A 57,671-nucleotide genomic window follows, 5' to 3' on the forward strand; every position below is an offset into this window, starting at 1 on the left:
CGGCGCACGCGCGGGCCGAGGTCGGCCGCGTGGTGGCCGGGCATCCGCGCGGGCGGGAGGTGCCGGCGCGCGGCGGGCCGGTGATGGAGGCGCTGGCCTCCGCCGACGTGCTGCACCTGGCGGCGCACGGGGTGTTCCACGCGCGCAGCCCGCTGCTGTCGTCCATCACGCTCGACGACGGCCCGCTCATGGCGTACGACCTGCTGCGGCTGCCCAGCTCACCGGGGCTCGTGGTGCTGTCGGCGTGCGACTCCGGGATGGCCCGCGCCCCGGCCGAGGGGGCGCCGCTGGGGCTGGCCGGTGCCTTCCTGGCCAGGGGAACGGCCTGCGTCGTCGCCGGGATGGTGCCGGTGCGCGACGACGACGCGCTGTCCGTCATGACGCTCTTCCACGAGCTGCTGGCCCAGGGCGAGCCGCCCGCGACGGCCCTGGCGGCGGCCTCGGCCAAGACGGAGGTGACCGGCTTCGCCTGCTTCGGCGCCGGCCACCGCCCCGTCACCCCCACCGCCTGACAGCCGGAAAACGGTCAGCCCGTCGCGATCGGCCGAGAGGGGTCGGCGATCCAGTTGGACCACGAGCCGACGTACAGCGACGACGGCAGCCCGGCCAGCTCCATGGCCAGCACCTGGTGCGCGGCCGTCACCCCCGACCCGCAGTAGGCCCCGGCCCGCACGCCCTCGCGCACGCCGAGCCCCGCGAACCGCTCCCGCAGCTCCCCCGGAGCCAGGAACCGGCCGTCGGGGCCCACGTTCGCGACCGTCGGAGCGGACACGGCGCCCGGGATGTGCCCGGCCACGGGGTCGATCGGCTCGGTCTCGCCCCGGTAGCGCTCGGCGGCCCTGGCGTCGAGCAGCACCCCCTCGGTGGCGAGCGCCGCGGCCTCCTCGGTCGTCAGCATCGGCATGCCGCCGGGCTTGGCGGTGAAGTCGCCCGGCTCCGCCTCCGGGGCCTCGGTCACCGTGGGCAGCCCCGCCGCGACCCACGCGGGCAGGCCGCCGTCGAGCACCCGGACGTCCTGGTGGCCGAAGTACCGCAGCGTCCACCAGGCACGCGCCGCGATGGTCGAGCTCGCGTCGTCGTACACGACGACCGGCCGCGCGTCGCGGACGCCGAGCCGGCGCATCGCGCTCTCGAAGAGGGAGGCCCCCGGCAGCGGGTGCCGTCCGTCCGGTCCGGGCGGGGCGGCGAGGTCGGCGTCCACGTCGCAGTAGACGGCGCCCGGCAGGTGCCCCTTGCGGTACAGCTCGATCCCGGGCGGCCCGCCGATCCGCGAGCGGACGTCGAGCACGGTCACGCCGTCGAGTGCGGCGAGTTCGGCAGGGGTGATCAGCGGGCTCATCTCGGCTCCTCATGGTCGGGCGTCCCGCTCTCGGGACGGGTCAACGGGTGCTCGCCTCCAGCAGCGGCACGTACTGCTCGGCGGCCGTCATCGAGCCGTGGTAGCCGGTGAAGGCGGCCTCGCGCGGGTGGGCGCCGGGGGCGACGAGGGCCAGGCCGTCGTACGGCACGGCCAGGACGTCGCCGAGGCGCGGCAGCCACTCGGCCCGTACGGCGGGCCCGAACCAGCCGGCCTCGACCGCCTCCTCGCGCGTCACCACCCAGGCCCGGCCGGCCAGCGTGTCGCGCCACGCGGCGAGCACGTCCCCGGCGGCCCCCTCCTCGGCGTACACGTGGCGGGCCCGCGCCTCGCCGCCCAGCAGGGCCACCCCGTCACGCAGCGCCGGATCGGCCTCCACGTCGAGCTTGTCGGTGGCGTTGACCATGCCGTGGTCGGCGGTGACGTACAGGGCGCAGCCGTCCGGCAGGGCCCCGGCCAGCCGCTCGGCGAGCCGGTCGACGATCGTGAGCTGCCGCAGCCACTCCTCGCCGCCCCAGCCGGTGTCGTGGCCGGCGGAGTCGAGGTCGCCGTAGTACACGGTCACGTACGCGGGCGGCTCGCGCAGGGCCTCGCGGGCCCGCTCGACGCGCTCGTCCACGGTGCCGGCGGCGAGGTGGCGCACTCCCCGGTAGACGGCCTCGCTCAGGCCGGTGCCGGCGTACTCGCCCGGCGCCACGTACGCGGCCGTGACGCCCGCCGCCCGCGCCCGCTCGAACACGGTGGGGGCGGGCTGCCAGCGGCGCGGATCCATGACCAGGCCGTCGGGCAGGGTCCAGCGCAGGCAGTTGAACAGCAGGCCGGTGCCCGGCACGGCCAGGATCAGGCCCATCATGCCGTGCTCGCCGGGCGGCAGGCCGGTGCCCAGGGAGCACAGGCTCGTGACGGTGGTGGCGGGGAACCCGGCGGTCAGCCCCGGCGCTCCGGGTGCCGTTCCGGCCGGCGGGCGCATGCCGCGTGTCAGGAACGGCGCCGCGCCCGCGTGGGCGCGCAGCGCCTCGGCCCCGAGTCCGTCGACCAGCAGCACGCAGACGGAGCGGGCGGGCTCGATCCGCAACGATCCCGGCTCGCCTGCCTCGCCGACGCCGAGGGCGGCCAGCAGCGCGCGCGGCAGGTCCGCCAGTGACGATCCGCCGTACGCGGGGATCAACGGGGCGGTGTCGGCCATCCTCCGAGCTTAGCCGCGTGGCCGGGCCGTTCCGAGGCTTCCGCGCGGGCGCGGACGAGACCCGGGGCGGGTCAGGAGGCGGCGCGTGCCGTGGCCTCCGACAGGGCCTTGGCGAAGGCGAGCACATGGGTGACCGCCTCGGGCCCGTCGGCGGCCTCGCTGACACGCAGCGACAGGTCGTCGGCGGTGATGGCGCCGGTGTAGCCGTGGTCGGCCTCGCAGTTCTCGTCGCCGCAGGTGGCGGGCTCCAGGTCGACGTGGGCGATGGCGCCCCAGCCGATCGTGAGCGTGGCCTCGGTCGGGGGGACGCCCGGGGCGTAGGAGGCGGGGTCGGGGACGACGCGGGTGACCGCGACGGACTGGATGCGGCTGAGGCGCACGGCCTCGGTGGTGGTGGAGGCGTGCGAGGCGGACACGCCCTCGACGGCCGGGTGCTCGTCCGTGTGGCACACCAGCAGCCTCGTCCCGGTCAGCACCAGGACGGTGACGTGCCTGCGCACCTCCATGGCGGGGTCGAACGTCGCCTCGTGGTGCACCACGAACGCGGTCACGGCCTCCTTGCCCAGCGCGGATTCGACCGCATCGGTGACGAGGTCGGGGTAGTAGCCGCTGCGCTCGATCGCTTCGCGCAGGCCCGCGGCTGAGACTCGGGTTTCCCTCATGGGGTCCATCCTGCCAGGATGACGCGCCACCCTCACCCGCCGCACATAACGCTCTATAACGTCTCATGTCGTACGGGTGCCAGAGACGCCCCCCTCCGGGCCACCGGTGAGCCGTCAGGCCAGGCGGCGCGGCCCTCCGTCGAGGCGCGGGCCCGGCGGCGTGCGGACGGTGGCGCGGGCGCCGAGGACGATGACGCCCGACTCCCCCACCAGCACCTGGTCGAGGTCCAGGCGGGCCAGCTCCGGCAGGTCTCCGGCCAGCCGCCCGACCCGTACCAGCAGCTCCTCCAGGGCGGCGACCGCCACGGGCGGGTAGCCGTACTCGCCGAACAGCAGCGGCGCGGCCCGCACCGACCGCACCAGCGCGGCGGCGTCCTCCCCGGTGAGCGGCGCCGGCCGGAACCCCTGGTCGAGCAGGAGCCGCGCGGTCACCTCGCCCAGCCCGAACGACACGACCGGCCCGAACGCCTGGTCCTCGACGACGCCCACCACGGTCGGCACGGCGGGCTGGGGCGCCATGCGCTGCACGGCCAGCTCCGTGCCCTCACCGAGGCGGCCGGCGAACTCGGTGTACGCGTGCCGCACGGCGTCGGGGTTGCCCAAGCCGAGCCGTACGGTGCCGGCCCGGCGGGAGGCGTCGGGGTCGGCGACCTTGAGCACCACCGGCCAGCCCAGCCGCCCGGCGGCCTCGGCCGCCTCGTCCGGTGAGCGCACCACCTCGGCGGGCCACACGTCGAGGCCGTAACAGGACAGCAGCTCGGCGGCGTCCACCTCGACCGGCGCCCCGTCGTCGGCGGGCGGCGGGGTGAGGGCGCGCACGACGAGGTCGCGGGCGCGGCCCGTGTCGACGTCGAGCTCCGGCGGGGGCGTCACCGGCCGGGCCCGCCAGGTGGCGTACCGCACGACGTGGGCCAGGGCCCGCACCGCCTCCTCCGGCGCCGCGTACGACGGGATGGAGCCGCGCGACGGCACGGCCCCGGCCCAGAGCGCCGGGTGCATCCCGAGATGCCCCTCGAACGTGGCCAGCACCGGCTTCCCGGACCCCTCGGAGACCCGCAGCAGCTCGGCCGCCACCTCCTCCCCCGCGCCCGGGATCGGCGGCATGTAGATGACGACGGCGGCGTCCACGTCGGACGAGGCGAGCTGGCCCGCCAGCGCCTCGCCGAACTCCGCGGCCCCGGCCGTGGCGCCCAGGTTCGCGGGCGGCCGGGGCGACAGTCCGGCGGCGACGCACGCGTCGGCGGCCAGCAGCCCCAGCGCGTCGGAGTTGGTGACCAGGCCGACGCGCGGCCCGGCGGGCAGCGGCTGGTAGGCCAGCAGCTGCCCCACGTCGAACAGCTGGATGAGGTCATCCACCCGGATCAGGCCGGCCTGCTCGAACAGCGAGCTGATCGCCGAGTCGGGCAGCCGCAGCTCGCGCGCCGAGTGCCCGGCCGGCGTGCCGCCGCTCTTGACCACCACGATCGGCTTGCTGCGCGAGATCCGCCGCGCCAGCCGGGTGAACTTGCGCGGGTTGCCCAGGGACTCCAGGTAGAGCAGGATCACCTCGGTCGCGGCGTCCTCCTCCCAGTACTGGAGCAGGTCGTTGCCGGACACGTCGGCCCGGTTGCCCGCCGAGACGAACGACGAGATGCCCATGCCGCGCTGCGCCACCCGCTGGAGCAGGGCGGTGCCGAGCGCGCCCGACTGGCTGAAGAACCCCACCCGGCCCCGCCCGGGCACGGTGGCCGCGAGCGTGGCGTTGAGGCGCACGGCCGGGTCGGTGTTGGCGATGCCCAGGCAGTTGGGGCCGACCACGCGCAGGCCGTAGGAGCGGGCGATGCGCGCCAGCTCGTCCTGGCGGCCCCGGCCCGCCTCGCCGGTCTCGCCGAACCCGGACGACACCACGACGAGCCCGTGGACGCCCTTCTCCGCGCACTCCTTGACCACGTCGGCCACGCTCTCGGCGGGTACGGCGACCACGGCGAGGTCCACGTCGTCGTCGATGGCGGACACGCTCGGGTAGGCGCGCACCCCGGCCACGGCCCGCACCTCGCGGTGGACCGGGTAGACGGGGCCGGTGAAGTCGGCGGCCAGCAGGTTGCGCAGCACGGCCTGGCCGACGCCGCCCGGCTCGCGGGAGGCGCCGATCACCGCCACGGAGCCGGGCGTGAGCAGCCGGGCGATCGAGCGGGCCTCGGCCCGGTGCTCGCGCGAGGCCGTCACCTCGGCCGAGGTCTCGGTGGGGGTGAGGTCGAGGGTCATGCGGACCACGCCGTCGGCGAAGCTGCTCTCCCCGGTGTAGCCGGCCTGGCGCAGGACGCCCATCATCTTCATGTTCGCGGGCAGCACGTCGGCGACGAACCGGCCGATGCCGCGCTCGCGGGCGGTGGCGGCCAGGTGCTCCAGCAGCACCGAGGCGACCCCGCGGCCCTGATGGGCGTCCTCGACCAGGAACGCCACCTCGGCCTCGCCCGGCTCGATCCGGTCGTAGCGGATGACGGCCACCATCTCGGCGCCGATGGTGGCGATCAGCGCGACCCGGTCCACGTAGTCGACGGTGGTGAACCAGGCCACCTCCTTGTCCGACAGCCGGGGGCGCGGCCCGAAGAAGCGGAAGTAGATCGACTCGTCGGAGAGGCGGGAGTAGAAGGCGCGCAGCCGGTCGGCGTCGGCGGGCCTGATCGGGCGGACGTGGGCCGTGCCGCCGTCGGCGAGGACGACATCGGCCTCCCAATGGGCGGGGTACTGAGCCTGCACAGTCCCGAGGGTAATCGCGTGTCCGGGGTAGCAGGACCTCAGGGCCTGTTCGCAACGCTTGTGCATCGACTGCGGACCGGTGTTCGAGGACCGCCCCACGGGCCGCCCGGAAGCTGTTAGTTTTGCGGTGAAGTTTTGCCGTGGCCGGCTCGTTCTGAAGGCAGCAAGGTGGTGACATCATGACGCGGGTCGTCGTGGTGGGCGATCTCATGACCGACGCGGTCGCTCGCGCCCGTTATGCGCTCGCCAGGGCGAGCGACACCCCGGCGATCGTGACCATGCACGGTGGCGGCTCCGGGGCCAACATCGCCTCGTGGCTCGCGGTCGAGGGTGCCGAGGTGGCGTTCATCGGCCGCCGCGGCGCCGACATCACCGGGCGCAATCGCGACATGGAGCTCATGGGCTACGGCGTGGACGCGCGGCTGGTCATGGACCCCGAGCGGCCGACCGGCACCTGCGTGGTGCTCGTCACGCACAAGGGCGAGCGCACGATGCTGTCCGACCCCGGCGCCAACGCCGCGCTGTCCCCCGAGGACCTGCCGCGCGACCTGTTCAACGGCGGCGGCCACCTGCACCTGTCGGGCTACACGCTGATCAACGAGGGCTCCCGCGACGCGGGCCTCGCGGCGCTCGACATGGCGCACCACTCGGGCATGTCGATCTCGGTCGACTGCGCCTCCTCGGCGCCGCTGGAGCGCACGGGCGCCGAGCCGTTCCTGGAGTGGACGAGCGGCGCCAAGCTGCTGTTCGCCAACACCGAGCAGGCCAAGGTGCTGACCGGCCGCGACGACCCGGAGGCCGCGGCGAAGGTGCTGACGGCCTGGTTCCCCGAGGTCGTCATCAAGATGAACGACGACGGGGCGCTGTGGTTCGGCAACGGCCGTCCCGACCCGGTCCACGCGGCCGCCGACCCGGTCGACCGCATCATCGACGGCACCGGCGCGGGTGACGCGTTCAGCGCCGGGTTCCTGCCGTCGTGGCTGGAGGGCAAGCCGCCGGCCGAGTCGCTGGCCGCGGGCTGCCGCCTGGCCGCCAAGGCGATCACGTACCTGGGAGCCCGTCCGCGCCTCTAGCGCGGTCCGCCGTCGTCGGCAGGCGATCTCTCGCCAGCATCCTGTTGTCAGGCGCGAGGTTCCGCACCGCCCGCGTGCCGGAGGCCCGCGCGGTGGGCGCACAACCGTGCATGACCCCCGCGTGCCGGAGGCCGGCCCGGTGGGCGCACAACCGCGCGTGGCACCCGCGTGCCGGATGCCGGCCCGGCGGGCGAGCGGCCGCGCCTCGCGGGCGAGTACGCGGACGGGTCGTGGCTCGGGCGCCGGGTGAGCACCGAGGGCCCGCGCGAGGAGCCCCCGGTACGGCCGGCGGTCGCGACGCCGGCCTCCCGCGTCAGGAGGTGGTGGCCAGGGCCAGCGGCAGGACGGCCGGGGCGCCCGCGTGACGGACGAGGGCCGCGCCAAGCGTCATCGTCCAGCCGGTGTCGACCCGGTCGTCCACCAGCAGCACCGGGCCGCCGCACTGGGCCACCGCCGCGCCCACCTCACGGGGCATGGCCAGCGTCGCCCGGATCGCGCGTACACGCTGGGCGCTGTTGAACTGGCGGCCCGGCGAGCCCGAGCGGTAGCCCAGCTCGCCGAGGTAGGCCAGCCGGCCCACCTGGGCGAGCCGCTCGGCGAACCCCCGCACCAGCAGTGGCCTGCTCGCGGACGGCACGCTGACCACCGCCACCGGCCGCTCCCGCCAGTCCCACGCGGCCAGCACCTGCGTCACGGCCCGGAACATGTCGTCAGGCAGCGGCCCGTCGGATCCGCCCAGCAGCTCGCGCAGGCGGTTGCCCCAGCCGATGTCGGTGAGCCGCCCGAGCGCCCGGCCCGGCTCGGCGCCGAGGTCAGGCTTGATGCGGCCGGACAGGTCGTCGAGGCCGGTCGGCCACTGCCGGCGCGCCTCCACCGTGACGCCCGGCCTGGCCAGCCGCTCGCGGGCGGTCTCGACGGCCGGCGCGGCGATCTCGGCCGAGCGGTGCCGGCCGGTGCAGTTGTCGCAGCGGCCGCAGGGGGTGGCGGTGTCGTCGTCGAGGAGGCGGCGCAGGTACTGCTCGCGGCACTCGGTCGTCGTGAGGTAGCCGAGCATGGCCTCCTGCTCGGCGCGGCGCTCGGCGGCGATGCGGGAGTAGCGCTCCGCGTCGTACCCCCACGGCTCGCCGGTCGCCTCCCAGCCGCCCTTGACCCGGCGGACGGCGCCGTCGACGTCGAGGACCTTGAGCATCATCTCCAGCCGGCTGCGGCCGAGGTCGACGATGGTCTCCAGGGCGGGCGTGGACAGCGTGCCGCGCTCCTCCAGCGCGGCCAGCGTGGCCCGCACGACCGGCTCGGGCGGGAAGGCGAGCGAGGTGAAGTAGGCCCAGATGTCGCGGTCCTCGGAGCCGGGCAGCAGGATCACCTCGGCCCGCTCGACGCCACGGCCGGCGCGGCCGACCTGCTGGTAGTAGGCGACGGGCGACTGCGGGGCGCCGACGTGCACGACGAACCCGAGGTCGGGCTTGTCGAAGCCCATGCCGAGCGCGCTGGTGGCGACCAATGCCTTGATCTTGTTGCCGAGCAGGGCCTCCTCGGCCTCCAGCCGCTCGGCCGGGTCGGTCTGGCCGGAGTAGGCGGCCACCTCGTGGCCCTGCTCGCGCAGGTAGTCGGCGATCTCCTGGGCGGCGGCGACGGTCAGGGTGTAGACGATGCCGGAGCCGGGCAGCTCGCGCAGCGTCTGCGCCAGCCAGGCGAGCCGCTGCTCGGCCGTGGGCAGGCGCACGACGCCCAGGTGGAGGCTCTCGCGCTCCAGCGGCCCGCGCAGCACCAGCGTGTCCTCGCCGAGCTGCTCGGCGACGTCGCGGGTGACGCGGGCGTTGGCCGTGGCGGTGGTGGCGAGGACGGGCACGCCCGGCGGCAGCTCCTCGAACAGCGTGGCGAGGCGGCGGTAGTCGGGCCGGAAGTCGTGTCCCCAGTCGGAGATGCAGTGGGCCTCGTCCACGACGACGAGACCGGCGCTCTCGGCCAGCTCGGGCAGCACGTTGTCGCGGAAGTCGGGGTTGTTGAGCCGCTCGGGACTGACCAGCAGCACGTCGACCATGCCGTCGGCGACCTGGCCGTAGATCTCCTCCCACGCCTCGGGGTTGGCGGAGTTGACGGTGGCGGCCCTGATGCCGGCCCGCTCGGCGGCGGCGATCTGGTTGCGCATGAGAGCGAGCAGGGGCGAGACGATGACGGTCGGGCCCTCGCCCAGCTCGCGCAGCAGGGCCGTCGCGACGAAGTAGACGGCCGACTTGCCCCAGCCGGTGCGCTGGACCACGAGGACCCGCCGCCGGTCGACGACGAGCGCCTCGATGGCGGCCCACTGGTCGTCGCGGAGCCTGGCGTGCTCGCCTGCGAGCGCGCGCAGGCGCCCCTCCGCCTCTTCGCGCAGCATCGCCGCGTCGGGGGCTTCAGTCATGTGCTCCTTGTTACCAGGTTTCCCCGACGTTTTCGTTCCCGGCCCCGGCCCCGGTCCCCGCTGCGGTCACTTGTCGGCGTGCTCCGGGAAGGCGTTGACGGTCACCCGGTGCATCCGCCGGCGCTCCGTGTAGTCGGCCACCGCGTAGTGCTGGGTGGGCCGGTTGTCCCAGAACGCCAGCGTGCCGGGGCGCCAGCGCAGCCGCACCTGGTACTCGGGTGAGCGGATGTGGTCCAGCAGCAGCGGCAGCAGGGCCTCGTTCTCGCGGTCGGTGAGGCCGACCAGGCGCGTGGTGGAGGAGCGGTTGACGAACAGCGCCTTGCGGCCGGTCTCGGCGTGGACGCGCACGACGGGCCGCTCGATCGGCGGCCACTTGGCCTGGATCTCCTCCAGGTCGAACGGGTGACCCTTGGAGATGGCCTTCTTCATCGACATCGTGATGTCGTGCACCGCCGTCAGCTCGTCGCACAGGCGCTGGAGCGAGGGCGAGAGCGTCTCGTAGGCCAGGTAGGTGTTCGCCCACAGCGTGTCGCCGCCGACGCTGGGGAGCTGGACGCAGCGCAGGAGCGAGCCCATGGGCGGAGTCGGCTCGAAGGTGTTGTCGCTGTGCCACTCGTCGCCGCCCTCGCCCTTGGGGTCGGTCTGGTCGAGGACGTGGATGGGGCTGGCGCTGTCCTTCTTGAAGGCGGGGTGGTTGAGCGTGCCGAAGTTCAGCGCGAACTGCAGGTGCTGCTCGTCGTCGATGGGCTGGTCGCGGAAGAACAGCACCAGGTGCCTGAGCCAGCCCTCGCGGAGGGTCGCGACCTCCTCCTGGGACAACGGCTTGCGCAGGTCCACGCCGGTCACCTCGGCGCCGATGTGCCTGGTGACGGGATGAAACTCGATCATGTACGCCTCCGGAGACGAGGAGTATCCCTTTCCGGAACGTAACGCCCAAGCAATTGCTTGGTCAAGCATACGATCTCCGCCGGGCGGCACTCGAACACGCATGCTAAAAGCCGTCCGGGTGTTGGTACGATGCCTGGCATCGGCAAGCTTCAGCCAACCGGCGCGGGGAGGCGCCTGTGCCATCATCTCCAGGGGCGCACCACGCCCTTGCCCCCACCGCACGCACCGCCGCACGGACCCCTGGCCGTCATCGCACCGCGACCAGGGCGCCCCGCGCCGGCACCGCACCCGCCGATCCGGCCCTTCTCCATCGAGCCGACGGTTACGGTTACAGCACAAGGACAGAAGGAGGATGCGCTTCCCCCTCGGCGCGACGGCCGAGGTAGCCGCGCAGCACAAGATGGCCCGACGCACGACTGCACCCCCGCCTGAGGACTTCGAGGAGCGGATCGTCGACATCGACGTGTCCTCGGAGATGCGCACCAGCTTCCTCGAGTACGCCTACTCGGTCATCTACCAGCGGGCGCTGCCCGACGCCCGCGACGGCCTCAAGCCGGTGCAGCGGCGCATCCTCTACTCGATGAGCGAGATGGGCCTGCGCCCCGACCGCGGGCACGTCAAGTCCTCGCGCGTCGTCGGCGACGTCATGGGCAAGCTCCACCCGCACGGCGACACCGCGATCTACGACGCGGTCGTCCGGCTGGCGCAGCCGTTCTCCATGCGCCTGCCCCTGGTGGACGGCCACGGCAACTTCGGCTCCCCCGACGACATGCCGGCCGCCATGCGTTACACCGAGGCCCGCCTCGCGCCGGCCGCGATGCTCATGGTCGAGTCGCTCGACGAGGACACGGTCGACTTCAAGCCCAACTACGACGGCCAGGAGACCGAGCCCACGGTCATGCCGTCGGCGTTCCCCAACCTCCTGGTCAACGGCACCACCGGCATCGCCGTCGGCATGGCCACCAACATGGCGCCGCACAACCTCGTCGAGGTCGTGGCCGCCGCCCGCCACCTGATCAAGAAGCCGGACGCGACGCTCGACGACCTCATGCGCTTCGTGCCGGGCCCCGACCTGCCGACGGGCGGCATGATCATCGGCCTGCAGGGCATCCGCGACGCCTACGAGAGCGGCCGCGGCACGTTCCGCATGCGCGCCAAGTGCGTGGTCGAGCAGATCACCCCGCGCCGCAAGGGCATCGTCGTCACCGAGCTGCCGTACAACGTCGGCCCCGAGCGCGTCGTCGCCAAGATCAAGGAGCTGGTCAACGCCAAGAAGCTCCAGGGCATCGCCGACCTCAAGGACCTCACCGACCGGCACAAGGGCCTGCGCCTGGTCATCGAGGTCAAGAACGGCTTCATCCCCGAGGCGGTGCTGGAGGAGCTCTACCGGCTCACGCCGATGGAGGAGACGTTCGGCATCAACAACGTCGCCCTCGTCGACGGCGAGCCGCGCACCCTCGGCCTGCGCCAGCTGCTGAGCGTCTACGTCGACCACCGCCTGGAGGTCGTGCGCCGCCGCTCCGAGTTCCGCCGCCGCAAGCGCGAGGAGCGCCTGCACCTGGTCGACGGCCTGATCGTCGCGCTGCTCAACATCGACGAGGTCATCCAGGTCATCCGCTCCTCCGACGACTCCGCGCAGGCGCGCAGCCGCCTCATGGAGGTCTTCGACCTGACCGACATCCAGGCCGCGTACATCCTCGACACGCCGCTGCGCCGCCTGACCCGCTACGACAAGCTGGAGCTGGACCGCGAGAAGGAGACGCTGACCGAGGAGATCGCCGAGCTGACCGGCATCCTGTCGTCGGAGACGCGGCTGCGCCAGGTGGTCTCGGCCGAGCTGGCCGACGTGGCCAAGAAGTACGGCACGCCGCGCCGCACCGTGCTGCTGGAGTCGTCCGGCACCCCGCGCACCGCCACGGTGGAGCTGCAGGTGGCCGACGAGCCGTGCCTGGCGCTGCTGTCGTCCACCGGCCTGCTGGCCCGCACCACCGACGCCTCACCGCTGGCGGAGGAGGGCGAGCGGGCCTCCCACGACGTCCTGGTGTCGGTCGTGCGCACGTCCGCCCGGGGCGAGATCGGGCTCGTGACGTCGCTGGGCCGGCTCATCCGGGTCCAGGTCGTCGACCTGCCCATCCTGCCGCCCACGGCCTCGCCGCCGTCGCTGTCCGGCGGCCATCCGGTGTCCGACTTCGTGACGCTCGGCCCGGACGAGACGGTGGTCGGCCTCGGCGCGCTCGACCCCGACGGGCCGGGCCTGGCGCTCGGCACCGCGCAGGGCGTCGTCAAGCGGGTGGTGCCCGACTATCCGGCCAACCGCGACGACTTCGAGGTGATCACCCTGAAGGAGGGCGACACCGTGGTGGGCGCGGCCGAGCTGGAGTCGGAGGACCACGACCTCGTGTTCATCACCTCCGACGCGCAGCTCCTGCGCTTCCAGGCGTCGCTGGTGCGTCCGCAGGGACGGCCCGCGGGCGGCATGGCCGGCATCCGGCTCGACGGGGCAGCCCGGGTGATCTGGTTCGGCGTGGTGGACGCGGAGCGTCCCTCCCAGGTCGTGACCGTCGCCGGGTCGTCCACCGCCCTGCCCGGCACCCAGGTGGGCGGCGGCAAGGTGTCCGACTACGCCGAGTTCCCCGCCAAGGGGCGGGCCACGGGCGGCGTGCGGGCGCAGCGGTTCCTGAAGGGCGAGGACGTGCTGCTGCTGGCCTGGGCCGGTCCCGCGCCCGCCAAGGCGGTGTCGTCGTCGGGCAAGCCCGTCCCGCTGCCCGAAGAGGTCGGCCGCCGCGACGGCTCGGGCGTCCGCCTCACGCACACGATCGGCGCGGTCGGCGGCGCCCTGGGCGCGACCGGCCCGGTGACGGCGGCCTCGGCCGCGGCGGTGGCTCCCGACGGCTCGGTCCCCCTGGAAGGCTCCGTGGCCCTGGACGCCTCGGTGGTGGCCGACGGACCTCCCGCGCCGAACGGCTCCGCCCCCCGGGAGCAGTAGCGGCCCCCACGGGGACGCGCTCTGCTCACCTGACCTGCGCGGGAACGCGGGTGTCCTCGGGCGGCGTGACGGACGCGGGCGCCTTCGAGGGTGCCCGCGTCCTCGCGTCCGGCCCGCGCCTCGCCCTTCACGACGTCGTTCCCCGCACGGAGTGACGCTTGTCGTTCCGCGGCGACACCGATGGGACCGCGGGCCCGGAAGAAGACCGCGGCCTCAGCGGTCGGCGAGAAGCAGGTGGTCGATGGCGGTACGGAGGGCTGCTGTCGTCGCGGCGGGGTCGTCGAGGTAGCCGCCCATCATCGCGCCGTCGCGCAGCAGGACGAGCGTCTGTGCTGCCGCTTCGGGCTGTGGATGGCCCGTCTCGCTCAGCAGCCGGGTCAGGAGGGCGCGGAACCAGCGCCGATGCTCGGCCACGGCAAGGCGGACCGGATGATTGGGGTCGGGGTATTCGACGGCGGCGCCGATGAAGGCGCATCCGCGGAAGTCCGGAGTGCACACCTGGTAGCTGACCTGAGTGGCGAGCGCGGCGATGACGTTCGAGGGGTCGCTGACCTGCTCGATCAAGGTGTCGGCGGTGGCGCGGGCCTCCTGATGGCGTTCCTCGATGTAGGCCCGGACGAGGTCATCCTTGCTCGGGAAGTGGCGGTAGAAGGTCGCCTTGGTCACCTCCGCCTCCGCCACCAGCCGGTCGACTCCGACCGACTGGATGCCTTCGCTGTAGAACAGCCTGGCTGCGGCCCGCAGCAGCCGCCGGCGTGCGGGCGTGCCGTCAGGCGCCCTCTGCACCGAACGAACGGGCGAAGAAACTGAGGCTGCGGGGCGCTTCGACGGCATGTGTTGACGGTAACAGAGCGGTCACTGCACCTCCGCAAGGATACAGAACGGTCTGTCCTCCTCCGAGGAGAGGTGTGACGAAACCGGCTTATGCGTAAGGTGCCACTGTGAATCTTGTGCGCAGCCTTTGCGTGGCCGTCGTCCTGATGTCAGTCGTCCTGATGTCAGAGGCTCCGGTGCCTGCGGCCTCATCTGCCAGGTACCAGATCTGGCACTGGAACATCGCCGGCCACGCCTACCACCTGGGCTCCACGACCAACGGCATCATTGAGGCCATGGGTCGCTCCATCGGCGGTCGCAATCCGGATTTCGTTTCAGTCAACGAGATCTGCCACAACCAGTACGGCGCCCTGATCGACTACCTCCAGCAGATCGGCTGGCCGCAGAATGCGAGCAACTTCGCCCGCTACGAGCCGATGAGGCCCGCCGACGGCACGTCCTACTGCGACGGCACCGGCATCGGCCAAGCCTTGTTCAGCCGCTTTCCCCTCGGCGCCACCGAGCGGTACACCCTGCCGTACGACGGTTCGACCCTGCAGCGCAAGTTGCTGTGCGCTCCCGTCGCCGACAAGACGAGCGTGAAGTTCTGCACCACCCACGTGACGTTCGACCGCGCCTACCAGGCGGCCCAGCTCACATACGTACGCAAGGTTCTTGACCGCTACCACGCTCAGGGCGACACCGCCATCATCGCCGGCGACTTCAATGTCCAACCCGACGACCCGCTGCTGGACACCTGGTACGACTCGAGCGTGGACACCGCGAACAACACGCACAACAGCGGCCCGTATCACGAACTCGACGACCTGGATGCGACCTGTCCAGGTTGGGGCGAGCAGACCACGGAAGGCAGCCTCCCGCTCGGCTCCTGTGGCCAGCCTCGCAAGGTGGACCTCGTCTTCGCCGCCGCCGACCGGCTGGTGTCGTACACGGCGGACTCCCAACCCATCGGCCACGTCTGTGGCGCCAACCGCGACAAGGCCTGCTCCGACCATCGCATCCTCAACGCGTTCGCCACGGTCACCGTCGCCGGCTGAGGGTGTGTCCGGTTGACGCCGATGCGCGTCACGGCCGGTCAGACCGCGGGCCCGGTGTGGCGTCGTCCATGGGCGGGTCCGCCAGGGCGGCGGCGAGACGCGAAGCGAGCATCGTGACCGCGGCGCGCAGTTCCGGTCCACCCTCGACGCGGAAGGGGAACGGCACGTTCGGCAGCCACTCCTGCGCGTACATCGTCGGATTGCTCGTGCTGCCGACGAGCACGCACCCGTCCCCCGACGGTTCGAGCCGCCCCATGGGCGGCCGGATCCAGGGCGCCACCTCGGCGAGGGGAGCGTCGAACACGACGCGCGTGGCGAACTCCCACCCGGTGCCGAGATTCTCCTCCAGCGCCGCCACCGGGTCGAGGCCGTCGGGCGGCTCGAACGCGTGCGTGCTCCGCCGGACCTGGCGGACGCGGTCGACCCGGTAGGTGCGGATGGCGTCCGCGCGGTGGGAGTAGCACAGCAGGTACCAGCGCCCGTGGCGGACGACGACCGCCCAGGGGTCCACCTCGGCCTCCCACTCGTTGCCGGACTCGCTCCGATAGGCGATCACCACGCGCCGCCGATCCGCGATGGCGGCCACGAGCGCGCTGGTGGTGGCGGGATCCGGACGGGCCGAGAGCCGGTCAGGCGCCGCCGACGCATGCTCGCGCAGCGTCGCCGCTTGCCGTCCGACGCTCTCGGGCAGAGCCCGGATGACCTTGCCCAGGGCGGCGCCGACGAGGTCGCCGACGTCGGCGGCCGCCGGCTGGCCGTCGAGCACCGCCATGACCAGGCCAAGCGCCTCGGGCTCGGTGAAGGCGACCGGAGGCAGTCGAGTCCCGCGCCCGAGCCGGTACCCCCCATAGGGGCCGCGGGCCGACTCGACGGGGACGCCCGCCTCGCGGAGGATCCCGACGTACCGGCGCGCGGCCCGCTCCGTGACGCCCAGGCAGGCGGCGAGCTCGCCGGCCGTCACGCCAGGGCGGGTCCGGAGGATCTCCATGGCGCGCAGAGCCCGTGCGGTGGGACTGAGATCGGTCGGCACACGAGCACATTAGGAGGTCACGGGATGAACAGGAAGTAGAACGTCCGGAATCGGGCCTAGCGTGACGTCCTGACCGAGTCCCCTGGCAGGACCTCGCCGGAACCCGCCGAAGAAAGAGAACGATCATGGATATCCTGCTCATCGCCGGCCTGTGGCTCGACGGATCCGCATGGGACGACGTCGTGCCCGCCCTCGAGGCGCTCGGCCACCGCCCCGTGCCGATCACGCTGCCCGGGCAGGGCGACGGATCCACCTCGGCCACTCTCGACGACCAGGCGGCAGCGGTGCTCGCCGCCGTGGACTCGGCGTCAGGAAAGCCCATGGTGGTGGGGCATTCCGCCGCATGCACCCTGGCATGGCTTGCCGCCGACGCGCGCCCGGAGCGGGTCGCCAAGGTCGCGTTCATCGGCGGCTTCCCGGCCGCCGGCGGGCAGCCCTACGCCGACTTCTTCGAGCCGAAGGACGGCGTCATGCCCTTCCCCGGCTGGGGTCCGTTCGAAGGGCCGGACTCGGCCGACCTCGGCGAGGAGGCCAGGCGGGACTTCGCGTCCGCGGCGATCCCCGTCCCCGCGGAGGTGACGAAGGGCGTGGTGCGCCTGACGGACGAGCGGCGGTTCTCCGTCCCCGTCCTCGTCGTGTGCCCCGAGTTCACCCCTGCCCAGGCTCAGGAGTGGATAGCCGCCGGTGACGTGCCAGAGCTGGCCAGGGCCGAACACCTCGAGCTCGTGGACATCGACTCCGGCCACTGGCCCATGATCACCGAGCCGGCCGAGCTCGCCCGGCTCCTGGCCGCGGCCGCCCCCGAGGCCTGAAACCCTCGGCTGTACTCCCGCGTGGGGTTCGTCCACCACGACGAGCCCATGTCCGCCGGCGAACAAGCCTTCTCGTCGCCCGCGACCGGCCCCATCTGCAGGGCCGTTGTCGTCTCGTGAGAGCCGCGGTCACAGCCTTGACACATGCGTTGACATGAACAGAACGGTCTGCGTATCGTCTGGCGCATATACAGACCGTTCTGTCTTTCACAAGGAAGGAGATCTCGCCTTACGGTCCGCAGTACACCACCTGACTGAGCATCGGAGGAAATGTGCGTTCAACTGGCATTGTGCTGGCAGGCGTCCTGCTGGCGGGCCTGGTGGCCGTCGCGCCGCCCGCGTACGCGGCTCCGGGCGAGGAACTGCACGCCCTGCGCACCGTCACCGGCCCCGGCGGTACCCGACACACCCACTACGAGCGTACGTACCAGGGATTACCCGTGCTCGGCGGCGACATCATCACTCACGGGGACAAGGCTCCGGAGAGCCGCACCCTGTCGACGCTGAGCGCTCTGTCCACCACACCCCGGGTGTCCGGCCCGGCCGCCGCGGCGATCGCGGCCAAGAGGTTCCCGTACAAGCCGAGCGGGTCGCCGCGACTGGTGATCGAGGCGCTCGGCGACAACGACGCCGCCCGCGCGCCCGCGCTGGCCTGGGACGTACTGGTCACCGGCACCCGCACAGGCGGCCTGCCGACGGCCCTGCACGTCCTCGTGGACGCCGGGACAGGCGGGGTGCGCACCACCTACGACGACGTACAGGCCGACCTCGGTCACGGCTTCCACTCCGGCGACGTGCCGCTCACGACCACCCCCGTCTCCAGCACGTCGAGCACGAGGATGCTGGCGGATCCGACACGCGGCATGTTCGGCACCTACGACGTCGACACCATGCGGTACTTCACCGACCCCGACGGCGACTGGGGCAACGGCAGGTCCAGCAACGCGCAGACCGACGCCGTGGACGTGCAGTGGGGCGCCGCGACGACGTACGACTTCTACAAGCAGACCTTCGGCTACACCCTCGTCAGCAACTCCGAGTACTCGGACGGGCCGAGCACCCTGAACGCCGGGGTGCACGAGGGCGACAGATTGTCCAACGCCTACTGGAGCGCGCAGTGCCACTGCATGCGCTTCGGTGACGGCAACGGGGTCACCACCAACCCGTACACCTCCCTCGACGTGGTGGCGCACGAGGCCACCCACTCGGTCATCGCCCGCACGGCCAAGCTCGTCTACACCGGCGAGGCCGGCGCGCTCAACGAGGCCACCGCCGACATCGTCGGCAACCTGGTGGAGTTCCACGCCGCCAACCCCGCCGATGCGCCCGACTACCTGGTGGGCGAGAAGGTGTTCAAGGCCGGGCCGCTGCGCTACATGGACCGGCCCAGCAGGGACGGCGTGTCCGCCGACTGCTGGTCGCCCACCGTCGGCAACCTGGACGTGCACCGCTCCTCCGGTGTCGGCAATCACGCCTTCTTCCTGCTCGCCAACGGCAGCGGCCCGTCGGCCTGGGGCGACAGCCCCACCTGCGACGGGGCGACAGTCACCGGCGTCGGCCGCGACACCGCCGCCCGCCTGTGGTTCCACGCGCTGACCACACAATGGACCCCGTCGACCAACTACGCCGACGCGCGCACCGGGATGCTCGCCGCGGCGACCGAGCTCTACGGTCAGTGCGGAGCGGAGTATCGCGCTGTGCAGGCCGCATGGTCGGCGGTCGCCGTGACCGCCGCCGACCAGCCCTGCCCCTGACCCTGGTGGCGGCCCGCTGACACGTGCGCCGATCAATGAGATGAGGGGCCGGTCTCCCGCGGGAGACCGGCCCCTCCTGCGCCGGAGCACCAGGGCGGGGGCCCCTGGACTGTTCCTGGGCGTCCTGGACGTCCGGCTGCTTCGGGGACCGGAGGCGTGGCCGGCCGGTCGTCAGTCGCGACAGAGGCAGAACGGGTGACCGGCCGGGTCGAGGAAGACCCGGAAGCTGTCCTCCTCGCTCGGCTGGTGGTCGTGCTTGGTCGCGCCGAGCTCGATCACCGCCTTCTCCGCCTGGTCCATGTCCTCCACGGTCACGTCGAGGTGGAGCTGCTGGGGACGCTCGGAGCGCGGCCAGATCGGCGGCCGGTAGTCCTCGACCCGCTGGAACGCCAGCCGCTTCGGCGAGCCGCCGTCGGTGACGACCACCCAGTCATCCTCCTGATGGTCCACGGACCAGCCGAGAAGTCCCGCGTAGAACTCGGCCAGCATACGCGGGTTGGCGCAGTCGAAGACGATCGAGCGGAATTCCGCGATGCCCTTCACCACACACCTCCGAGTCGGTTGCGACGCCCTTGCTACCCGGACATCGCCCCCGCACACCCCTTCTTCGGGCCGTCCTCAGGTGGTGCTGGCCGCGACGGACGGCAGGGCGAGGATCAGCTCGCGAGGCTCGCCGCCCTCCCAGCCGCGCACCAGCCGGGTGCCCTCCGGCCCCGGGTCGAACCCCTCGCGCCCGGACTCGCCGAAGCACCCGGCCTCTGCCAGCCGCTCGATCAGCGGATCGTCGTCCGCGAGCCCGGCCGCGTAGGCGGCGGCGTCGAGGAGCGCCAGCGCGGACCGCGCGTTGCGGCCCGCGTCGTTGGACTCCACCCGGTCGAGGCGGCGCCGCGCCTGGGTGCGGAAGTACGCGGCGAGGGATTCGGACCTACTCACGGCAACCTTCTTCGGCAACTCACACTGAGGGCTACGACATCATCACCCATGGTGACAGCCGATGGGGGGAGGTTGGCCAACTCCCGCCTGTCGGGACCCCGCGAAAGCCCGCCGAAACGGCATGAGGCACTATCTCAGCATGAGTGAGTTCGACGACCTGCTTGCCGGAAACGCGGAATACGCGAAGGACTTCGCCAACTCGGGCCTCACGGGCCGTGCGGCACGCGGACTCGCGGTGGTCACGTGCATGGACTCCCGCATCGACCCTCTGGGCCTGCTGGGGCTGCAGGCGGGTGACGCCAAGATCCTGCGCAACGCGGGCGCCCGCGTCACCGACGACGTCCTGCGCACTCTGGTCCTGGCCGTGTACCTGCTGGGCGTGGAGCGCGTGCTGGTGATGCCGCACACGGACTGCGGCATGTCCAAGGTGACGGACGGCGACGTGCACGACCTGACGCAACTGAACGGGGTGGACACGCGCAGCCTCGAGTTCCACACCGTCCCGGACCAGGACGCGGCGCTGCGCCACGACCTCACGCGCATCCGGACCACGCCGTTCCTGCCGAAGGACATGCCGGTGGGCGGCGCCATCTACGACGTCCACACGGGAAGGCTGATGCCCGTCTCCCTGTGAGCGGCCGCCGCGGGGACCGCGCGCGGCCGTAGCGGGTCATGATGGTCGTCATGGTGAGAGTGGGAGCCGCGCGCGCCGCCGCGGCGCGCTGGGTGGCCGAGCACGCGCGTCCCGACCCCCGCTATCGGGGGGCGTACGCCGCCGGGTCCACGGTCGGCCTGCCGGACGACGCCGAGCTGCCGCCGTCCTCGGACCTGGACCTGTTCGTGGTCATGGCCCAGGACCCGCCGCCGGCCAAGCCCGGCAAGCTGCGTTACCGGGGCGTCCTGCTGGAGGTGAGCCATCTCCCCTGGGCGGCGCTGCGGTCCGCCGACGACGTCCTGGGCTCGTACCACCTGGCAGGGGCGTTCCGTACGGACAGCGTCATCGACGATCCCACCGGCCGCCTGCGCGCCGTCCAGGCACACGTCGCGTCGCATTTCGCCGCCCGCCCGTGGGTGCGCCGCAGATGCGAGGACGCCGTACGGAGGATCGAGGCCCGCGCCACGGCGCTGACCTCCCCGGCGCCCGGCGCTCCGCGGCCCTTCCATGAGCAGGTGATGACGTGGCTGTTCGCCGCCGGGGTCACGGCCCATGTGCCGCTCGTCGCCGCGCTGCGCAACCCGACCGTACGGCTGCGCTATCCGGCGGTGCGCGAGGTCCTCGCCTCCTACCGCCTGTCCGGCCTCTACCTGGAGATGCTGGACCTCCTCGGCTGCTCGCACCTCCAGGCCGAACGGGTCCGGGGTCGCCTGCGCGAGCTGGCCACGACGTTCGACCTCGCGGCAGGCGTCGCGAAAACTCCGTTCCCCTTCAGCAGTGACATCACCCCGGCGGCCCGGCCGATCGCGATCGACGGCAGCCGGGACCTGGTCGAGCGCGGCGACCACCGTGAGGCCGTTTTCTGGATCATCGCGACGTTCGCCCGCTGCCACGCGATCCTGGCGGCGGACGCGCCCTCGCTCCACCGGTCGCGGCTGCCGTCGTTCGAGGCCGCACTGGCGGACCTGGGCATCACCTCTTCCGGTGACCTCCGCCGGCGCGCCGCCGAGGTCACCCGTTTCCTCCCCCGCCTCGCGCAGGCCACCGAGCACATCCTGGGCACGAACCCGGCCATCACCCCCTAGGTTCCATCGAGGCGACCCCGGCGCGCGCGGCGGCCAGCGCGCCCGCCGCGGCGCGGTCCGCGGCGGCGTCGTCCAGAGGCTCCCCGGTGTTGAGCAGGGCGTAGTACAGGGGCGCGGAGACGGCGGCGATCACCAGGTGCGGGTCGGTCCCGGTGGGCAGTTCGCCTCGTTCGACGGCGTCGGTGACGCAGCCGGCCCACTCGTCGATGCGTACGGCGTAGAAGCGGTGCAGCGCCCGCGCGGCCTGCTCGTCGCACAGTGAGGCGGCGATCAGCGCCTTGAACAGGCGGCCCTGGCGGGGGTCGGTGAGGGTCCTGACGACCAGGCGGGCGTTGTCGCGCAGGTCCTGGTCGACACTGCCCGTGCGCGCGCGGGGCAGGGACTGCTCGGCCATGTCGGCGAGCAGGTCGGCGGCGAGCGCGCCGGGCGTGCCCCAGCGGCGGTAGACGGTGGTCTTCCCGACCCCCGCGACCCGGGCGATCTCGGCGAGATCGAGGGCGTCGAAACCCTTCTCGGCCAGGGTGTCCCCCGCTGCCTGAAGGACTGCCTCGCGGACGCGGGCGGTACGTCCTCCCGGGCGAACGGCACCGGGTTGGGGAGCGGCGGCCATGTCGGACTCCTTCTCGCGAGCACTCTTATCGGGACTGCGGTTCCCTTACGGCGGCTGGAGTGCTACCGTTCTTGCATCTTAACGGAACTACAGAACCGTTTGCACTGGTGTACCCGAAAGGACGTCCTTGTTATGTCCACCACGAAGCCCCTGCCCAGGGCCACGGCTCCGGCCTCCGCGCACGAGCCGCCTCCCCGGCGGCTGACCGTCCGGCAGAAGGTCACCCTCGCGGTGCTGCTGGTCGCCCAGTTCATGCTGGCCGTCGACTTCTCGATCCTGAACGTGGCACTGCCCGAGATCGGTGACGACCTCGGCTTCTCCCTGGCCAACCTGCAGTGGATCGCCACCGCCTTCGCCCTGAGCGCCGCCGGTTTCACCCTCCTGTTCGGCCGCATCGGCGATCTGGTCGGCCGAAAGCGCATCTTCCTCGGCAGTCTCGCGCTCCTCGGACTGGCCTCCCTGGTCGGCGGGCTCGCCCCGAACCCCGAGGTGCTCATCGTCGCCCGGGTCGCCCAGGGGCTCGCGACCGCCGCCGCGACCCCGGCCGGGCTCGCCCTGCTCACCACCTCCTTCCCCGAGGGGCCCCTGCGCCAGAAGGCCCTCGGCCTCAACGGCGCGCTCATGTCGGCCGGGTTCACCGCCGGCGCCGTCCTCGGCGGCGTCCTGACCGACCTGCTCTCGTGGCGCTGGGCCTTCTTCATCAACGTCCCCGTCGCGCTCGCGGTGCTCGCCGTCGCCCCCACCGTCATCGCCGAGTCCCGGCCCGCCGCGCGCCCCAAGGCAGACCTGCCCGGCGCGCTGACCGTGACCCTCGCGCTGCTCGGCATCGTCTACGGCCTGACGCAGGCCGGCGAGCACGGCTGGACCCACCCCGTGGCCCTGGCGGCTCTGCTGGCCGGCGCGGCCCTGCTGGTCGCCTTCCTCCTCGTCGAGCGCAGGGCCGCCCAGCCGCTGGTCCCGCTGCACGTGCTGAGGAAGCCCAGCGTGGCCTGGGGCAACGTGCTCGGACTGCTCGCCTTCGTCACCGAGACGTCCCTGGTGTACCTGCTCACGCTGTACATGCAGAAGACCCTCGGCTTCTCGGCCCTCACCGCCGGGCTCTCCTTCGGCGTCCTGGGGCTCGGGACCGTGGCAGGCGGCCTGCTCGCGCCGAAGGCGATCGCCCGCACCTCCACCGTGGCCGTCCTGGTCGGGGGCGGGCTGCTGCAGGCCGTCTTCACCGCCGTCCTGCTCCTCCTCGGCGACACGCCGGACTCGATGGGACTGCTGCTGCCCGCCACCTTCCTGGGCGGCGTGGGCAACATGCTGGTCATCGTCGGCTTCATGGTCACCGCCACCACCGGCCTGCCCGACTACGAGCAGGGTCTGGCGACCGGGCTGGCATCGATGTCGCAGCAGGTCGGCATCACCATGGGCACCCCGATCATGTCCGCGATCGTCACCGCGGCGACCGCGGGCGCCATGTCCGCCGGGGCGATCCTGCACGGCGTCACCGTCGCCGTCGCCGCGAACGCCGCTCTGGTCCTCCTCGGTGTCCTCATCGCCGTCGTCCTGAAGCGGAAGATGTCATGAATCTCGTCGCAGCTCTCTCAGCCCTGGTGATCGCACTCGGCTCGTCCACGGCCGTTCCCGGCCATGCCCACGCCGCCGTCGACCAGCGGGCGGACTGGCGGGCCGCGTGGACGGCCGCGCCGCAGCGGCCCAGCGCCGGGTTCGAGCCGAACTGGTCGGAGGAGGGTTTCAGCGGCCAGAGCGTGCGCCAGGTGGTCAGGCCCACCGCGGGCGGCTCATCGCTGCGGATCCGGCTGTCGAACGACTACGGGCCGTCCCCCGTACGTCTGACGGGCGCCACCGTGGCCCTCGCCGGTCAGGGCGCCTCGGTGCGGCCGGAGTCCGTACGGCACCTCACCTTCGGACATGCCGGCTCGACCAGCCTCCCCGCCCGTGGACGGCTCGTGAGCGACCCCGTACGGCTCGACGTCCGCCCGTTCCAGCCGGTGGCCGTCACCCTGGACTTCGCCGGGACCACCGGACCGGCGACGTTCCACTCGCAGGCGTACGCCGGCAGCTTCCGGGCGCGGGGCGACCACCGCGCCGACACCGCGGCGGCTGCCTTCACGCAGATGACGCACTCCTGGTACTACCTGTCCGGCCTCGACGTCACGGGCGGCGCGAAGACGGGCGACGCCGTGGTGGCCTTCGGTGACTCCATCACGGACGGGTTCGGCTCGACCGCCGACACTGACGGCCGCTACCCCGACGAGCTGGCGGAGCGGCTCGCCGCCCTGGGCCGGCCCCGGCCCGTCCTGAACGCCGGCATCGGCGGCAACCTGGTGCTCAACGACTCGGCCTGGTACGGCGACCGCTCAGCGGCCCGCTTCGGCCGCGACGTGCTCGACCAGCCGGGCGTCGGCACGGTGATCGTGCTGGAGGGCGTCAACGACATCGGCTTCAGCGAGTCGGACACGCCGACGTACAAGCCGGCGCCCGTGGTCTCCGCCGCCGAGCTGATCGCCGGGTACCGCCGGCTCATCAGGCAGGCGCACGCGAAGGGCGTCAAGGTGGTCGGGGCGACCCTGCTGCCGTTCAAGAACTCCGACCACTGGGGTGAGCACGCGGCCGCCGTCAGCGACGCCGTCAACCAGTGGATCCGCACCTCCGGCGAGTACGACGCGGTCGTGGACCTCGATCGGGGCATGGCCTCCCCCGGCGACCCCGACGTCCTCGACCCCGCCTACGACAGCGGCGATCACCTGCACCCTGACGACGCCGGCTACACCGCCATGGCCCGCCTCATCGCCGACCAGCTCTGAGGCGCCAACCCGAAAGGCCCGCACCCGCGCACGGGTGCGGGCCTTCGAGTGACTCGCAAGCCGGCCGTCCGGATCGGGTACGGAGGGCCTGCCGGTCACCCCACGAAGCGTGACCGAGCAACTCCCGATCGCCCCACGGGCGGTGACCGAACTGCGCCCGGCCGCCCCGTCAGGGTGACCCGGACGGCTCCCGGACGTCCTCATGGACGTCCATGAGGACGTCTTCATGGACGGCAGGGAGCGGTCAGGCGTCGATGTGGTCGCGGTCGACCTCCGCCGCGCTGCTGACGATGAACTCGCGGCGCGGCGCCACGTCACTGCCCATGAGGAGGCTGAAGATGCCCTCGGCCCCCTCCGCGTCCTCGATGCGGACGCGGCGCAGGATGCGGTGGCGCGGGTCCATGGTGGTCTCGGCCAGCTGGTCGGCGTCCATCTCGCCCAGACCCTTGTAGCGCTGCACCGGGTCCTTCCAGCGCTTGCCGCGCCGTTCCAGGTCGCGCAGCACCTTGTGCAGCTCGGCGTCGGAGTAGCAGTAGATGTACTTCTCCTTGCCCTTGCCGGGGTTGGTGAGCTCGATCCGGTGCAGGGGCGGGACGGCGGCGAACACGCGGCCGGCCTCGACCATGGGCCGCATGTAGCGGTGGAACAGCGTCAGCAACAGGCACCGGATGTGGGCGCCGTCGACATCGGCGTCGGCCATGAGGATGACCTTGCCGTAGCGGGCCGCCTCGATGTCGAAGGAGCGGCCGGAGCCGGCGCCGACGACTTGGATGATGGCGGCGCACTCGGCGTTCTTGAGCATGTCGCTCATCGACGCCTTCTGGACGTTGAGGATCTTGCCGCGGATCGGCAGCAGCGCCTGGAACTCCGAGTCGCGGGCCAGCTTGGCCGTGCCCAGCGCCGAGTCTCCCTCGACGATGAACAGCTCGCTGCGGTCGACGTCGTCGCTGCGGCAGTCCACGAGCTTGGCGGGCAGCGCGGAGTTCTCCAGGGCGCTCTTACGGCGCTGGTTGTCGCGGTGCTCGCGGGCGGCGATGCGCGCCTTGGCGGCGGCGACGATCTTCTCCAGCGCGGCCCGGAGCGGCTGCTTGAAGCCGCGCGGCGGGTTGGCGAACAGCTCCTTCAGCTCCCGCGAGACCACATGGGAGACGATGCGGGTGGCCGCGGAGGTGCCGAGGACCTCCTTGGTCTGGCCCTCGAACTGCGGCTCCGGCACGCGGACGGTGACGACCGCGGTGAGGCCCTCGAGGATGTCCTCCTTGGTGACCGGGTCGTCGCCGTTCTTCAGCAGGCGGGTCTCGCGCAGCTGCTCGTTGATCGTGCGCACCAGGCCGCGCTCGAAGCCGGTGATGTGGGTGCCGCCCTTGGGGGTGGCGATCACGTTGACGAACGAGCGGACGGTCGACTCGTAGCCGCGGCCCCAGCGCACGGCCACGTCGACGGTCAGCTCCCGCTCGACCTCGGTGGGCGTCATGTGGCCCTGGTCGTCGAGGACCGGCACCGTCTCGTGGAAGTGGCCGACACCCTGCAGGCGCAGCACGTCGCACACGGCCTCGTCGCGGGCCAGGAACTCGGTGAACTCGGAGATGCCGCCGTCGAAGCGGAACTCCTCCTCCACCCGCTCCTCGTGACGGCTGTCGATGACCACGAGCGTGAGGCCGGGCACCAGGAAGGCGGTCTGGCGGAGCCGGACGTGGATCTCGTCCAGCGACACCTCGGCGTCGGGCAGGAAGATCTGCTTGTCGGCCCAGAAGCGGACGCGGGTGCCGGTGACGGCGCGGGCCAGCCCGCCGCCGTCGCGCAGCCCGGACTTCTTGCGGAACTTGGCCGTCGGCCCGTCGCCGTCGAACACGCCGGGCACGCCCCGGCGGAAGCTGATCTCGTGGACGCGTCCGTCGCGGTCGACCTGGACGTCGAGGCGGGACGACAGCGCGTTGACCACGGAGGCGCCGACGCCGTGCAGGCCGCCGGAGGCGGCGTAGGAGCCGCCGCCGAACTTGCCGCCCGCGTGGAGCTTGGTGTAGACGAGCTCCACGCCGGCCAGGCCGCTCTTGGGCTCGATGTCGACGGGGATGCCGCGGCCGTCGTCGCGCACCTCGATGGAGCCGTCGGCGTGCAGCTCGACCTCGATGCGGGTGCAGTGACCCCCCAGCGCCTCGTCGACGCCGTTGTCCACGATCTCCCAGAGGCAGTGCATGAGCCCGCGGCTGTCGGTGGACCCGATGTACATGCCCGGACGCTTGCGGACCGCTTCGAGCCCTTCAAGCACCGAGAGGTGACGAGCCGTGTAACCGGCCTCCACTAGGGTCACTCCAGCTCCTCCGGGTTGGTCATCGAACACCTGTGCGCAGCCTACCGTCCTTCTCCTGCGTAGGCGTACTTGCGCACGTGCGCGCGTCCAAGCTTGCCATGCGGTCACGTTTGCCGTTACCAACGGCCTGATCGTCATTACTTTCGGACACATTCCGCTCTGGGCGTAGCGAGGCGGCGGTTGGGAACGTCCACGTCCGGTTAGATGTTGTTCCAAGTGACTGACGCCAGATCCTCGCTTCGGCGGGGGTGACCCGAAAGGCGATACGTGACTGGAGCTCTCGCCCCCGTTAAGCCGCTGACGGCCCTCGACCGCTGCGACCGTTGCGGTGCCCAGGCCTACATTCGCGCGACCCTGCCTGTGGGTGGGGAGCTGCTGTTCTGTGCCCACCACGGGCGTCAGCACATTGCGGCGCTGCGCGAAAAGGGTGCCGACATCCTGGACGAGTCGGCACGGCTCAGCGAAACCCCTGTAATTGCCCACAACGACGAGCGCTGACCGGCGCCCGTCGTGACGAGATAACCACATAACGCACAAGCGCGAAACGGCGACTCCGGCATGCCCGGGGCCGCCGTTTCGCGTTCCAGCAGGGAGCCGGGGAGGAGGGGCGAACACGAGCAGTACGGGCGAGCACCGGCAACGCGGACAAGAACCGGCAGTACGGGCGAGCACCGTCAGCACGGACAAGTGCCGGAAGTACGGCCGCGCACCGGCAGTACGGGCAAGGGTGAGGAGACGCGGGGGTAGGGCGTCCGAGTCAGCGGACGCGGTAGTGGTAGCCCTGGCGGAAGGTGAAGCCCTCGCTCGCGTAGAGGGCCTGGGCGGTCTCGTTGCGGCGGGTCACCACCAGGTACGCCGGCCGCGACCCGCCCCTCAGCAGCAGTGCGCGGAGCACGCTGCGGCCCAGCCCGCGGCGGCGGGCCTCCGGCAGCGTGGCCATGCAGAAGATCCCGAGCGTGTCACCCTGCGGCACGGCGCGGCCCACGGCGAGCGGCACGCCGTCCTCCTCGACCGCCGCATACCACGCCGGCACGCCCGCGCAGATCCGCTCAGCCGCCTGCCGGCCCTCGGCGTACCGGCCGTCCACGGCCCACCACGTGTCCACCCACGCCCGCCAGGGGTGCTCCTCGATCCGCACCCGGTGCGCGGGTCCGGGCGTGTCGCCGGAGCGCGCCATGACCGCGGTCGGGTCCACCACCTCGTAGCCCCTGCGGTCCAGCTCGGCGTCGAGCTCGGGCACCGCGCCGGGCCCCATCGAGAAGGCGGTGCGCGTCCCTCGTGCGGTGTAGAACTCCTCGGCGGCGCCGATGGCGGCTCCCAGGTCGGCGGGCCGGCCGAGGGGAAGCACCGAGTTCGCCCGCTTCGTCACTCCGTCGGCGTAGCGCAGAATCCAGTCGCCATACGGCTGCCGCTCGAACGCAGGCCAGGCTTCGTGGACAAGTCTGTCGAAATCCATCAGCGCAGGCTATCCACCCGACCACCCCGAACGACTCGGAGGTCTGGGAGCGGCGGGGAGGCCCGGGGCCCGGACGACGAGGCGGCTCTGGAGGTGAACGGAGTCGCCGAAGGGCATGGCTCAGGTGCGGCGTGACGGCGGCTCGCCCTGTGCGGGTCAGCGGGCGTCTCCCTGGAGGTCCTCAGCCCCGTACGGCGGGTGGGCCCTCCCGTGCCTGCCGTATAGGACAAAGATGAACCTCCCCTACGAGGGGGAAGCATGCAGCGCCCGCGGAAGCGACCGCTGGCCTGGGCTTATAGGGTGTGGCATCGTGCTGATCCTGTTGCCGCCGTCCGAGAGCAAGGCGTCCGAGGGCAGTGGCCCGCCCGTCGGTGAGCTGTCCTTCCCCGCCCTCGACAAGCCGCGCAAGCGGGTGCTCACCGCGCTGCTGCGCGCCTCCAAGCGCCGTGACGCCCTCGACGTGCTGGGCCTGACCCCGGGCCTGGCGGGCGAGACGGCCAGGAACCTGGCCATCAGGACCGCCCCCACGCTGCCCGCCGCCGGCCTCTACACCGGCGTCCTGTACGACAACCTGGGCCTGGCCACCCTCGACGACGAGGCGAGGAAGCGGGCCGAGGAGGCGGTGCTGATCTTCTCGGGCCTGTGGGGCGTCCTGCGGATCACCGACCGGGTGCCGCCCTACCGGCTGTCGATGGGCGTCAACCTGCCTCCCCTGGGCGGCCTGGCGGCCTTCTGGCGGCCCCTGGTGGCCCGCCAGCTCGATCCCCTCCCCGGAGGACTGGTCGTGGACCTGCGCTCGGCCACGTACGCGGGCGCCTGGCAGCCGGGAGACCGCTCGGTGGCGGTACGCGTGTTCCGGAGCGGCAAGGTCGTCAGCCACATGGCCAAGGCCACCCGCGGGGAGATCGCCCGCGCCCTGCTCGTCTCGGGCGCCGACCCGGAGACGCCCGGCGAGCTGGCCGGACTCCTCCGCTCCCTCGGCCACACCGTCGACCTGACGGAGCCGGCCCGTTCCACCCGCCCCTGGACCCTCGACGTGCATCTGCCCTGACGCGCCCGAGACGCCGAGAAGCCCCGCACCGGGAACGGTGCGGGGCTTCTCGCGGCTGGTACGGCCGCCATACGGTCAGTCCAGGTAGTCGCGCAGCACCTGGGACCGAGACGGGTGGCGGAGCTTGGACATGGTCTTCGACTCGATCTGCCGGATGCGCTCGCGCGTCACCCCGTAGACCTTGCCGATCTCGTCGAGGGTCTTCGGCTGACCGTCGGTGAGACCGAACCGCATGGACACGACGCCCGCCTCGCGCTCCGACAGCGTGTCGAGAACGGAGTGCAGCTGCTCCTGCAGCAGCGTGAAGCTGACGGCGTCGGCCGGGACGATGGCCTCGGAGTCCTCGATGAGGTCGCCGAACTCGCTGTCGCCCTCCTCGCCCAGCGGCGTGTGGAGGGAGATGGGCTCACGGCCGTACTTCTGGACCTCGACCACCTTCTCGGGGGTCATGTCCAGCTCGCGGGCCAGCTCCTCCGGCGTGGGCTCGCGGCCGAGGTCCTGCAGCATCTGCCGCTGGACACGGGCCAGCTTGTTGATCACTTCGACCATGTGGACCGGGATGCGGATGGTCCGCGCCTGGTCGGCCATGGCCCGGGTGATCGCCTGCCGGATCCACCAGGTGGCGTAGGTGGAGAACTTGTAGCCCTTGGTGTAGTCGAACTTCTCCACCGCGCGGATCAGACCGAGGTTGCCCTCCTGGATCAGGTCCAGGAACAGCATGCCGCGGCCGGTGTAGCGCTTGGCCAGCGAGACCACCAGGCGGAGGTTGGCCTCCAGCAGGTGGTTCTTGGCCCGGCGGCCGTCCTCGGCGATCCACTCCAGCTCGGCGCGGACGTCGACCGGCAGGCCGTCGGCCTCGCCGCTGCCGAGCTGCTCCTCGGCGAACAGGCCGGCCTCGATGCGCTTGGCCAGCTCGACCTCCTGCTCGGCGTTGAGCAGGGGGACCTTGCCGATCTGCTTGAGGTAGTCCTTGACCGGGTCGGCGGTGGCGCCGGCGGCCGCGACCTGCGCGACCGGGGCGTCATCGTCGTCGTCGGAGAGGATGAGGACCTCGTCCTCGCTCTTCTCCGTCGCGGCCACGGCGGCGACCTCGGCGACCTTGGGCTCCTCGTCGGTGTCCTCGTCGGTCTCCGGCTCGGCCTCGGCGACGATCTCGTCGTCCTCGACCACGATGTCCTCGAGGTCCTCGAGCTCCACGTCTCCGTCGAGCTCGATGTCCTCGTCGTCGTCGACGCCCTCCGGAGAGGTCGGCTTGGTCGTGGCAGGCCCGGCGCTGTCGGCCGCGACCTTCTTGGCGGCCGGTGCCGCCTTCTTGGCCGCCGCGGGGGCGGCCTTCTTGGTGGGACCCGGCTTGGGCGGGGCGGGCTTGGCGGTGACCGGCTTCTTGGCCGCGGCGGCGGGCTCGGCGGCCTCGGCCGCCCCCACGACCGCGGTCACGGTCTCAGGCTGCTGCTCTTTGGCGGCCGCCGCGGTCTTGGTCTTGACGGGGGCGGCGGTGCGGCGCTTTGCTGGTCCCCGAGACTTCTTCGGCGCAGCCGAATCCGCGGCGGTCACCACCACGGTCACGCCCTCTTTGCTGAGGTTCCGCAAGAACGCGGCGGCGTGTGACATGGGGATGTCCGCCTCCTCGAAGGCCTGGCGAACATCCTCGGACTCGAGGAAACCCTGCGAGCGCCCACGCTCGAGCAGTCGCTGAATGACGGGCTCGTTCAGCTCTTGTGGCTTCGAGCGAGTCGAACTTGCAGGCGACACGAACACCTCTCGAACGAACGCGTGGCGACAATGGACCCAGATGCCCGCTGGGGGGCTGTTGCCTCTCTCGGAGATCGGTGAGGCCGTGCGGACCGCGACGGACCTGCCCAGCATTGTGGCACGACCTCGCACTCCATACGGCCACCTCCCGGCGGTTGACCTCCACCCTAGGCCGACCAAGGCAGTAGTGCGTACGTAAGCGCGCCACTGATACCCGAAAGCAACCCTTATGACTGTTTCATTCAGTCACTCTTCGTGGCGGGCGGCACGTGGATGGCCAGGGCGGTAACGTCATCATCCTGTTCATATCCCGACAACATCCGGTCAACCAGGAAATCCAGCAACATGTGCGGACTACTGACGACCTCAGGCGGCGCTTCGGTCACAACACTGCAAATCTCTGCGAGACCGGCGTCCAGCCCCCGCTTCCGGTTCTCCACCAGACCGTCGGAGTACAGCACCGCGGTGTGACCCGGCGGCACCACGAACCGGTACTGCCGGCGGCTCGTCGGCCAGCCGAGCGGCGTCCCCGGCGTGGCGTCGCAGAGCATCGCGGTGCCCTGGGGCGAGACCAGGACGGGTGGCGGGTGACCGGCGAGCGCCAGCGTGCCCTCACCGGTGACGGGCTCGACCACCATGTACGCGAGGGTCGTGACCTGCTCCTCCTCCTCGGTCGCGTCGAAGACCCGGTCGAGACCGGTCAGCACGGCCGCGGGAGGCGGGTTGGTGAGCGCCAGGGCGCGCATGGCGTTGCGGATGCGGCCCATGCCGGCGGCGGCCTTGACGCCCTTGCCCATGACGTCGCCGACGACGGCCGCGACCCGGCCGTCCTGCAGCACGAACGCGTCGTACCAGTCGCCGCCGACCTGCACGTGGCGGCTGCCCGAGCGGAAGCGCTGGGCCAGCTCCAGCCCCTTGACCACCGGCAGGCGGTCGGGCAGGAGGCTGCGCTGGAGCGTCTCGGCGGTCTTGTGCTCCCGCTCGAACAGCGTCGCCCGCTCGACGGCGAGCGCGCACTGCCCGGCCAGCGCCTCCAGGAAGACGCCGTCCTCCTGGGAGATCTTCTGCGGCCTGGTGAAGGAGAAGCGCAGCGCGCCGAGGGCCCGGCCGGCCGCCAGCAGCGGCAGGCCCACCCAGGCCCGCTCGTCGCTGTTGGTGAAGTAGTTGGCGAGCACCTGCTCGTCGCCGCCGGCCTCCAGGAGCTGCGAGCGCAGGCTGTCGGGCGACTCGGCGAACACCGGCCGCCGGCTGTTGACGGCCATGGTGAGCACGCTGGTGTGGGAGAGCGGGATCTCCTCGCCGGGGGCGCCGGCGGCCTCGGGGACGCCCTCGCCGTTGATCAGCTTGAGCGCGGCCCGGTCGGGGTCGAGCAGCGCGACGGCCGAGCGGTCGGCGGCCAGCGCGGTGCGGCCCACGTCGATGATGACCTGCACGACCTGCTCCACGGTGAGCGCCTCGGCCAGTATGGCCGTGGCGCCCTGGAGCCGGGCGGTGCGCAGCGCGGCGGCGCCGAGCTGGTCGGTCAGGCGGCCCCGCATCTCCTCGGCCTCGCGCTGCGGCGTGACGTCGGTGTTGGCGCCGACCCACTCGACCACGCGGCCGTGCCGGATGATGGGCACGGCGCGGACCTCGAAGTGGCGGTAGCCGCTGGCCCGGGTGCGCACGCGGTAGTTCCACTCGAACATGGTGCGGCCGCGCAGCGCCTCCTTCCATGCCTCCTCGGTCTGCCGGCGCTCCTCGGGGTGGACGACCTCCAGCCAGCCGTGCGCGAGGTACTCCTCCAGGCCCTGCCCGGTGATGGCGCGCCACTGCGGCGCGTCCTCGACGACCGTGCCGGTGGGCGAGGTGATCCAGACGAGCTGCGACTGGGCCTCGACCAGTGACCGGTAACGCTCCTCGCTGCGGCGCAGGTCCTCCTCGGTCTGGCGGCTCTCGGTCACGTCGAGCCCGACCAGGGCGACGGCGCGCAGCTCCCCCGCCTCGTCGTGGACCGGCGAGAACGACAGCGACCAGTGGCGGTTCTCACCCTCGGGGGTGCGGACCCGCACCCGGCTCTCGCTCACCGGCGCGTCGCTCTCGATGACGCCCTGCACCGCGTGGGTGATGAGCTGGCTGAGGTCGGCGGCCAGGGCATCGACCGGCACGCGGCCGACGAGCCGCTCGGCGGGCACGCCGACGACGTCGGTGAACAGGTCGTTGACCCGCTGGACCCGGCCGTCGGGGTCGAAGAACGCGAAGGCGTACTGTGCCTCCGACAGCAGGCCCCCGAAGAGGGCGGAGTCTGAGATGTCCACATCCGACTCCCGGGGACGGGGAACGGAGGTCTCGGCGCTCATGGTCGGCACCTCCGTCGCGTGCCAGGGTCTCCCACGCGGCACATCTCCATAACTGTGTATCGGCGTAGCGCAGCTCCGGGCGACCGGATCCTGCTGTACATCATCGGCGATGGGCATGCGCGGACGGAAGCCCCGCAGGCCATACGGTCAACGCATCCTGTCAAAATCGCTCCACGTTACGCAGCAAGATCAGGCTACTTGGCCCGCGCCGACCCCTTGGCCTCCTGTTTGGCCTCTTGCTTGGCGGCCCGCACGCGGCCCAGCGTGTCGGCGTCGACCACATCCGCCACCGACCGGAACGATCCCTCCTCGCCGTACGGTCCCGCCGCCTCCCGCCAGCCGGGCGGCCGGACCCCCAGTTGCTTGCCGAGCAGTGCCAAAAATATCTGGGCTTTCTGCTTGCCGTAACCGGGAAGAGCCTGCAACCGCTTCAGCAGCTCTTTGCCGTCCGCCGCCTCGGCCCAGATCCTCTCGGGGTCGCCACCGTACTGCTCGGTGAGGTAGGCCGCCAGGCTCTGCACGCGCGCCGCCATCGAGGAGGGGTAGCGGTGGACCGCCGGCTTCTCCGCCAGCAGCGCCGCGAACGCCTCGGGGTCGTAGGAGGCGATCTCCTCGGCCGTGAGGTCGTGCCCGAGCCGCTGGGCGATGGTGTACGGGCCCGTGAACGCCCATTCCATCGGGATCTGCTGGTCGAGCAGCATGCCGATGAGGAGGGCGAGCGGACTGCGGCCGAGCAGGTCGTCGGCCTCCGTCCGCTGGGCGAGCTGGATGCGCATGGGAACAGCTTCGCATGAAAGCGCTTGCGGGGATGCGAACACAACCGTAGTGGAGGCTTGACACAGGCCCGAGAAAAGATGGAATGGGAGCGCAAGTCGCCCTGAGTCCATTCCTGGGGGTTTGCCCCTGGGCATCCAGAGGAATCTCACACCTATGCTCGCTCTGGCCACACGCTTCCTCAGGGAACCGGTCAGTCACCGCCTGGCCGAGGAATTCCTGACAGTGCCCACGGACACCATCGACCGCTGCGTGGCCGACGTGTGCGCGTGCGCCGACCACCTCGGCATCGCGGCGACTCCGGAGATCGTGGAGCGCGTCGCGCGCGAGCACCTGCTCGCGATCGTCAACTCCGCCCCGCCGCCACAGAGTCCCCGATAACATCGGGGTCACCGGGCCGCGTTCTACGCACCGTTTCAGCCTGGAATGCGAGAGAGTGAGGGCGTGCGCCGACACCGACGAGATCCCCGGGAGAGCACCCCCCCAGACGATGTCTTCAAGGAGATGGTGCAGGCGGCTCGCGAGCTGCTGGCCGTCCGCAGCCCGCTCGACGCGGAGCTGATGGTCTCCGACATGATCGGCGCCTGGTGGGGACGGCGGGTCAGGGGCGGAGACGTCGAGCAGGTGCTCGGTGAGGGGCTGGTCGACTACGCCGCCAAGGGGGGCACCCCGGCGTCCCTGACGCTGCTGATCTGCCTGGCCTACCTGGGCACGGCCCGCCAGGGCGCCAAGGCCGAGGGCGCGGCGCTGGCGATGATGGAGTCGGGCGTGGCGCGCCCCGGCTGGGCCGAGCGGGTGGGGGCGGTCAAGCCCACCGGCTGCTACGTCTCCCGCGACGCGTACGGCGACCAGGACACGGTGATCTGCACGTTCGCCTACCGGTGGGGCGAGGGCGGCCCGGAGCGCGGCGACGCGCCGGCGACGCCCGCGGGCGGCCAGGACCGGCACGCGCTGGTCATGGTGGTCGACCACAACATGTCGGGCATGGCGCGCGACGCCTGGGTCTCCTCCCAGGTCGACAAGCTGCTGGAGGAGGCCCGCGCCGAGGCGGCGGGCAACCCGATGCTGGTGTTCGGCGAGATCGAGCCGCAGCAGGCCAGGGCGCTGCTGGAGTCGGCGATGAAGGCCACGAGCGAGCCGAAGACGCCGCCGCCCGTCAGCGACAGCTACAGCGCCTACCACGCCTTCGCCCGCGCCCGCCTGAAGGCGCTGCCGCCGGGCCGCAAGCGGCCGGCGCCGCTGCACATCGAGGCGCCCTACAGCCGGGAGCGGCGGGCCATGCTGGCCGCCGAGTTCCTGGCCTCCGACGCGGCCGAGCACCTCTCGGACCCGTCGGCGGCCTCGCGCTGCGCCGACCACATCATCGAGTACGGCTGCGAGCAGGACTTCAGCCGGCCGCTGCGGGTCAGCCCGACCAAGTGCGAGACGTTCCTGCTCGACTGGCTGCCGCGCAAGGTCATGCTGAGCACCGCCGAGCAGGAGGCCATGCCGCACGTGCTGGCGGCGTGGGTGCGGTTCGCGGCGCGCCGCTCCGGGCTGCCGGAGGAGGGGCTGCGGGCCACGCTGGACGCCGTGTGGGAGGCGATCGGCAAGTTCCCCGAGGCGTACCGGGACCCGACCTCGTTCGGGCTGGACCGGCCGCTGCTGGAGCGGCTGCTGCCCGACGGCGACCTGTCGGCGCTGGCGCGGCGGGCGTTCGCGTTCCCGTTCCTGCAGGGCTTCCACAACGGGGTGGACCTCGACCGGCTCAACCCGGCCGACGAGGCCGACCGGCGGGCGCTGCTGGAGATCGACCACGTCGGCGCGATGGACGAGGAGCACCTGGCCTGGCACGAGGAGATCGCCACCCGGCTGTGGGAGGGCGACCCCCCGCAGCTCTGGGAGGCGGCGCAGCGGCTGCTCGACCTGGGCCACGACCGCCACGACGTGCTGCACGTGCTCATCGAGATCGCCGAGCGCATCGGCGGCGACCCCGACGAGCTGGCCGCCGCCCTGGACGACATCGCCGACATCCCGGACGAGTTCTAGCACCTTCCGGCATTCGGGGCGGCCAGGCCGGCACGGCGGCTCGGGCCCTGTTCGTCGCGCCGCGCCGGCGATGCCGCCATGATGGGTCCATGGTGATCGACCTCAACGCCGACCTGGGCGAAGGCTTCGGGATCTGGCGGCTCGGCGACGACCTCGCGCTGCTCGACGTCGTCACGAGCGCGAACGTGGCCTGCGGCTTCCACGCCGGCGACCCGGTGACGATCAGGCGCACCTGTGCGGCGGCCGTCGACCGCGGCGTGTCGATCGGCGCCCAGGTGTCCTACCGCGATCTCGCCCACTTCGGTCGCAGGGAGATGGACGTCGAGCCGGAGGAGCTGTGCGCCGAGGTGCTCTACCAGCTCGCCGCCGTCGACGGCATTGCGCGGGCGATGGGCGGGCGGGTCTCGTACGTCAAGCCGCACGGCGCGCTGTACAACCGGATCGTCCGCGACGAGGTCCAGGCGACCGCGGTCGTGGACGCGGTCGCCGACTACGACCCGTCGCTGCCGCTGCTCACGCTGCCGGGGTCCGCGGTGCACGCCGTGGCGGCCGCCGCGGGCGTCTCCACGGTCACGGAGGCGTTCGCCGACCGGGCGTACACGCCGGCGGGCACGCTCGTGCCGCGCCGCGAGCCGGGAGCCGTCGTCCACGACGTGGAGGCGGTGACGGCGCGGGCCGTGCGGATGGCCGTGGAGGGCGCGGTGACGGCCGTGGACGGCAGCGCCGTGCCGGTGCCGGCGCGCTCGATCTGCGTGCACGGCGACACGCCCGACGCGGTACGGCTGGCGCGGGCGGTTCGCGACGGGCTGCTGGAGGCCGGGGTCGTGCTGCAGGCGTTCGCGTGATCCGCGGGGCCGGGGAGCACGGGCTGCTCGTGGAGACCGGGGCCCTGGAGGTGTCGCACCGGCTGGACGCCCTGCTGCGGGCCGACCGGCCGGACGGGGTGGTGGAGATCGTGCCGGGCCCGGAGACGGTGCTCGTGGTGGCTCCCGGCGCAGACCGGGGACGGCTGCGCGCCGCCCTGGAACGGCTGTTGGGTGAGGCGGGCATCGGGGACGCCGGAGGCGTCGCGGCGGGGGACGCCGGAGGGCTCGTGCGGATCCCGGTCGTCTACGACGGCGAGGACCTGGCGTCCGTCGCGGAGTTGTCCGGGCTCTCCCCCGAGGAGGTGGTCGCCCGGCACACCGGGCGGGACCTGGTGGTGGGCTGGCTCGGGTTCGCGCCGGGCTTCGCCTACCTCACCGGCCTGGACCCGGCCCTGCACCTGCCGCGGCTCGGCACGCCGCGCACGTCCGTGCCCGCGGGCTCGGTCGCGGTCGCGGGCCCGTACTCCGCCGTCTACCCGAGCGCCTCGCCCGGCGGGTGGCGGCTGCTCGGCCGCACGTCGCTGCGGGTGTGGGACGTCACGGCCGAGCCGCCCTCGCCGTTCCGGCCGGGCACGCGGGTCAGGTTCGAACGGGCATGATCGAGGTTGTCGCGCCCGGGCCGTACGCGACGGTCCAGGACCTCGGGCGGCCGGGCCTCGCCCACCTCGGCGTGCCCGGCTCCGGCGCGGCCGACGCGGACGCCCTGCGGCTGGCCAACCGCCTGGTGGGCAACCCGGAGGCGCTGGCGGGAATCGAGCTGACGTACGGCGGGGCGCGCCTGGCCTTCCACGCGGGCGCCTGGGTCGCCGTCACGGGCGCCCCCTGCCCGCTCACGGCCGTGCCCGCCCCTGCGCTGTCCGGCGCGGAGGGGCGCATGAGCGGGTGGCGCGCGCCCGCCGCCGGCGCCGCGGTGCCGTTCTGGGTCCCGGCGGGGAGCGAGCTGCGGTTCGGGACGCCCGCGTGGGGCCTGCGGACCTACCTGGCGGTGCGCGGCGGCGTGGCGGTCGAGCCGGTGCTCGGCAGCCGCTCCACCGACTCGCTGTCCGGTCTGGGGCCCGAGCCGCTGCGGGCCGGGGCGGTGCTGCCCGTGGGCGCCGTGGCGGGCCTGGAGCCGATCGTCGCCGACCTCGCGCCCGCGCGCGGACCCCGGCCGGCCGTGCTGCGGGTGCTGCCGGGGCCGCGCGACGACTGGTTCGTCCCGGGCGCGCTGGCGGCGCTGTGCGAGCGGCCGTACGTGGTCAGCCAGGACAGCAACCGCGTCGGGGTACGGCTGAACGGCCGGGAGCTGGCGCGGGCGCGGGAGGGGGAACTGCCCAGCGAGGGCATGGTCGCCGGTGCGCTCCAGGTGCCGCCGAGCGGGCAGCCGATCGTGTTCCTCGCCGACCATCCGCCGACGGGCGGCTACCCGGTGATCGCGGTGGTGGTGACGGCCGACCTGGCGGTGGCCGCCCAGCTCAGGCCGGGTGACGCGGTCCGTTTCACCACCCGCCGCGTCACCTGATCCGGCCGGGCCGCGAAGGTCAGAGCTCCACCTGGCCGGTGACGCACGTGACGGTGGAGCCGCCCACCCAGACGCCGCCGTCGTCGCCGGTGGTGATGTGCACCCGCCCCGACCGGCCGAGCCGCGTGCCCTGGGCGGCGACGTACGGCGCGCTCGCCCGGCCGGTGCGCAGCAGCCACTGGGCCACCGAGGCGTTGAGGCTGCCCGTCACCGGGTCCTCGACGGTGCCGCCGTCGAACGGGCAGAACGCCCGCATCTCGAACGCGTACGGCGCGCCCTCCGGGTGCGGGCCGGCCACGCCGATGAAGCAGTCCACGAGCCCCGGCTCCACCGCGAGCACGGCGTCGGCGTCGCGCAGCAGTACCGCCACCCAGCCGGGGCCGTTGTCGGCCCACTCGATGTCGACGATCTCGCTCCGGTCGACGCGCAGCAGGGCCGCCACGTGCGCGGCGAACGCCTCCTCCACGGGCCCGGACCGGATCAGGGGCGGCGCGGAGAACGCCAGCCCGTCCTCCGTCCTGCGCACCCGGACCAACCCGGCGCCGCACTCCTGCACGATCTCACCGGCCTCGGGCTCACCGGCCTCGGGCGGACCGGCGGCCTTGGGCGTGCCCCCGGCCGCGAGCCAGGCGTGGCACGTGCCGAGCGTGGGGTGGCCGGCGAAGGGCAGCTCGGACGTCGTGGTGAAGATCCGGACCCGGTAGTCGGCGGCCGGGTCGTCGGGCGGCAGCACGAACGTGGTCTCCGACAGGTTCGTCCAGCAGGCGAAGCGCTGCATCTCCTCCGTGGTCAGCCCCTTTCCGTCGAGGACGACGGCAAGGGGGTTGCCCCGGTACGGAACGGAGGTGAACACATCGACCTGGGTGAAGGGACGCCGCATGCCGCAAGTCTCGCAGACCCGTGCCTTCGGGCGGTCAGGCCTCCGCCTCCTCGGCCGTCTCGGCCGGGGCCGCGGCCAGGCGGGACTCCACGAGGGCGACGGCCTGGTCCAGGGCGGCGCCGGGGACCGGCTCGAACAGCTCCACCACGGCCCGGCCGCGCTCCGGCCGCCACACGCCGGCCACCCGTCCGCCGTACAGGACGACGGGTGAGATCCAGCCCGCCTGGCGGCTGACCTTCGCCTTGACGGCGGCCGGGATGAGCGGCTCCAGGTCGCGGGGCGCGCCCAGGATGTACGGGTCGAAGCCCGGCAGCAGGTGGACCTCCTCCGACGGCCGGGTGGCGGCCAGTCCGTCGAGGTGCTCGGTCAGCGCGAGCAGCGTGCGGCCGTCACCGGCGTCCACCTCCGTGAGCTCGGGCGCGAGGTCGCGGAACCACGCCTTGAGCACCGCCTTGCGCGCCACCCCGCCGAACAGCCACTTGTCGAACATCTCCGGCGTCGCCGGCCCGTGCGCCCCGAGGAACGCCCGCGCCACCCGCACCCCGGCCTCTTCCTGGGGCGGCGGCTCCGCGGGCCAGCCGGGCAGCCAGCGGCTCGGGGCGGCGAAGGTGACCCTGCCGCCGCGCGGCGGCCCGTAGCAGAGCTCGCCGAGGCGGCTGAGCGGCTTGAGCAGGGCGCCCCACCCGGAGGTCAGCGCCTGTCTGAGGTGGCCGTCGCCGGTCACCTCGACGACGGCGTCGACCAGCTCCTCGCGGGTCAGCGGCTTGTCCCCCAGCGCCCGCGGCACGGCGTCGATGACGGCCTCGATCTCGGCCGCGGTGACGCCGTGGCCGCGCTGCCAGGACCCCTTCTCCCAGAAGCGCAGCGTGCCGAGCGCCGAGCACAGGTCGGGCAGCGTGTCGGAGGGCACCAGGTGCAGGGTGCCCCGCATGACCCACGTCTTGGCCAGGGTGCGGGCGTCCCAGAGCGCCCGGTCCGGCTCGGCCGGGTCGGGGCGGGCGCTCCTGACGGCCACGGCCAGCCGCGCCGACGAGGCCACCTGCGCCTGCACCCCGCACAGCCGCCGGGCGACCGCCACGACGTCCGGCTCGGCGCTGGGACGGGGGCCGGCGACGAACTGCCGGCGCAGACGCCAGGCGAGGATCTGGGGCCAGGTCAGCGAAGTCGTCACCGGACCGTTCTACCGGACGCCGCCGACAGTCTCGCTGCGGCCCCGTCGCCTCAGCCGGCCCGGGTCACGGGGTGAAGCCGATGTCCTGGTAGCGCAGGTCGTAGAAGCCGCGGGCGCCCACGTTGGCGAGGTCGGCGCGCACGGCGACGTTCTGCGGGCGCTGGTAGAGCGGCAGGACGTTGACCTCCTCCCAGATGAGCCGGTCGGCCTCGTTGGTGGCGGCCCGGGCGCGGGCCGGGTCCAGGCTCTGGCCGGCCTTGTTCATGGCGTCGTCGATGGCCTTCGACCCGGTCCGCCCGAAGTTGGCGTTCCACGTCTTGCCGTCCGGTGCGTTCGCGTAGATCCCGTAGCTGCTCGACACCGGGAACGGGGTGCCGATGTAGGCGAAGGCGGTCAGATCGAAGTTGCCGGGGATGACGTACTTGGTGAAGAAGTCGTCGCCGGGCACGGCCTGGATCGAGACCCGCACCCCGATCTGGCTCAGCATGCTCTGCGTCAGCTCCGCCTCCGACTTGCTCACCTGCACGCCGGAGGGCACGACGAAGCGCAGCGCCAGCGGCCTGCCGTCCTTCTGCCGTACGGCGCCGGACTGCTTCCAGCCGGCCTCGTCGAGGAGTTGCTTGGCGCGTGCCGGGTTGTAGGCGCCGAGCGGGCCGGCGTTGTTCTGGTAGCCCTCCTGGGTGTTCATGAAGAAGTGGTTGTCGAGCGGCGCGATCGGCCAGTCGAGGCCCTGCAGGTCGGACTGGGCGATGGCCTGGCGGTTGACGCCGAGCTGGACGGCCTGGCGGACCCGCTGGTCGCGCAGCAGGTCGCTGGAGCCGTTGAAGGTGATGTGCCGGAAGTCGGGGCCGGCCGCCTGGCGCACCTGCGCGTTGCGGGTGGCGCGGGCGCGGGCGTAGTCGGGCGCGGAGGGGCCGATGTCGGCGACGTCGAGCTCACCGTTGCCGAACGCGCCGATCAGGGAGTCCTGCTCGGAGGCGCGGTAGACGATCTGGTCGAGCTTGGCCCGCTGCCCCCACCAGTGGTCGTCGCGGACCAGCGTGATGGTCTTGGCGGTCTGGTCGAAGCCCTTGAGCCGGAACGGCCCCGCGGTCACGGGGATCCGGTTCAGCCACGCGTTGTTGAACGCGTCGGGCGTGCGGTTGGCCGAGGCGGGCAGCAGCGGCCCGAACAGCGACTGCCAGTCGCCGAACGGCCGGGCGAAGGTCACCACCACCTGGTAGTCGTCCTTGCCCCGGGCGACCTTCTGGATGTCCTGGTAGCCGGTGGAGCTGACGATGCGGTAGCGCGGGTCCTTGCCGTTGAGCGCCTGCCACTGGGCCTCGTAGTCGGCCCACGTGATGGGCTTGCCGTCGGACCAGCGGGCCTTCGGGTTGAGCCGGTAGGTGACCACCTGCCGTGGCTCACGCGAGGTGAGCTTCGCGTCGAGCACGTAGTCGGGGTTGGGGCTGATCACCGCCTTCTGGTCCGACAGGAACGGCGCGGGCAGCAGGGCGTTGCTGATCACGGCGGCCACGGCGAGGTTGCCGTCGACGTGGTTGCGGTTCCACTGCGCGGGGAACTCGTTGACCCCCCAGCGCAGCGTGCCGCCGTCCTTGACCTTCTCGCGCGGCTGGGGGTTGATGTCGTACGCCTTGACGGCCCGGACGGTCTCGTCGCCGGGGCCGCCTCCAGCGCCCTGTCCGCCGCCGCAGCCGGACAGCGTCAGCGGCGCGGACAGGGCGAGGGTCAGGGCGACGGCGGTCCGGGCGACTCTGGCCGGGCGTGGTGCCTGCATCGGGTTCTCCTGGTTTAGACGACTTCGAGCTTCTCCGCGTAATGGCAGGCCGCGCCCTGGTCGCCGGCCGGCGTGCCCACGGGCAGCACGTCGGGCTCCACCTCGACGCAGAGCGTGCGCTCGGTCTCGGTCAGCACCGCGCGGAACTTCGGGCACCGGGTGCGGAAGCGGCAGCCCGACGGCGGATCGGCCGGGCTGGGGAGGTCACCTTCGAGGAGGATCCGCCTGCGCGAGCGCTCGCGGACGGGGTCGGGCAGCGGGATGGCGGACAGCAGCGCCTGGGTGTACGGGTGGGCGGGGGCGTCGTAGACCGCGTCGACGGAGCCGATCTCGGCGATGCGGCCGAGGTACATGACGGCGACCCGGTCGGCGATGTGCCGCACCACGGCCAGGTCGTGCGCCACGAACAGGTACGACAGGCCGAGCCTGGCCTTCAGCTCGGCGAGCAGGTTGATCACTCCGGCCTGGATGGACACGTCCAGCGCCGAGACCGGCTCGTCGAGGACCAGCAGCCGGGGCTCCAGCGCGAGGGCGCGGGCGATGCCGATGCGCTGCCGCTGGCCGCCGGAGAAGTCCTGCGGGTAGCGCTCGGCGTGCTCGGGCGCCAGGCCGACGAGCGTGAGCAGCTCCGCGACGCGCCGGCCGGCGCTCCCCCGCGGCTCCGTGCCGCCGTGCGTGCGCAGCGGCTCGGCGACGATGTCGTGGACGGTCATGCGGGGGTCGAGCGAGGCCAGCGGGTCCTGGAAGACGACCTGCATGTCGCGCCGGACCGCCATCCGCTCGGCCGCGCCGAGCCGGGCGGTGTCGTGGCCGAACACGACGATCCGTCCCTCCTGGGGCCTGGCCAGCTCCAGGATCTCCAGCAGGGTCGTGGTCTTGCCGCAGCCCGACTCGCCGACCAGGCCGAGCGTCTCGCCCTCGCGGATCTCGAAACCGACCCCGGCCACGGCGTGTACGGTGCCGACGCGGCGCTTGAACACGGCGCCGCGCATCAGCGGATAGTCCTTGACCAGGCCCTCCACGCGCAGCACCGGCTCACCGCGCGGGACGGCCACGGTCGCGGGCTCGGGGCCGGGCGGCGCCTCAGCAGGGGCCGGGACCACCTCCTCCCACCGGATGCAGGCGGCCAGATGACCGGGGCCGATCTCGAACAGCGGCGGCTCCGCCTCGTCGCAGTCGGCGATCCGCAGCGGGCAGCGCGGCGCGAACGGGCAGCCCGGCGGCAGCGCCGCGGGCGAGGGCGGACCGCCCTCGATGGGCTCCAGCGCCCGCCGCGCGCCGCGGTCGACCCGCGGGATCGACCTGAGCAGCCCCACCGTGTACGGCATGCCGGGCCGGTAGTAGACGTCGTCCACGCCGCCCACCTCGACCGGCCGGCCCGCGTACATGACGAGCACCCGGTCGGCGAACCCGGCCACCACGCCCATGTCATGGGTGATCATGATGATGGCGGCGCCCGTCTCGTCACGGGCCTTCTTCAGCACCTCCAGCACCTGCGCCTGGATGGTGACGTCGAGCGCGGTCGTCGGCTCGTCGCAGATGATGAGGTCGGGGTCGTTGGCGATGGCCATCGCGATCATCGCGCGCTGGCGCATGCCGCCGGAGAACTCGTGGGGGAAGGCCAGCGCCCGCTCGGCGGGGTTGGGTATGCCGACGAGGTCGAGCAGGGACACGGCCTTGACCAGGGCCTGCTCCTTGGTGACCCGCTGGTGGACGCGCACGGCCTCGGCGATCTGGTCGCCGACCCGGTAGACGGGGGTGAGGGCGGACAGCGGGTCCTGGAAGACCATCGACATGGTCCGCCCGCGCAGGCCGTTCAGGTCCTTGTCACGGGCTCCGACCAGCTCCCTGCCGTGCAGCAGCACCGAGCCGGAGACCCGGGCGGAGGGCGGCAGCAGCCCCATGACGGCCGAGGCGGTGACCGACTTGCCGGACCCGGACTCGCCGACGACGCCGAGGACCTCGCCCGGCCGCACCTCGAAGGACACGCCGCGCACGGCCGGCACGCCGCCGAAGGAGACGTCGAGCTCGCGGACCTGCAGGAGGGGCGTTGTGGCGGGTGTCATCGCGGCCTCGTGGACGTGGGGTCGAAGGCGTCCCGCAGGGCGTCGCCGACGAGGTTGACGGCCAGCACGGTGACGACGAGCAGCCCGGCCACGAACCAGAACGTCCACGGCGCGTACACGGCGGTCTTGGAGCCGTCGGCGATGAGCGTGCCGAACGACACGTCGGGCGGCTGGATGCCGAAGCCGAAGTACGACAGCGAGGTCTCGGTGAGGATGGCCGCGCTGACGTTGAGGGTGGCGTCCACGATGAGCAGCGACGACAGGTTGGGCAGCACGTGCCGGAAGATGATCGTCACCGGGCGCACGCCCATGAACCGGGCGGCCTGGATGTACTCCCGCCGCTTCAGCGAGATCGTCATGCCGCGAACGATCTTGGATGTGACCATCCAGAGGAACAGCGCCAGCATGAGCACGAACAACACCCATGTCCCCTCACCGAACAGCGGCGACATAATCGCCAGGATGAGGAACGCGGGCAGCACGAGCAGCAGGTTGGTCAGCCAGGTCAGGGTCCGGTCGCCCCAGCCGGAGAAGTAACCGGCGAACGCCCCGACGAGCGCGGCCAGCGCGGTGGAGACCAGCGCGGCGAGCAGGCCCACGACGAGCGACTTCTGCATGCCGCGCAGCGTCACCGCGTAGACGTCGGCGCCGGTCTGCAGGGTGCCGAACCAGTGGCGGGCCGACGGCGGCTGGAGGAACGCGGTGAAGTCGCGGTCGGTGTAGGACCACGGGCTGAGCGGCGGCCCGGCGAACGCCAGCAGGAACATGACCACGAGGACCGCCAGGCCGGCCGTCCCCTGCCGGGAGCGCAGGAACCGCCGGACGACGACCCGGCCCCGGGACGGCGCCCGGCGCGGCCCGCCGCCGGGGAGGCCGGGTGTCAGCTCCTCGGCCAGCTCCTCCTCCGGGAGCGTCATCCGGTTCTCACCCGCGGGTCGAGCGCGGCGTGCAGCAGGTCGGAGGCCAGCGAGGCGCACAGCACCGCCACGGCGGCGAGGAGCGCGACGGCCGCCACGGTGTTGACGTCGTTGGTGAAGATGGAGTTGATGAGCTGCTCCCCGAGCCCGTGCCAGCCGAAGATCTTCTCAGTGAACGTGGCGCCGGTCAGCAGCGCGCCGAACGTGAACGCGAAGTAGGTCATGACCGGCACCAGCGCGGTGCGCAGCGCGTGACGGGTCAGGGCGGCGCGCCTGCTCAGCCCCTTGGCCCGGGCGGTGCGGACGTAGTCGGCGCCGAGCACGTCGAGCATCATGTTGCGCTGGTAGCGGCTGAAGACGGCGACCAGCGCCAGCGACAGCGAGATCGTCGGCAGGATGAGGTGCTGGATCCGGTCGAGCACGTTGCCCCAGAAGCCGGTGTCGAGGTCGCCGCTGTACTCGCCGCTGACCAGGAAGACCTGGGTGCCGAGCCGGTCGTTGACCCAGGTGCCGAGCAGGATGAGCATGTTGGCCAGCACGACCACGGGCACCGCGAGCACCGCGAACGACAGGGCCGCCGACGCGCGGTCGAACCACCCGTACTGCCGGACCGCGGCCAGGGCGCCGAGCAGCACCCCGCCGACGCTGCCGAAGATCAGCCCGAGCATCACGAGGCGGAACGTGACGCCGGCCCGGCGGCCGATGTCGTCGTTGACCGGCGACCCGGTGACGGTCTTGCCGAAGTCGCCGTGCAGCACCCCGTCCGCCCAGGTGGCGTAGCGCTGGAGCAGCGGGGTCCGGTCGTTGAGGTTGAGCGCGGTCAGCTGGGCGTCGACCACGGCCGGGGGCGGCTTGGGGGTGCGGTCGGCGTAGTTGGAGCGCGGGTCGAGGGCGGTGGCGGCCAGCATGTACGCCAGGCTCGCGGCGACGGCGACGAGCACGAGATAGTTGAGCAGCCTGCGGGCCAGGAATCCCGCCATCCTCCCCCCTCCAGCGCACGATGCGTAGTCATATAGCTACACCATGCGACGGGGAGGGTGCCAGGACGTGTCGGGTGAACGACCGGAGAGTTCGGCGACCGGCGTTCGACGAGGGGAGTTCAGCGGCCGGAGAGCTCGTCCACGGCGGTCCGCACGTCCTCGCTGGTGATCGTGGTCAGCTCGGCGGAGGTGGCGGAGCCGCCCTGGGAGGCCAGCGCGGCCAGCCGCACGTCGCGGCGCATCGCCGCCCGCTCGAACAGCGACCGCGCGAAGCGGCCGTTGCCGAGCCCGTCGATCAGCCGCTCGTCGCACACCCAGGCGAAGACCTCGTCGAGGTCGCGCAGCGCGGCCTCGTCGAAGCGGTCGCCGGACTTCTCCGCCAGCAGCACCGCGATCTCCGACAGCTCGGACGGCGCGTAGCTGGGGAAGGCGACGCGCTGGCCGAAGCGGCTGGCCAGGCCCGGGTTGGTGGCGAGGAAGGCGTCCATCTCGCGCTCGTAGCCGGCCAGCACGATGACGAGCCGGTCGCGGTCGTCCTCGGCGCGCTTGAGCAGGGTCTGCACGGCCTCGGCGCCGAACGCGTCGCCGCCGGAGTAGCCGGGGTTGACCAGGCTGTACGCCTCGTCGATGAACAGCACGCCGCCGAGGGCCCGGTCGACCAGCTCGTTGGTCTTGATCGCGGTCGCGCCGAGGTGCTGGCCCACGAGGTCGGCCCGCTGCGCCTCCACCACGTCGGGGCGGGCGAGCAGCCCCAGCGCGGCGAACACCCGTCCGAGGACCCGCGCCACTGTCGTCTTGCCGGTGCCGGGCGGCCCGACGAACACGAAATGCCGCGTCTGCGGCGGCGTGGGCAGGCCGCGCTCCTGCCGCATCCGGGCCACCTGGAGCTGCGCGGCGATGGCGTGGACCTGCCGCTTGACCGGCGCGAGCCCGGCCATCCGGTCGAGGTCGCCGAGCGCCTCCTCCAGCGTCGGCGTGGCCTCGTGGCCGCGGAAACGGGCGGTCAGGTCGTTGAACGCCTTGGTCACGTCGGGCGTGGTGGTGGTCACCAGGTCCTCGGTGGTCGGGGTGCCGCCCGCGCCCACCACCCGCACGTCGCGGGCCTGCGCGGCCGCCTCCACCAGGCTGCGCGCGAAGCGGGCGTTGCCCAGCTCGTCCACCAGCCCGCGCCGCTGCACGTCCTCGAACAGGCCGAGCAGCGCGGCCCTGGTCTCGCCGGACATCGTGTCGCCGCGGCGCCGCTGGAGCAGCTCGGTGATCTCGGCCAGCTCGGTGGGAGAGTAGCCGGGGAAGCGCACCCGGGTGGCGAAACGGCTGGCCAGGCCCGGGTTGGAGGCCAGGAAGCCGGCCATCTCCTGCTCGTAGCCGGCCAGGATGATGATCAGCCGGTCGCGGTCGTCCTCGGCCCGCTTGAGCAGGGTCTGCACGGCCTCCGCGCCGAACCGGTCGGGCTGCCCGTCGGAGGAGTTGACCAGGCTGTACGCCTCGTCGATGAACAGCACGCCGCCGAGGGCCCGGTCGACCAGCTCGTTCGTCTTGATCGCGGTCGCGCCGAGGAACTCGCCGACCAGGTCGGCGCGCTGCGCCTCCACCACGTACGGGGTGTCCAGCAGGCCGAACGCGTAGAAGATCTTCGCCAGGGTGCGGGCCACGCTCGTCTTGCCGGTGCCCGGCGGCCCGGAGAAGACGAAGTGGCGGGTCGGCCGGCCGGCCGTGTAGCCGGCCTCGGCCCGCAGCCGGGACGCCTCGATCGAGGCCGCGATGGAGCGCACCTGCTCCTTGACCGGGGAAAGGCCGATCATGCTCTCCAGCTCGCCCAGCGCGTCCTCGACGGAGATGCTGGGCGGCCCGGCGCCCCGGTCGTGCTGCGGCTCCGCCCTGCCCTCGCGAACCCGTACGCGTAGCTGCTCCTGCTCCTGGACCGTCATCTCGGCCTTGGCGCGGCGGGCCAGCAGGAAGCGGTAGAGCAGCGCCGCGGCGGCCACGCCGTACGCGACCCAGACGGCGGTGACGTCGGAGACCAGGGACACGGCCGCCGCGAGCAGGCCCGCGGGCAGCAGCGCCAGCAGGGCGGTCAGCCACGGCGGCACCCAGCGGATCAGGTGCGCGACGGCGGCGACCGGCACGGCCAGCACGAGCAGCAGCGTCGGCGCGGGCGAGCCGACCGGGAACAGCAGCACGAACACCGGCATCAGCACGGCCCAGGCCACCACCACCACGGCGGTGGCCGCGGCGCGCGGGAAGCGCAGGGTGAGCGCGGCGAAGGCCAGCAGGGCCAGCGTGACGAGGAACGTCTGCGCGAGGTCCCAGCCGAGGGCCGCGCCCAGGCCGACGGAGCCGATCAGCACCGAGGCGTACATCACCCGGCGGACGGCCGGGGGAAGATGGAAATAGCGCAGGCGCACCCGCTCGAACAGATCCCGCGCCGCGACCCGCCCCGCGGCCTGGGCCCTGCCGGACTCACGCATCACGCCTCCCCGGTCCGCCCCCGGTTATACCGCACCAGAAGGACGATTGGGCGGACCTGACACGCCAGGTGACGCCTGACGTTCGGGGGACGTATGGGACTTTCCCCCGGGACGCTCCGGTCAGCCGCGCTGGTGTCGTCCCGGGAACTCTCCGGTCAGCACCTGCTTGGGCGTGACGCGCAGGAGGCCCGGGGCGGCCACGGCGACGCCGCGCACCTCCACCCACCGGCGGCGCGGCGACGGTCCGGCCGCGAACACCGCGACCCGCGGGTCCGCCTCCACCGCCTCCCCGGCACCGGCCTCGGCGACCAGCCGCAGCTCTCCGGCCGGTCCGATCGAGGCGGCCGCGCCGACCGTCCGCGGGCCGAGCGGGTCGGCGAAGGACAGGACGACGTTCCTGGCGTACGCGAGAGCCTGGCGCGCCTCCAGGCCGAGCGGCACGGAGGGCTCGTCGCCGGCGGGCAGGTCGCACATGAGGAGCGAGGAGCGCCAGGGGCCCGGGCCGCCGCGCCACCACGCGCGCCCGGCCCGCACCGCGAACGCGACCGCCACCAGCCCGAGCGCCGCCATCCCCACCCGCCACGCCCACGCGGCCCCGGCTGTTCGGTCCTGTGCCGACCACTCCAGCAGGGCGCCCGCCGCGCATCCGGCCGCCGCGAGGACGAGCAGGACGACCGCCGCGCGCAGCCACCCGTCCTCGCCGCCGTGGCGGGCGCGCCGGTAGCAGCGCAGCAGCGGGTACGGCACGGCCACGGCCGCCAGCGCGGCCCTGGGCTCCACGGCCACCGCCGCGCAGGCCAGTGGCGCCAGCACCGACCAGGTGCGGCCGAGCAGGATCCACAGCGTCACTCCGGCGTTCCTGCGCGCCGTCCGCTCGCCGTCCACGGCGGCGAACTGCTCCAGCGCCCGGACGGGGTGACCGCGCCACGTCCCGGCCAGGGCGCGCAGGGCGGCGTGCGCGGGCCAGCCGAGCACCGCGACGGCCGCGAGCCCGGCCCACACCGGGTCCAGCCACGGCGGCACGCCGGGCGCCGCGGTCAGGCCCAGCCAGGCGGCGTACGCGGCCACCGACACGGCCGCCGACACCACCTCCGTGCCGAGCCACGGGTCGCGCCCCATCATGGCGGGCACCAGCGGCCACACCCTGATCCGGCGCGCCTGCCGGACGGTGAGGACCGCCAGCAGCGCCAGCGCGACCAGGCCGCCCAGCTTCGCCTGGAGGGCGAGGTCGGCGGCCTGCGCGGCCGCGGCGACGCCGATCGTGGCCAGCGCCGCCAGCAGCCGGGCCTGTCGCGACCACACCTCCAGCGCCCGTCTCGCCCGGCCGGTCTCACGCGGGTCCACCGGCCAGGCGGGGTCGTGGTGGGCCCGGGGACGGTCCCACCGCAGCAACGCCAACCCCAGATTCACCCGCACCCGCGCCCGGACCGCGTCCCCCGGCCGCTCCCCGGAGGACGGTCCGGGGCCGGGGCCGGGGTCGGTGCTGATGGCGGTGGCGGTGGCGAGGGCGGTGCGGTAGGCGGTCGTGGCGTGGGCGTGGTCGCCGCGCAGCAGGGCGAGGTCCCCTTCCAGGGCGTGCGGCGCGGGCTCCTCGGGGGCGAACGCGCGGGCCAGCCCCGCCTGGCCGGCCGCCTCGTCCGCGTGGCCGGGCAGGCGGGCCAGCGCCGTGGCCAGGCGTACCCGGGCCGGCCAGGAGCCCGGCGCCAGCCGGACCGCCTCGCGCGCCGGCGGGAGGGCGTCGGCGTCGCGGCCCAGCCGTTCCACGGCCAGGCTCATCAGGCGGTGCGCCCACTCCCCCGTGGCGGCGGCCTCTCCGCGCTCGTCGCGCGCGGCTCCCGCGGCGGCCTCGCGGGCGGCGTTCAGCGCCTCCTCGGGGCGGCCGGCGTGGAGGCGGGCGACGGCTTCGGCGCACCAATCACGCGGGGATTTGTCGGTTTTTTCATGGTTCTTGCTATGATTTCCGTCCGTCCCCACCAACTCATGATCGGCTGTTCGATGAAAGTTGAACAGGTGACGACATAGGGCTGTATCTCTCTAGAGAGGTACGCGTGCGGACCTTCGATGCGTCGATACCGCTATCCCCAGCGCATGCCATGGCCTAAGCTGCCACGCAAGCTGGAGCGGAGGAGCCCGGAGGCAGCGTCAACCACGTTTCCGACGCAGCGAGCCCCGCATCCACGGCGACCACAGTCATGCGCGGGCCCGGTGTGATCGGATCGGCCGGCAAGGAGGTCCATGACCGTCACACAGGCCGCCCCCCTCGTACGGCGTGGGGCCCGGCGACACCCCGACAACCGCTGGTCGATCCTCCTGCTGCTCTGCCTGAGCCTGCTCCTGATCACTGTCGACGCCACGGTCCTGCACATCGCCGTCCCGGCGCTGACCGCGGCGCTGGAGCCGTCGGCCGTCCAGCTCCTGTGGATCATCGACGTCTACTCGCTGGTGGTCGCGCCGCTGCTGATCATGTTCGGCACGCTCGGCGACCGCTACGGCCGTAAACGGCTGGTCCTGGGTGGGTTCGTGCTGTTCGGGGTGGCCTCGGCCGCCGCGGCCTTCTCCCCCACTCCCCTCTTCCTCATCCTCGCCCGGGCGCTGCTCGGCGTCGGCGGCGCCATGATCATGCCGGCCACGCTGTCGCTGATCCGCCAGGTCTTCACCGACCGCCGCGAGCGGGCCATCGCCCTCGGCATCTGGAGCGCGGTCGCCGCGGCGGGCGCGGCCGTCGGCCCGCTGATCGGCGGCCTGCTCGTCAGCGTCTGGTGGGGCGCCGTCTTCCTCATCAACGTGCCGATCCTGCTGGTGCTGCTGCCCGCCGCCGCCAGGCTGCTGCCCGACTCGCGCCGCGACGACGGCAGGCCCTGGGACGGGCTGAGCGCCGTGCTGTCGGTGCTCGGCATCCTGGCGCTCGCCTTCGGCCTGAAGGAGGCGGGATCGGGCAGCCTCATGCCGTTCGGGGCGTCCGTCGCCGTGTTCCTGGCAGGGGCGGCGCTGCTGGTGTGGTTCGTCAGGCGGCAGTCGCGGCTGGCGGCGCCGCTGCTGGAGATCGGCCTGTTCCGGAGCCGGGCGTTCACCACCGGCGTGGCCGGGGTGCTGCTGGGCGTGTTCGCGCTCGTGGGGCTCCAGCTCATGCTGGCCCAGTACCTCCAGCTCGTCCTCGGCGACCGGCCGCCGCAGGCGGCGATCCGGATGCTGCCGCTGGTGCTGTCGGCCATCGCCGGCGGGCTCGCCGCGGCCCACATCCTGCCGCGCGCCGGCATGCGCGCCACCATGAGCGGCGGCCTGGGGCTCGTCGCGCTCTCCCTCACCCCCACGCTGACCTGGGGCGTCGAAAGTCATCCCGTCATGCTCGGGGTCTGCTTCGTCGGCATCGGGTTCGGCGTCCAGGTGGCGCTGCTGGCCGCCTCCGACACGATCATGTCGTCGGTCCCGGAGTCGCGGGCGGGCGGGGCCGCCGCCATCGAGGAGACCGCCTACGAGCTGGGCGCCGGACTCGGCGTGGCCGTCCTGGGCACGATCACCACCATGGCGTACGCGCCCAGCCTCCCGCCCGTGCCCGGCGTGCCCGGCGCGGCCATGGACCAGGCCCGGCAGTCCCTGGCCGGCGCCGCCCACGTGGCCCAGGAGGTCGGCGGCAGCGCGGGCGACGCGCTGCTCACCGCCGCACGGTGGGCCTTCGTCAACGCCCTGCACACCACGGTCGTGGTGAGCATCGTCCTGCTCAGCCTGACCGCCCTCGCCGTGGCCACGCTGCTGCGCCGTGATTGAGGTGTGCGATGTCCCCCTCCGGGCAGAGATCTACCGTGAGACAGGCCTTCCATGACGTCGCCGCCCTGGTCGCCCGCTTAGGCGTCGGCGGCATCTTCTTCGCCAACGGCTGGCACAAGCTGGAGGACGGCCTGAAGAACACCGGGCTGCTGTTCGCCCAGCAGGGCGCGCCCGCGCCGCGGGCCTGGGCCACGGTCACCATGCTCGCCGAGCTGATCGGCGGGGCGCTGCTGATCGCCGGGCTGCTGGTGGCGCTGACGGGGCTGGTGCTGTTCGCCGAGGCACTGGCCGTGTTCCTGGTCGCGCCGCCGCTCAACCCCATCACCGTGAACGAGCTCGTCCTGCTGGGCGTGGCCGCGCTGCTACTGGCGGTCGTGGGCGCGGGGAGGGTGTCGGTGGACCACATGGTGGTGATCCGGCGCCGGGAGTCGGCCGCGGCCAGCGAGTTCGCGGCCGACACGGAGGCGGACCAGGTCATCGCCTCCCTGCGCGACCCCGACACGGCCCGCCCTTCCGACCCGGCCTCCGGAGGCGCCGCCCCCGCGTCGAAGGCGCCCTCCACCGGAACCACCACGGAATCGGGCAAGGGCAAGGGTTTGGGCTCGGAGACCGGCACCGGGCCGGGCACGGCGGCTCGTACGCGGGCCCGTACGGAGACGGAGCAGGCCGGGCAGGGAGACACGGCGCCCCCCCCCCGCCCGCGCCGCCCGCAGGCCGAGACGGCGGCGCCCGCCGACGAGCCGGCCTCGTCACCGGCGCCGGGCGACACCCTGGTCGCGGGCCGCAAGAAGCCCCCGGGACGGACCCGCCGCACCCAGCCCGACGAGTAGGAACCCGGCGGACCACCCTGGTCAGAGTTCGAAGCGGGCGACCCGGCGGAGCTTGTTCATGGCGTCCAGGGCCGCCACCTTGTACGACTCCGCCAGCGTCGGGTAGTTGAAGACCGCGTCCACCAGGTAGTCGATCGTGCCGCCGCAGCCCATCACCGCCTGGCCGATGTGCAGCAGCTCGGTGGCGCCCGTGCCGAACACGTGGACGCCCAGCAGCGACCGGTCCTCCGGCGACACCAGCAGCTTCAGCATGCCGTACGTGTCGCCGATGATCTGCCCGCGGGCCAGCTCCCGGTAGCGGGAGATGCCCACCTCGAACGGCACCTGCGAGGCGGTCAGCTCGTCCTCGGTGCGGCCGATGAAGGAGATCTCCGGGATCGTGTAGATGCCGATCGGCTGGAGGTGGTGGATGCCGTGCAGGGGCTCGGCGCAGGCGTGGTGGGCGGCGATGCGGCCCTGCTCCATCGAGGTGGCGGCCAGCGAGGGGAATCCGATGACGTCGCCCACCGCGTAGATGTGCGGGACGGTGGTGCGGTAGTGCTCGTCCACCGGGATGCGACCCCGGTCGTCGGCCGACAGGCCGGCCAGCTCCAGGCCGAGGCCGTCGGTCATGCCCTGGCGGCCCGCCGAGTACATGACGGTCTCGGCCGGGATCTTCTTGCCGCTCTCCAGCAGCGCCAGCGCTCCCCTGGCGTGGCGCTCGACGGCGGCCACCGTCTCGCCGAACCGGAACGTCACCGCCAGGTCGCGCAGGTGGTACTTCAGCGCCTCGACGATCTCCAGGTCGCAGAAGTCGAGCATCCGCTCCCGCCGTTCCACGACCGTGACCTTGGTGCCCAGGGCGGCGAACATGGAGGCGTACTCGATGCCGATGACGCCCGCCCCGACGACGACGAGCGAGTCGGGGACGGCCTGGAGGTTGAGGATGCCGTCGGAGTCGATGATCGTCTCTTCGTCGAACTCGACCGACGCGGGGCGGGCCGGTCGCGTTCCCGTCGCGATGATGATCTTGTCAGCGGTGATCTTGACGTCACGGTTCGACTCGTCGATCACGTCCAGCGTGTGCGGGTCCACGAACCTGGCCGTCCCGGGCACCACGGCGACGTGGTTGCGCGCGAGCTGGCTGCGGATCACGTCGATCTCCCGGCCGATGACGTGCTGGGTGCGGATGCCCAGGTCGCCCACGGTGATGTCGTCCTTGACCCGGTAGCTCTGGCCGTACATCTCCCGCTGGTTGAGGCCCGTGAGGTAGAGCACGGCCTCGCGCAGGGTCTTGGACGGGATCGTGCCGGTGTTGATGCAGACGCCGCCCATCATGTTCCGGCGCTCCACGATGACGACCCGCTTCTCGAGCTTGGCGGCGGCGATGGCCGCTTTCTGCCCGCCGGGTCCGGAACCTATGACGGCAACATCGAAGTCGGCCACACTGCCAGTGTCCCTCTAGTGGGCGGTTCCCGCCATGAGCGTTCAGCCGGACATGCCGGCCATCACCCGGTCCACGAGGCCGGCGCTGCCCTCCTGGCGGGCGCAGTGGGCGCAGCAGTACCAGTTCTTGCCCGACTGGACGCCGTGCCCGATGACGCGGGTGCCGCAGTGCTCGCAGATCGGCGCCATGGCCTGGATCGCGCACTGGAAGGAGTCGAAGGTGTGCACGGCCCCCTGGGCGTGGACCTCGAAGGACATGTCGTAGTCGTTCCCGCACGTCTCGCAGACGGCCATGGTGTCCCCCTCGCGCTGTCACCGGTACGCCGCAGGGACATACCCGGTCGGCCGCCACTGTTGCCCCAAGAGCCGGCCATATTCCGCGGGGGGCTCAACGGGGCAGGAGGGCGCGGGCGAGCAGGGGAAGCGCGAGCAGACCGAGAGCCGAGAGGGCGGCCGGCAGGCCGAGCCCGGCCGCCAGCGCCGCCACGAGCGGCGGACTGATCACGAACGCGGTGTACGACACGACGGAGACGCCTGACACGAGCGCGCCGCTCGGGTCCCTGGCCGCGGCCCGGCTGAGGACGGCCGGCACCAGCGGCCCCAGGGCGAGCCCGGCCAGAGCGAACCCGGCCAGCGAGATCGGCACCGCCCAGGCATCCGCACCCGCGCCGCCGCCCCAGCCGGCGAGGGCGATCCCCCCGCCCCCGCCCAGGCCGGCCACCAGGTAGAGAGGGCGCAGCCGCAGCCCGGGCAGCGCCTGCGCGACCAGGCGGCCGGCCGTGAGCGCCCCCATGTACACCGCCGGCGCGGCGCTGGCCACCAGGGCCGAGGCGGCACGGTGCTCCTCGAGCAGCAGCACCGACCACTGCTCCACCGCGTTCTCGATGATCAGGGCGCACGCCGCCAGCCCGCCGAGCAGGGCCGCCGCGCCCCAGTGCCGCCGCCCGCCGGGGCCCTCCCCGGGGACGGCGCCGCGGCCGAGGGGCAGCCGGAGCAGCGCGGCCGAGGCGGCGAGCACGAGGGCGCCCAGCACGGCGAGCACCGCCGTGGTGCCGAGGCCGAGCTGGCGGGCCAAACCGGTGGCGGGGGCGGCCACGATGACCGCGACGGGGAAGGCCGCGTGGACCGCCTGGAACAGCCGCCGCCCGCTCTCCCGCTCCACCCGTCCCGTGGTCAGGTTGAGTGCGACGTCGAGCGCGCCGCTGGCCGCCCCCAGCACGAGCAGGGCCGCGCCGAACGCCACCGGCGACGACGTCCAGCCGATCGCGGCGGCGCTCAGCCCGAAGGCGGCGCAGGCGAGGAGGAGCGCGTCGCGCTCGCGCCCGCGGGCCAGCCGCCCGGTCATGGCCATCGCCGGGATCGCCCCGACCGGCACCGCCGTCAGCGCCAGCCCGAGGTCCACGGCCGAGGCTCCGAGCTGGTCCTTCAGGGCGGGCAGCAGGGCCGACCAGGCGCCCCAGAACATGCCCCACGCCGCACAGACCAGGATGAGCGGCAAACCCCGATATTTCACGAATCCCCCTCGCGCCGCAGTCAAGCCATGGTAAAGATCGACGATGTTGTTCGACGAAGGGAACCTCGTGCTCAAGCGTTCGATCGTCGCGGCCGGCCTCGTCGCCGCCGGGATCGCCGCCGTCCCCGCCCCCGCCTCTGCCGCGTCGGCGGCCTACTCGCCCGAGCGCGTGTGCGGGTCCGGATTCCACCAGGTCAAGGACGGCCACCGGGCGATGAGGACGCGCGACGGCCGGGTGCTCGGGCACGTCTACCTCATGTACAGCAAGAGCAGCGGCGAGAACTGCGTGGCCGCGATCAAGACCCGCTACACCGGCACCCGCACGGTGACCGGCGCCAGCCTGGAGGTGCGGGGCGGCGGCCGGTCGGAGGACGTGCAGAAGTACCGGTTCTACGCCGAGACCGGGCACGTGGACGGCAGCTGGAAGTGCGTGAAGTACCAGGGCTGGACCCGTACCCCCGACAACCGCGTCGAGGCGTGGGGCGGCCGCACCTCCTGGGGCAACTGCAAGGGCTAGCAGACCTTGCGGTACGGGACGTCCGGCAGGTAGCGGGCCCAGTCCCGCTCGGACAGGGTGGCACCGGCGCGCCGGCACACGGCCGCCGCCACCTGCCCCGGGTCCACCGGCACCTCGTGGACGCGCCCGTCGACGGCGGCGTACAGGGTGCGGCCGTCGCCGCTGAACGTGAGCGCCTGGGGCTCGTCGGTGGTGTGGAGGTCGTAGGAGGCGCCGAGCCGCCGTTTGGTGGCGAGGTCCCAGAGCTGGATCCTCCCGCTCATCGTCAGGGTGGCCAGGATGCCGCCGTCGGGTGAGAAGGCCAGCAGGTCGACCGAGCCGGCCGCGCGGGGCAGTGTGGGGCGGATCGGCGTGGCTCCCTGGGGAGCGGCGGCGTCCCACAGGGCGATGCGTCCGGTGTCGTCCTGGCTGATCGCGATGACGGCTCTGCTG

At 72.8% G+C, this 57,671-nt stretch carries 48 protein-coding genes (1 of these 48 running past the window's edge); 20 read left to right on the forward strand and 28 right to left on the reverse strand.

The features are described from left to right. A partial coding sequence (locus tag MTP10_RS22400) for a CHAT domain-containing protein (protein ID WP_310711520.1) occupies positions 1–512 on the forward strand: 512 nt, incomplete at its 5' end. A 14-nt stretch (positions 513–526) separates the two neighbouring features. On the opposite strand, the gene MTP10_RS22405 is transcribed toward MTP10_RS22400, so the two are convergent. The 4 genes from MTP10_RS22405 to MTP10_RS22420 all read right to left on the reverse strand — a co-directional run bounded on the left by MTP10_RS22405 (position 527) and on the right by MTP10_RS22420 (position 5,944). After that, entirely contained in the window at positions 527–1,339 is an 813-nt protein-coding gene (locus MTP10_RS22405) for a sulfurtransferase (protein ID WP_310711521.1), read from the reverse strand. A gap of 40 nt (positions 1,340–1,379) precedes the next feature. Then, positions 1,380–2,543 carry an alkaline phosphatase family protein gene (locus MTP10_RS22410; protein WP_310711522.1) on the reverse strand — a complete coding sequence of 388 codons (1,164 nt, stop codon included), beginning with the start codon at positions 2,541–2,543 and terminating at the stop codon, positions 1,380–1,382. Between the two features lie 71 nt (positions 2,544–2,614). Next, positions 2,615–3,205 carry a DUF5998 family protein gene (locus MTP10_RS22415; protein ID WP_310711523.1) on the reverse strand — a complete coding sequence of 197 codons (591 nt, stop codon included), beginning with the start codon at positions 3,203–3,205 and terminating at the stop codon, positions 2,615–2,617. A gap of 114 nt (positions 3,206–3,319) precedes the next feature. Next, positions 3,320–5,944 carry a GNAT family N-acetyltransferase gene (locus MTP10_RS22420; protein ID WP_310711524.1) on the reverse strand — a complete coding sequence of 875 codons (2,625 nt, stop codon included), beginning with the start codon at positions 5,942–5,944 and terminating at the stop codon, positions 3,320–3,322. A 179-nt stretch (positions 5,945–6,123) separates the two neighbouring features. Here MTP10_RS22420 and MTP10_RS22425 point away from each other — a divergent pair, with 179 nt between their 5' ends. Then, entirely contained in the window at positions 6,124–7,017 is an 894-nt protein-coding gene (locus MTP10_RS22425; RefSeq protein ID WP_310711525.1) for a sugar kinase, read from the forward strand. A 313-nt stretch (positions 7,018–7,330) separates the two neighbouring features. On the opposite strand, the gene MTP10_RS22430 is transcribed toward MTP10_RS22425, so the two are convergent. Beyond that, complete coding sequence (locus MTP10_RS22430; RefSeq protein ID WP_397334495.1) at positions 7,331–9,394, reverse strand: RecQ family ATP-dependent DNA helicase; 2,064 nt, start codon at positions 9,392–9,394, stop codon at positions 7,331–7,333. A 90-nt stretch (positions 9,395–9,484) separates the two neighbouring features. Next, positions 9,485–10,306 carry a TauD/TfdA family dioxygenase gene (locus MTP10_RS22435; protein WP_310711528.1) on the reverse strand — a complete coding sequence of 274 codons (822 nt, stop codon included), beginning with the start codon at positions 10,304–10,306 and terminating at the stop codon, positions 9,485–9,487. Positions 10,307–10,706: 400 nt separating this feature from the next. Between MTP10_RS22435 and MTP10_RS22440 the strand changes: the two genes are divergently transcribed. Beyond that, complete coding sequence (locus MTP10_RS22440; protein ID WP_310711743.1) at positions 10,707–13,292, forward strand: DNA topoisomerase IV subunit A; 2,586 nt, start codon at positions 10,707–10,709, stop codon at positions 13,290–13,292. A 213-nt stretch (positions 13,293–13,505) separates the two neighbouring features. On the opposite strand, the gene MTP10_RS22445 is transcribed toward MTP10_RS22440, so the two are convergent. Further along, positions 13,506–14,078: a TetR/AcrR family transcriptional regulator gene (locus MTP10_RS22445; RefSeq protein WP_310711529.1), complete on the reverse strand. Its 573-nt coding sequence runs from the start codon at positions 14,076–14,078 to the stop codon at positions 13,506–13,508. A gap of 155 nt (positions 14,079–14,233) precedes the next feature. Here MTP10_RS22445 and MTP10_RS22450 point away from each other — a divergent pair, with 155 nt between their 5' ends. Further along, a complete protein-coding gene (locus MTP10_RS22450; protein WP_310711530.1) occupies positions 14,234–15,163 on the forward strand; it encodes an endonuclease/exonuclease/phosphatase family protein in 930 nt (309 codons plus the stop codon). 28 nt (positions 15,164–15,191) lie between these two features. Here the strand turns inward: MTP10_RS22450 and MTP10_RS22455 are convergent, their stop codons facing one another. Further along, a complete protein-coding gene (locus MTP10_RS22455; RefSeq protein WP_310711532.1) occupies positions 15,192–16,193 on the reverse strand; it encodes a WYL domain-containing protein in 1,002 nt (333 codons plus the stop codon). Between the two features lie 125 nt (positions 16,194–16,318). Between MTP10_RS22455 and MTP10_RS22460 the strand changes: the two genes are divergently transcribed. Both MTP10_RS22460 and MTP10_RS22465 read left to right on the forward strand, forming a co-directional pair. Next, positions 16,319–17,005, forward strand: a complete 687-nt coding sequence (locus tag MTP10_RS22460; RefSeq protein ID WP_310711534.1) for an alpha/beta fold hydrolase — start codon at positions 16,319–16,321, stop codon at positions 17,003–17,005. A 290-nt stretch (positions 17,006–17,295) separates the two neighbouring features. Beyond that, on the forward strand, positions 17,296–18,759 hold the full coding sequence (locus MTP10_RS22465; protein WP_310711536.1) for a M4 family metallopeptidase: 1,464 nt from the start codon (positions 17,296–17,298) through the stop codon (positions 18,757–18,759). Between the two features lie 171 nt (positions 18,760–18,930). Here the strand turns inward: MTP10_RS22465 and MTP10_RS22470 are convergent, their stop codons facing one another. Continuing rightward, a complete protein-coding gene (locus MTP10_RS22470) occupies positions 18,931–19,302 on the reverse strand; it encodes a VOC family protein (protein WP_310711537.1) in 372 nt (123 codons plus the stop codon). Positions 19,303–19,377: 75 nt separating this feature from the next. After that, positions 19,378–19,692, reverse strand: coding sequence for a hypothetical protein (locus MTP10_RS22475; RefSeq protein ID WP_310711538.1), 315 nt, complete (start codon positions 19,690–19,692; stop codon positions 19,378–19,380). 139 nt (positions 19,693–19,831) lie between these two features. Here MTP10_RS22475 and MTP10_RS22480 point away from each other — a divergent pair, with 139 nt between their 5' ends. Beyond that, the gene (locus MTP10_RS22480; RefSeq protein WP_310711539.1) at positions 19,832–20,326 is read left to right on the forward strand and encodes a carbonic anhydrase; all 495 of its coding nucleotides are present in this window, start codon (positions 19,832–19,834) and stop codon (positions 20,324–20,326) included. A gap of 50 nt (positions 20,327–20,376) precedes the next feature. Then, positions 20,377–21,432, forward strand: coding sequence for a hypothetical protein (locus MTP10_RS22485; RefSeq protein ID WP_310711540.1), 1,056 nt, complete (start codon positions 20,377–20,379; stop codon positions 21,430–21,432). Here the strand turns inward: MTP10_RS22485 and MTP10_RS22490 are convergent. Further along, positions 21,422–22,042, reverse strand: a complete 621-nt coding sequence (locus tag MTP10_RS22490; protein ID WP_310711541.1) for a TetR/AcrR family transcriptional regulator — start codon at positions 22,040–22,042, stop codon at positions 21,422–21,424. The two genes, MTP10_RS22485 and MTP10_RS22490, sit on opposite strands and share 11 nt — an antisense overlap. 132 nt (positions 22,043–22,174) lie before the next feature. Between MTP10_RS22490 and MTP10_RS22495 the strand changes: the two genes are divergently transcribed. Continuing rightward, positions 22,175–23,614 (forward strand): MFS transporter, encoded by a 1,440-nt coding sequence (locus MTP10_RS22495; RefSeq protein WP_310711542.1) that lies wholly within the window; start codon positions 22,175–22,177, stop codon positions 23,612–23,614. Then, positions 23,611–24,855: an SGNH/GDSL hydrolase family protein gene (locus MTP10_RS22500; protein WP_310711543.1), complete on the forward strand. Its 1,245-nt coding sequence runs from the start codon at positions 23,611–23,613 to the stop codon at positions 24,853–24,855. Before MTP10_RS22495 ends, MTP10_RS22500 begins: the two co-directional genes overlap by 4 nt. A 244-nt stretch (positions 24,856–25,099) precedes the next feature. On the opposite strand, the gene MTP10_RS22505 is transcribed toward MTP10_RS22500, so the two are convergent. Then, on the reverse strand, positions 25,100–27,166 hold the full coding sequence (locus MTP10_RS22505) for a DNA topoisomerase IV subunit B (RefSeq protein WP_310711544.1): 2,067 nt from the start codon (positions 27,164–27,166) through the stop codon (positions 25,100–25,102). A 267-nt stretch (positions 27,167–27,433) separates the two neighbouring features. On the opposite strand from MTP10_RS22505, the gene MTP10_RS22510 reads away from it, so the two are divergent. After that, positions 27,434–27,664 (forward strand): hypothetical protein, encoded by a 231-nt coding sequence (locus MTP10_RS22510; protein ID WP_310711545.1) that lies wholly within the window; start codon positions 27,434–27,436, stop codon positions 27,662–27,664. A 259-nt stretch (positions 27,665–27,923) separates the two neighbouring features. Here MTP10_RS22510 and MTP10_RS22515 read toward each other — a convergent pair whose 3' ends face one another. Then, on the reverse strand, positions 27,924–28,622 hold the full coding sequence (locus MTP10_RS22515) for a GNAT family N-acetyltransferase (RefSeq protein WP_310711546.1): 699 nt from the start codon (positions 28,620–28,622) through the stop codon (positions 27,924–27,926). Positions 28,623–28,932: 310 nt separating this feature from the next. On the opposite strand from MTP10_RS22515, the gene MTP10_RS22520 reads away from it, so the two are divergent. Beyond that, the gene (locus tag MTP10_RS22520) at positions 28,933–29,673 is read left to right on the forward strand and encodes a peroxide stress protein YaaA (RefSeq protein WP_310711547.1); all 741 of its coding nucleotides are present in this window, start codon (positions 28,933–28,935) and stop codon (positions 29,671–29,673) included. A 75-nt stretch (positions 29,674–29,748) separates the two neighbouring features. Here the strand turns inward: MTP10_RS22520 and MTP10_RS22525 are convergent, their stop codons facing one another. The 3 genes from MTP10_RS22525 to MTP10_RS22535 form a co-directional block, all read right to left on the reverse strand. Beyond that, positions 29,749–31,425, reverse strand: coding sequence for an RNA polymerase sigma factor (locus MTP10_RS22525; protein ID WP_310711548.1), 1,677 nt, complete (start codon positions 31,423–31,425; stop codon positions 29,749–29,751). Positions 31,426–31,667: 242 nt separating this feature from the next. Continuing rightward, positions 31,668–33,761: a SpoIIE family protein phosphatase gene (locus MTP10_RS22530; RefSeq protein WP_310711549.1), complete on the reverse strand. Its 2,094-nt coding sequence runs from the start codon at positions 33,759–33,761 to the stop codon at positions 31,668–31,670. A gap of 194 nt (positions 33,762–33,955) precedes the next feature. Further along, positions 33,956–34,537, reverse strand: coding sequence for an HhH-GPD-type base excision DNA repair protein (locus MTP10_RS22535; RefSeq protein ID WP_310711551.1), 582 nt, complete (start codon positions 34,535–34,537; stop codon positions 33,956–33,958). Positions 34,538–34,691: 154 nt separating this feature from the next. On the opposite strand from MTP10_RS22535, the gene MTP10_RS22540 reads away from it, so the two are divergent. The 5 genes from MTP10_RS22540 to MTP10_RS22560 all read left to right on the forward strand — a co-directional run bounded on the left by MTP10_RS22540 (position 34,692) and on the right by MTP10_RS22560 (position 38,930). After that, positions 34,692–34,916: a hypothetical protein gene (locus tag MTP10_RS22540; protein ID WP_310711552.1), complete on the forward strand. Its 225-nt coding sequence runs from the start codon at positions 34,692–34,694 to the stop codon at positions 34,914–34,916. A gap of 123 nt (positions 34,917–35,039) precedes the next feature. Beyond that, a complete protein-coding gene (locus MTP10_RS22545) occupies positions 35,040–36,563 on the forward strand; it encodes a hypothetical protein (protein ID WP_310711553.1) in 1,524 nt (507 codons plus the stop codon). A gap of 89 nt (positions 36,564–36,652) precedes the next feature. Then, complete coding sequence (locus MTP10_RS22550) at positions 36,653–37,408, forward strand: 5-oxoprolinase subunit PxpA (RefSeq protein ID WP_310711554.1); 756 nt, start codon at positions 36,653–36,655, stop codon at positions 37,406–37,408. After that, positions 37,405–38,028, forward strand: a complete 624-nt coding sequence (locus MTP10_RS22555; protein WP_310711555.1) for an allophanate hydrolase subunit 1 — start codon at positions 37,405–37,407, stop codon at positions 38,026–38,028. Before MTP10_RS22550 ends, MTP10_RS22555 begins: the two co-directional genes overlap by 4 nt. After that, positions 38,025–38,930: a biotin-dependent carboxyltransferase family protein gene (locus tag MTP10_RS22560; protein ID WP_310711556.1), complete on the forward strand. Its 906-nt coding sequence runs from the start codon at positions 38,025–38,027 to the stop codon at positions 38,928–38,930. The genes MTP10_RS22555 and MTP10_RS22560 overlap by 4 nt, the downstream gene beginning before the upstream one ends. Positions 38,931–38,949: 19 nt before the next feature. Here the strand turns inward: MTP10_RS22560 and MTP10_RS22565 are convergent, their stop codons facing one another. The 8 genes from MTP10_RS22565 to MTP10_RS22600 all read right to left on the reverse strand — a co-directional run bounded on the left by MTP10_RS22565 (position 38,950) and on the right by MTP10_RS22600 (position 51,163). Beyond that, positions 38,950–39,810 carry a PhzF family phenazine biosynthesis protein gene (locus MTP10_RS22565; protein ID WP_310711557.1) on the reverse strand — a complete coding sequence of 287 codons (861 nt, stop codon included), beginning with the start codon at positions 39,808–39,810 and terminating at the stop codon, positions 38,950–38,952. A 34-nt stretch (positions 39,811–39,844) separates the two neighbouring features. Beyond that, on the reverse strand, positions 39,845–40,981 hold the full coding sequence (locus MTP10_RS22570) for a winged helix DNA-binding domain-containing protein (protein ID WP_310711558.1): 1,137 nt from the start codon (positions 40,979–40,981) through the stop codon (positions 39,845–39,847). Between the two features lie 64 nt (positions 40,982–41,045). Beyond that, complete coding sequence (locus MTP10_RS22575; RefSeq protein WP_310711559.1) at positions 41,046–42,758, reverse strand: ABC transporter family substrate-binding protein; 1,713 nt, start codon at positions 42,756–42,758, stop codon at positions 41,046–41,048. 14 nt (positions 42,759–42,772) lie between these two features. Further along, positions 42,773–44,824 (reverse strand): ABC transporter ATP-binding protein, encoded by a 2,052-nt coding sequence (locus MTP10_RS22580; RefSeq protein ID WP_310711560.1) that lies wholly within the window; start codon positions 44,822–44,824, stop codon positions 42,773–42,775. Beyond that, positions 44,821–45,741, reverse strand: a complete 921-nt coding sequence (locus MTP10_RS22585) for an ABC transporter permease (RefSeq protein ID WP_310711561.1) — start codon at positions 45,739–45,741, stop codon at positions 44,821–44,823. Before MTP10_RS22585 ends, MTP10_RS22580 begins: the two co-directional genes overlap by 4 nt. After that, positions 45,738–46,721, reverse strand: a complete 984-nt coding sequence (locus MTP10_RS22590) for an ABC transporter permease (RefSeq protein WP_310711562.1) — start codon at positions 46,719–46,721, stop codon at positions 45,738–45,740. Before MTP10_RS22590 ends, MTP10_RS22585 begins: the two co-directional genes overlap by 4 nt. Positions 46,722–46,840: 119 nt before the next feature. Next, on the reverse strand, positions 46,841–49,189 hold the full coding sequence (locus MTP10_RS22595; protein ID WP_310711563.1) for an AAA family ATPase: 2,349 nt from the start codon (positions 49,187–49,189) through the stop codon (positions 46,841–46,843). Between the two features lie 120 nt (positions 49,190–49,309). Next, positions 49,310–51,163, reverse strand: a complete 1,854-nt coding sequence (locus tag MTP10_RS22600; RefSeq protein WP_310711564.1) for a hypothetical protein — start codon at positions 51,161–51,163, stop codon at positions 49,310–49,312. A gap of 261 nt (positions 51,164–51,424) precedes the next feature. Here MTP10_RS22600 and MTP10_RS22605 point away from each other — a divergent pair, with 261 nt between their 5' ends. Both MTP10_RS22605 and MTP10_RS22610 read left to right on the forward strand, forming a co-directional pair. Next, on the forward strand, positions 51,425–52,954 hold the full coding sequence (locus MTP10_RS22605; protein ID WP_310711565.1) for an MFS transporter: 1,530 nt from the start codon (positions 51,425–51,427) through the stop codon (positions 52,952–52,954). A 35-nt stretch (positions 52,955–52,989) separates the two neighbouring features. After that, positions 52,990–53,784: a DoxX family protein gene (locus MTP10_RS22610; protein WP_310711566.1), complete on the forward strand. Its 795-nt coding sequence runs from the start codon at positions 52,990–52,992 to the stop codon at positions 53,782–53,784. Between the two features lie 21 nt (positions 53,785–53,805). Here the strand turns inward: MTP10_RS22610 and sthA are convergent, their stop codons facing one another. From sthA to MTP10_RS22625, 3 genes are all read right to left on the reverse strand, one after another. Next, positions 53,806–55,209: a Si-specific NAD(P)(+) transhydrogenase gene (gene sthA, locus MTP10_RS22615; protein WP_310711567.1), complete on the reverse strand. Its 1,404-nt coding sequence runs from the start codon at positions 55,207–55,209 to the stop codon at positions 53,806–53,808. A gap of 42 nt (positions 55,210–55,251) precedes the next feature. Next, positions 55,252–55,503: a hypothetical protein gene (locus tag MTP10_RS22620; RefSeq protein WP_310711568.1), complete on the reverse strand. Its 252-nt coding sequence runs from the start codon at positions 55,501–55,503 to the stop codon at positions 55,252–55,254. 94 nt (positions 55,504–55,597) lie between these two features. Continuing rightward, positions 55,598–56,722, reverse strand: a complete 1,125-nt coding sequence (locus MTP10_RS22625; RefSeq protein WP_310711569.1) for an MFS transporter — start codon at positions 56,720–56,722, stop codon at positions 55,598–55,600. Between the two features lie 43 nt (positions 56,723–56,765). Between MTP10_RS22625 and MTP10_RS22630 the strand changes: the two genes are divergently transcribed. After that, complete coding sequence (locus MTP10_RS22630; RefSeq protein ID WP_310711570.1) at positions 56,766–57,239, forward strand: hypothetical protein; 474 nt, start codon at positions 56,766–56,768, stop codon at positions 57,237–57,239. Here MTP10_RS22630 and MTP10_RS22635 read toward each other — a convergent pair. Continuing rightward, on the reverse strand, positions 57,236–57,671 hold the end of the coding sequence (locus tag MTP10_RS22635) for a protein kinase domain-containing protein (RefSeq protein ID WP_310711571.1). The gene runs 3,077 nt beyond the window's last position; 436 of the gene's 3,513 nt are visible here — the last part of the coding sequence; its start codon lies off the right edge, out of view — the gene reads right to left on this strand; its stop codon occupies positions 57,236–57,238. The genes MTP10_RS22630 and MTP10_RS22635 overlap by 4 nt on opposite strands.

Origin of the sequence: Nonomuraea sp. 3-1Str, assembly GCF_031570565.1 — a bacterium.
Classification (GTDB): Bacteria; Actinomycetota; Actinomycetes; order Streptosporangiales; family Streptosporangiaceae; genus Nonomuraea.

What these genes read in the sequence shown, in the direction of transcription:
- MTP10_RS22540 (WP_310711552.1), top strand. Translation starts at nt 34,692, where the DNA reads ATGCTCGCTCTGGCCACACGCTTCCTCAGGGAACCGGTCAGTCACCGC.
- MTP10_RS22575 (WP_310711559.1), bottom strand. Translation starts at nt 42,758, where the DNA reads ATGCAGGCACCACGCCCGGCCAGAGTCGCCCGGACCGCCGTCGCCCTG.
- MTP10_RS22415 (WP_310711523.1), bottom strand. Translation starts at nt 3,205, where the DNA reads ATGAGGGAAACCCGAGTCTCAGCCGCGGGCCTGCGCGAAGCGATCGAG.
- MTP10_RS22590 (WP_310711562.1), bottom strand. Translation starts at nt 46,721, where the DNA reads ATGGCGGGATTCCTGGCCCGCAGGCTGCTCAACTATCTCGTGCTCGTC.
- MTP10_RS22535 (WP_310711551.1), bottom strand. Translation starts at nt 34,537, where the DNA reads ATGCGCATCCAGCTCGCCCAGCGGACGGAGGCCGACGACCTGCTCGGC.
- MTP10_RS22480 (WP_310711539.1), top strand. Translation starts at nt 19,832, where the DNA reads ATGAGTGAGTTCGACGACCTGCTTGCCGGAAACGCGGAATACGCGAAG.
- MTP10_RS22440 (WP_310711743.1), top strand. Translation starts at nt 10,707, where the DNA reads ATGGCCCGACGCACGACTGCACCCCCGCCTGAGGACTTCGAGGAGCGG.
- MTP10_RS22630 (WP_310711570.1), top strand. Translation starts at nt 56,766, where the DNA reads ATGTTGTTCGACGAAGGGAACCTCGTGCTCAAGCGTTCGATCGTCGCG.
- MTP10_RS22550 (WP_310711554.1), top strand. Translation starts at nt 36,653, where the DNA reads ATGGTGATCGACCTCAACGCCGACCTGGGCGAAGGCTTCGGGATCTGG.
- MTP10_RS22620 (WP_310711568.1), bottom strand. Translation starts at nt 55,503, where the DNA reads ATGGCCGTCTGCGAGACGTGCGGGAACGACTACGACATGTCCTTCGAG.
- MTP10_RS22585 (WP_310711561.1), bottom strand. Translation starts at nt 45,741, where the DNA reads ATGACGCTCCCGGAGGAGGAGCTGGCCGAGGAGCTGACACCCGGCCTC.
- MTP10_RS22605 (WP_310711565.1), top strand. Translation starts at nt 51,425, where the DNA reads ATGACCGTCACACAGGCCGCCCCCCTCGTACGGCGTGGGGCCCGGCGA.
- MTP10_RS22595 (WP_310711563.1), bottom strand. Translation starts at nt 49,189, where the DNA reads ATGCGTGAGTCCGGCAGGGCCCAGGCCGCGGGGCGGGTCGCGGCGCGG.
- MTP10_RS22500 (WP_310711543.1), top strand. Translation starts at nt 23,611, where the DNA reads ATGAATCTCGTCGCAGCTCTCTCAGCCCTGGTGATCGCACTCGGCTCG.
- MTP10_RS22560 (WP_310711556.1), top strand. Translation starts at nt 38,025, where the DNA reads ATGATCGAGGTTGTCGCGCCCGGGCCGTACGCGACGGTCCAGGACCTC.
- MTP10_RS22495 (WP_310711542.1), top strand. Translation starts at nt 22,175, where the DNA reads ATGTCCACCACGAAGCCCCTGCCCAGGGCCACGGCTCCGGCCTCCGCG.
- MTP10_RS22490 (WP_310711541.1), bottom strand. Translation starts at nt 22,042, where the DNA reads ATGGCCGCCGCTCCCCAACCCGGTGCCGTTCGCCCGGGAGGACGTACC.
- MTP10_RS22430 (WP_397334495.1), bottom strand. Translation starts at nt 9,394, where the DNA reads ATGCTGCGCGAAGAGGCGGAGGGGCGCCTGCGCGCGCTCGCAGGCGAG.
- MTP10_RS22405 (WP_310711521.1), bottom strand. Translation starts at nt 1,339, where the DNA reads ATGAGCCCGCTGATCACCCCTGCCGAACTCGCCGCACTCGACGGCGTG.
- MTP10_RS22530 (WP_310711549.1), bottom strand. Translation starts at nt 33,761, where the DNA reads ATGAGCGCCGAGACCTCCGTTCCCCGTCCCCGGGAGTCGGATGTGGAC.
- MTP10_RS22410 (WP_310711522.1), bottom strand. Translation starts at nt 2,543, where the DNA reads ATGGCCGACACCGCCCCGTTGATCCCCGCGTACGGCGGATCGTCACTG.
- MTP10_RS22545 (WP_310711553.1), top strand. Translation starts at nt 35,040, where the DNA reads ATGGTGCAGGCGGCTCGCGAGCTGCTGGCCGTCCGCAGCCCGCTCGAC.
- MTP10_RS22460 (WP_310711534.1), top strand. Translation starts at nt 16,319, where the DNA reads ATGGATATCCTGCTCATCGCCGGCCTGTGGCTCGACGGATCCGCATGG.
- MTP10_RS22425 (WP_310711525.1), top strand. Translation starts at nt 6,124, where the DNA reads ATGACGCGGGTCGTCGTGGTGGGCGATCTCATGACCGACGCGGTCGCT.
- MTP10_RS22515 (WP_310711546.1), bottom strand. Translation starts at nt 28,622, where the DNA reads ATGGATTTCGACAGACTTGTCCACGAAGCCTGGCCTGCGTTCGAGCGG.
- MTP10_RS22485 (WP_310711540.1), top strand. Translation starts at nt 20,377, where the DNA reads ATGGTGAGAGTGGGAGCCGCGCGCGCCGCCGCGGCGCGCTGGGTGGCC.
- MTP10_RS22565 (WP_310711557.1), bottom strand. Translation starts at nt 39,810, where the DNA reads ATGCGGCGTCCCTTCACCCAGGTCGATGTGTTCACCTCCGTTCCGTAC.
- MTP10_RS22435 (WP_310711528.1), bottom strand. Translation starts at nt 10,306, where the DNA reads ATGATCGAGTTTCATCCCGTCACCAGGCACATCGGCGCCGAGGTGACC.
- MTP10_RS22580 (WP_310711560.1), bottom strand. Translation starts at nt 44,824, where the DNA reads ATGACACCCGCCACAACGCCCCTCCTGCAGGTCCGCGAGCTCGACGTC.